Source organism: Kitasatospora sp. NPDC029312, from assembly GCF_055569215.1.
This window is the reverse complement of record NZ_JBVHXY010000040.1, coordinates 1-57,671: the sequence shown is the minus strand read 5'-3', so window position 1 is coordinate 57,671 and position 57,671 is coordinate 1. Positions and strand designations below refer to the sequence as shown.

General features: G+C 72.1%; 39 protein-coding genes and 1 tRNA gene. 25 read left to right on the top strand and 15 right to left on the bottom strand.

The features are described from left to right. Positions 1-435: 435 nt before the first annotated feature. From chvE to mmsB, 3 genes are all read left to right on the top strand, one after another. Positions 436-1,530 (top strand): multiple monosaccharide ABC transporter substrate-binding protein, encoded by a 1,095-nt coding sequence (chvE, locus tag ACZ4WV_RS27575; protein WP_465751256.1) that lies wholly within the window; start codon positions 436-438, stop codon positions 1,528-1,530. Positions 1,531-1,660: 130 nt separating this feature from the next. After that, positions 1,661-3,208 (top strand): multiple monosaccharide ABC transporter ATP-binding protein, encoded by a 1,548-nt coding sequence (gene mmsA, locus ACZ4WV_RS27570; protein ID WP_465751254.1) that lies wholly within the window; start codon positions 1,661-1,663, stop codon positions 3,206-3,208. 3 nt (positions 3,209-3,211) lie between these two features. Continuing rightward, the gene (gene mmsB / locus ACZ4WV_RS27565) at positions 3,212-4,447 is read left to right on the top strand and encodes a multiple monosaccharide ABC transporter permease (RefSeq protein ID WP_465751252.1); all 1,236 of its coding nucleotides are present in this window, start codon (positions 3,212-3,214) and stop codon (positions 4,445-4,447) included. Between the two features lie 90 nt (positions 4,448-4,537). Here the strand turns inward: mmsB and ACZ4WV_RS27560 are convergent, their stop codons facing one another. The 3 genes from ACZ4WV_RS27560 to ACZ4WV_RS27550 all read right to left on the bottom strand — a co-directional run bounded on the left by ACZ4WV_RS27560 (position 4,538) and on the right by ACZ4WV_RS27550 (position 7,697). Continuing rightward, positions 4,538-5,977 (bottom strand): amino acid permease, encoded by a 1,440-nt coding sequence (locus tag ACZ4WV_RS27560; RefSeq protein ID WP_465751249.1) that lies wholly within the window; start codon positions 5,975-5,977, stop codon positions 4,538-4,540. Then, the gene (locus tag ACZ4WV_RS27555) at positions 5,974-6,705 is read right to left on the bottom strand and encodes a FadR/GntR family transcriptional regulator (protein ID WP_465751248.1); all 732 of its coding nucleotides are present in this window, start codon (positions 6,703-6,705) and stop codon (positions 5,974-5,976) included. Before ACZ4WV_RS27555 ends, ACZ4WV_RS27560 begins: the two co-directional genes overlap by 4 nt. 116 nt (positions 6,706-6,821) lie before the next feature. After that, positions 6,822-7,697, bottom strand: coding sequence for a helix-turn-helix transcriptional regulator (locus ACZ4WV_RS27550; RefSeq protein WP_465751246.1), 876 nt, complete (start codon positions 7,695-7,697; stop codon positions 6,822-6,824). A 144-nt stretch (positions 7,698-7,841) separates the two neighbouring features. Between ACZ4WV_RS27550 and ACZ4WV_RS27545 the strand changes: the two genes are divergently transcribed. Then, a complete protein-coding gene (locus ACZ4WV_RS27545) occupies positions 7,842-8,645 on the top strand; it encodes an alpha/beta fold hydrolase (protein ID WP_465751244.1) in 804 nt (267 codons plus the stop codon). A gap of 99 nt (positions 8,646-8,744) precedes the next feature. On the opposite strand, the gene pntB is transcribed toward ACZ4WV_RS27545, so the two are convergent. The 3 genes from pntB to ACZ4WV_RS27530 form a co-directional block, all read right to left on the bottom strand. After that, the gene (gene pntB / locus ACZ4WV_RS27540; RefSeq protein ID WP_465751242.1) at positions 8,745-10,205 is read right to left on the bottom strand and encodes a Re/Si-specific NAD(P)(+) transhydrogenase subunit beta; all 1,461 of its coding nucleotides are present in this window, start codon (positions 10,203-10,205) and stop codon (positions 8,745-8,747) included. A 5-nt stretch (positions 10,206-10,210) separates the two neighbouring features. Beyond that, positions 10,211-11,782 (bottom strand): Re/Si-specific NAD(P)(+) transhydrogenase subunit alpha, encoded by a 1,572-nt coding sequence (locus ACZ4WV_RS27535; protein ID WP_465751240.1) that lies wholly within the window; start codon positions 11,780-11,782, stop codon positions 10,211-10,213. 281 nt (positions 11,783-12,063) lie between these two features. Continuing rightward, positions 12,064-16,440, bottom strand: a complete 4,377-nt coding sequence (locus ACZ4WV_RS27530) for a ricin-type beta-trefoil lectin domain protein (RefSeq protein WP_465751238.1) — start codon at positions 16,438-16,440, stop codon at positions 12,064-12,066. Positions 16,441-16,819: 379 nt separating this feature from the next. Here ACZ4WV_RS27530 and ACZ4WV_RS27525 point away from each other — a divergent pair, with 379 nt between their 5' ends. The 5 genes from ACZ4WV_RS27525 (at position 16,820) to ACZ4WV_RS27505 (ending at position 30,224) form a co-directional block, all read left to right on the top strand. Further along, a complete protein-coding gene (locus tag ACZ4WV_RS27525; protein WP_465751236.1) occupies positions 16,820-24,058 on the top strand; it encodes an RHS repeat domain-containing protein in 7,239 nt (2,412 codons plus the stop codon). A 170-nt stretch (positions 24,059-24,228) separates the two neighbouring features. Then, entirely contained in the window at positions 24,229-24,582 is a 354-nt protein-coding gene (locus ACZ4WV_RS27520) for a hypothetical protein (protein ID WP_465751234.1), read from the top strand. A gap of 66 nt (positions 24,583-24,648) precedes the next feature. Beyond that, positions 24,649-26,436: a serine/threonine-protein kinase gene (locus ACZ4WV_RS27515; RefSeq protein ID WP_465751232.1), complete on the top strand. Its 1,788-nt coding sequence runs from the start codon at positions 24,649-24,651 to the stop codon at positions 26,434-26,436. A 132-nt stretch (positions 26,437-26,568) separates the two neighbouring features. Beyond that, positions 26,569-27,393, top strand: coding sequence for an FAD binding domain-containing protein (locus ACZ4WV_RS27510; RefSeq protein WP_465751230.1), 825 nt, complete (start codon positions 26,569-26,571; stop codon positions 27,391-27,393). Further along, the gene (locus tag ACZ4WV_RS27505; protein WP_465751228.1) at positions 27,390-30,224 is read left to right on the top strand and encodes a molybdopterin-dependent oxidoreductase; all 2,835 of its coding nucleotides are present in this window, start codon (positions 27,390-27,392) and stop codon (positions 30,222-30,224) included. Before ACZ4WV_RS27510 ends, ACZ4WV_RS27505 begins: the two co-directional genes overlap by 4 nt. A gap of 59 nt (positions 30,225-30,283) precedes the next feature. Here ACZ4WV_RS27505 and ACZ4WV_RS27500 read toward each other — a convergent pair whose 3' ends face one another. Beyond that, positions 30,284-30,910 (bottom strand): TetR/AcrR family transcriptional regulator, encoded by a 627-nt coding sequence (locus tag ACZ4WV_RS27500; RefSeq protein WP_465751226.1) that lies wholly within the window; start codon positions 30,908-30,910, stop codon positions 30,284-30,286. 76 nt (positions 30,911-30,986) lie between these two features. Between ACZ4WV_RS27500 and ACZ4WV_RS27495 the strand changes: the two genes are divergently transcribed. The 4 genes from ACZ4WV_RS27495 (at position 30,987) to ACZ4WV_RS27480 (ending at position 35,830) form a co-directional block, all read left to right on the top strand. Further along, positions 30,987-31,652, top strand: coding sequence for an SGNH/GDSL hydrolase family protein (locus tag ACZ4WV_RS27495; RefSeq protein WP_465751224.1), 666 nt, complete (start codon positions 30,987-30,989; stop codon positions 31,650-31,652). Continuing rightward, complete coding sequence (locus ACZ4WV_RS27490; protein ID WP_465751222.1) at positions 31,649-33,100, top strand: MFS transporter; 1,452 nt, start codon at positions 31,649-31,651, stop codon at positions 33,098-33,100. Before ACZ4WV_RS27495 ends, ACZ4WV_RS27490 begins: the two co-directional genes overlap by 4 nt. 66 nt (positions 33,101-33,166) lie before the next feature. After that, positions 33,167-34,306 (top strand): epoxide hydrolase family protein, encoded by a 1,140-nt coding sequence (locus ACZ4WV_RS27485; protein ID WP_465751220.1) that lies wholly within the window; start codon positions 33,167-33,169, stop codon positions 34,304-34,306. Positions 34,307-34,648: 342 nt separating this feature from the next. Beyond that, complete coding sequence (locus tag ACZ4WV_RS27480; protein WP_465751218.1) at positions 34,649-35,830, top strand: serine hydrolase domain-containing protein; 1,182 nt, start codon at positions 34,649-34,651, stop codon at positions 35,828-35,830. A 148-nt stretch (positions 35,831-35,978) separates the two neighbouring features. Here the strand turns inward: ACZ4WV_RS27480 and ACZ4WV_RS27475 are convergent, their stop codons facing one another. The 3 genes from ACZ4WV_RS27475 to ACZ4WV_RS27465 form a co-directional block, all read right to left on the bottom strand. Next, complete coding sequence (locus ACZ4WV_RS27475) at positions 35,979-36,839, bottom strand: oxidoreductase (protein ID WP_465751216.1); 861 nt, start codon at positions 36,837-36,839, stop codon at positions 35,979-35,981. Continuing rightward, complete coding sequence (locus tag ACZ4WV_RS27470) at positions 36,826-37,761, bottom strand: helix-turn-helix domain-containing protein (protein ID WP_465751214.1); 936 nt, start codon at positions 37,759-37,761, stop codon at positions 36,826-36,828. The genes ACZ4WV_RS27475 and ACZ4WV_RS27470 overlap by 14 nt, the downstream gene beginning before the upstream one ends. 119 nt (positions 37,762-37,880) lie before the next feature. Then, positions 37,881-38,918, bottom strand: coding sequence for a helix-turn-helix transcriptional regulator (locus ACZ4WV_RS27465; protein WP_465751212.1), 1,038 nt, complete (start codon positions 38,916-38,918; stop codon positions 37,881-37,883). Positions 38,919-39,011: 93 nt separating this feature from the next. On the opposite strand from ACZ4WV_RS27465, the gene ACZ4WV_RS27460 reads away from it, so the two are divergent. From ACZ4WV_RS27460 to ACZ4WV_RS27420, 9 genes are all read left to right on the top strand, one after another. Beyond that, entirely contained in the window at positions 39,012-39,410 is a 399-nt protein-coding gene (locus ACZ4WV_RS27460) for a VOC family protein (protein WP_465751210.1), read from the top strand. 123 nt (positions 39,411-39,533) lie between these two features. Continuing rightward, on the top strand, positions 39,534-40,337 hold the full coding sequence (locus tag ACZ4WV_RS27455) for an alpha/beta fold hydrolase (RefSeq protein ID WP_465751208.1): 804 nt from the start codon (positions 39,534-39,536) through the stop codon (positions 40,335-40,337). Continuing rightward, entirely contained in the window at positions 40,337-41,695 is a 1,359-nt protein-coding gene (locus ACZ4WV_RS27450) for a PP2C family protein-serine/threonine phosphatase (protein WP_465751206.1), read from the top strand. Before ACZ4WV_RS27455 ends, ACZ4WV_RS27450 begins: the two co-directional genes overlap by 1 nt. Beyond that, positions 41,689-42,021 carry an STAS domain-containing protein gene (locus tag ACZ4WV_RS27445; protein WP_465751282.1) on the top strand — a complete coding sequence of 111 codons (333 nt, stop codon included), beginning with the start codon at positions 41,689-41,691 and terminating at the stop codon, positions 42,019-42,021. The genes ACZ4WV_RS27450 and ACZ4WV_RS27445 overlap by 7 nt, the downstream gene beginning before the upstream one ends. A 255-nt stretch (positions 42,022-42,276) precedes the next feature. Continuing rightward, positions 42,277-46,860, top strand: coding sequence for a HAMP domain-containing protein (locus ACZ4WV_RS27440; RefSeq protein ID WP_465751204.1), 4,584 nt, complete (start codon positions 42,277-42,279; stop codon positions 46,858-46,860). 62 nt (positions 46,861-46,922) lie between these two features. After that, positions 46,923-48,506: an FMN-binding glutamate synthase family protein gene (locus ACZ4WV_RS27435; RefSeq protein ID WP_465751202.1), complete on the top strand. Its 1,584-nt coding sequence runs from the start codon at positions 46,923-46,925 to the stop codon at positions 48,504-48,506. Positions 48,507-48,525: 19 nt separating this feature from the next. Further along, positions 48,526-50,253: a thiamine pyrophosphate-dependent enzyme gene (locus tag ACZ4WV_RS27430; protein ID WP_465751200.1), complete on the top strand. Its 1,728-nt coding sequence runs from the start codon at positions 48,526-48,528 to the stop codon at positions 50,251-50,253. Between the two features lie 148 nt (positions 50,254-50,401). Beyond that, entirely contained in the window at positions 50,402-50,653 is a 252-nt protein-coding gene (locus tag ACZ4WV_RS27425) for a hypothetical protein (RefSeq protein ID WP_465751198.1), read from the top strand. Between the two features lie 107 nt (positions 50,654-50,760). Next, on the top strand, positions 50,761-51,417 hold the full coding sequence (locus tag ACZ4WV_RS27420; RefSeq protein ID WP_465751196.1) for a hypothetical protein: 657 nt from the start codon (positions 50,761-50,763) through the stop codon (positions 51,415-51,417). Between the two features lie 35 nt (positions 51,418-51,452). Here ACZ4WV_RS27420 and ACZ4WV_RS27415 read toward each other — a convergent pair whose 3' ends face one another. Then, complete coding sequence (locus ACZ4WV_RS27415; protein WP_465751194.1) at positions 51,453-51,986, bottom strand: CinA family protein; 534 nt, start codon at positions 51,984-51,986, stop codon at positions 51,453-51,455. 207 nt (positions 51,987-52,193) lie between these two features. Here ACZ4WV_RS27415 and ACZ4WV_RS27410 point away from each other — a divergent pair, with 207 nt between their 5' ends. Then, on the top strand, positions 52,194-52,457 hold the full coding sequence (locus ACZ4WV_RS27410; RefSeq protein ID WP_465751192.1) for a hypothetical protein: 264 nt from the start codon (positions 52,194-52,196) through the stop codon (positions 52,455-52,457). 133 nt (positions 52,458-52,590) lie between these two features. Here the strand turns inward: ACZ4WV_RS27410 and ACZ4WV_RS27405 are convergent, their stop codons facing one another. Both ACZ4WV_RS27405 and ACZ4WV_RS27400 read right to left on the bottom strand, forming a co-directional pair. After that, positions 52,591-54,525 carry a transketolase gene (locus ACZ4WV_RS27405; protein WP_465751190.1) on the bottom strand — a complete coding sequence of 645 codons (1,935 nt, stop codon included), beginning with the start codon at positions 54,523-54,525 and terminating at the stop codon, positions 52,591-52,593. 758 nt (positions 54,526-55,283) lie between these two features. Continuing rightward, the gene (locus ACZ4WV_RS27400) at positions 55,284-55,415 is read right to left on the bottom strand and encodes a hypothetical protein (protein WP_465751188.1); all 132 of its coding nucleotides are present in this window, start codon (positions 55,413-55,415) and stop codon (positions 55,284-55,286) included. 217 nt (positions 55,416-55,632) lie between these two features. Between ACZ4WV_RS27400 and ACZ4WV_RS27395 the strand changes: the two genes are divergently transcribed. Continuing rightward, positions 55,633-55,709, top strand: a tRNA-Met gene (locus tag ACZ4WV_RS27395). Positions 55,710-56,006: 297 nt separating this feature from the next. Here ACZ4WV_RS27395 and ACZ4WV_RS27390 read toward each other — a convergent pair. Continuing rightward, positions 56,007-56,198 (bottom strand): RNA polymerase sigma factor, encoded by a 192-nt coding sequence (locus ACZ4WV_RS27390; protein ID WP_465751186.1) that lies wholly within the window; start codon positions 56,196-56,198, stop codon positions 56,007-56,009. Between the two features lie 75 nt (positions 56,199-56,273). Then, a complete protein-coding gene (locus tag ACZ4WV_RS27385) occupies positions 56,274-56,516 on the bottom strand; it encodes a hypothetical protein (RefSeq protein WP_465751184.1) in 243 nt (80 codons plus the stop codon). Between the two features lie 417 nt (positions 56,517-56,933). Here ACZ4WV_RS27385 and ACZ4WV_RS27380 point away from each other — a divergent pair, with 417 nt between their 5' ends. Beyond that, a complete protein-coding gene (locus tag ACZ4WV_RS27380; RefSeq protein ID WP_465751182.1) occupies positions 56,934-57,449 on the top strand; it encodes a MarR family winged helix-turn-helix transcriptional regulator in 516 nt (171 codons plus the stop codon). The last annotated feature ends 222 nt before the right edge of the window (positions 57,450-57,671 follow it).

Below are 57,671 nucleotides of genomic sequence, written 5' to 3'. Positions count from 1 at the left end.
CCTTGCTCAGCGTCGAGAGCGGTCAAGGTATGTGAGCGCTAACAATCAATCCTTCGATGACGGGCTTCTGCCGGGGCGGAGGGTGGACGGGTTCCTGGACCGGTGACAGTGCCCTCACCGACCGTGGCCCGTCAAGACTTTCAACACAACCGCTGCCCAGAGGCGGCCGATCCGGGCGCGAACAACTGCCACGACGCATGTCCCGTGACCGGCAAAGTGGTTGACGCCCCATGAGCGCGCATCGGATCCGTGATCCCACACCCCTTGACGGCGCTCTTGTGAGCGTTAACACTTCATGTCACGCCAGGCCAGGGCGGCCGCAGCCCCGACGTTCCCCCACAGGAGGGACCGCTCCCGGCCGGCCCCGCCCGACTGCTCCCAGCCGCCCGACCGGGGCCGCTGTGCCGGTCGCGGAACACCATCACTGGAGGAACTGTGCGGAAGCTTTCAGCGGGCCTGGTCGCGGTGGGACTGGCGCTCTCGTCGGCGGCCTGCGGCCAGAGCGCCAACGGCGTCGGCGACCGGGCGGCCAAGGGTGACGCCAAGGGCGGGCTGGTCGGCATCGCGATGCCGACCAAGTCATCGGAACGCTGGATCGACGACGGCAGGAACATGGTCAAGGAGTTCCAGGCGAAGGGCTACCAGACCGATCTGCAGTACGGCGACAACGTGGTGGAGAACCAGGTCTCCCAGCTGGAGAACATGATCACCAAGGGCGCCAAGCTGCTGGTGGTCGCCGCCATCGACGGCTCGTCCCTCACCAACGTGCTGCAGAAGGCCGCCGACGCGCACATCCCGGTCATCTCCTACGACCGGCTGATCCGGGGCACCGCGAACGTCGACTACTACGCGACCTTCGACAACTACAAGGTCGGTGTCCTCCAGGGCGGTTACATCGTCGACAAGCTCGGACTCAAGGACGGCAAGGGCCCGTTCAACATCGAGCTGTTCGCCGGCTCGCCGGACGACAACAACGCCACCTTCTTCTTCAACGGTGCGATGAGCGTCCTCAAGCCGTACATCGACCAGAAGAAGCTCGTCGTGCAGAGCGGCCAGACCGACTTCAACCAGGTCGCCACGCTGCGCTGGGACGGCGGCCTCGCCCAGTCCCGGATGGACAACCTGCTGAGCAAGGCCTACACCTCCACCCACGTCGACGCGGTGCTCTCGCCCTACGACGGCATCTCGATCGGCATCCTCTCCTCGCTCAAGGGCGTCGGCTACGGCACCGCCAAATCGCTGCCGATCGTCACGGGCCAGGACGCCGAGCTGGCCTCGGTGAAGTCGATCATCGCGGGCGAGCAGACCCAGACCGTCTACAAGGACACCCGCCAACTGGCCAAGGCGGCCGTCCAGATGGGCGACGCCCTGCTGACCGGCGGGAAGCCCGAGGTCAACGACACCAGCCAGTACGACAACGGCGTGAAGACCGTCCCGGCGGAGCTGCTCCAGCCGGTCAGCGTCGACAAGGACAACTACCGGAAGGTCCTGGTCGACAGCGGCCAGTACACCGCCGACCAGCTCAAGTAGCCCGTGGGGCCCGGCCGACGGGCCCCACGCCGAACCGGCGGTACGGAGCCGTACCCTCCGACGCCCGGGGCTCGCCCTGGGACCGGGCGCTCCCCCCACCACACCGCCCCGAACGATACGGACGCACACCATGGCCGGACCCGTCCTCGAAATGCGATCGATCAGCAAGTCGTTCCCCGGCGTCAAGGCGCTGTCCGAGGTCAACCTGACCGTCCCCGCCGGCGAGGTGCACGCCGTCTGCGGTGAGAACGGCGCCGGCAAGTCCACCCTGATGAAGGTGCTCAGCGGGGTGCACCCGCACGGCAGTTACGAGGGCGAGATCCTCTTCGAGGGCGAGCTCTGCCGGTTCAGGGACATCCGGGCCAGCGAGCAGCGCGGCATCGTCATCATCCACCAGGAACTCGCGCTGGTGCCGTACCTGTCCATCGCCGAGAACGTCTTCCTGGGCAACGAGCACGCCTCCCGGGGCGTCATCAGCTGGCACCGGACGCTCACCCACGCCGGTGAACTGCTGCGCCGGGTCGGCCTGGACGAGAGCCCGCACACCAGGGTCGCCGATCTCGGCGTGGGCAAGCAGCAGTTGGTCGAGATCGCCAAGGCGCTCGCCAAGCGGGTCAAGCTGCTCATCCTGGACGAGCCGACCGCCGCGCTGAACGACGAGGACAGCCGCAAGCTGCTCGACCTGATCCTCGAGCTCAAGGCGCAGGGCGTCTCCTGCATCGTCATCTCGCACAAGCTGAACGAGGTCGCCCGGGTCGCCGACTCCGTCACCATCCTGCGCGACGGGCAGACCATCGAGACCCTCGCCGTGGGCCCTGACGGCATCTCCGAGGACCGGATCATCCGCGGCATGGTCGGCCGCGACCTGGAGCACCGCTACCCCGAACGCACTCACGACATCGGCGAGATCGCCTTCAAGGTCGAGGACTGGACCGTGCGGCACCCGATCGACCAGCAGCGCACGGTGGTGGACGGCGTCTCGTTGAACGTGCGGCGCGGCGAGATCGTCGGGATCGCCGGCCTGATGGGCGCCGGCCGCACGGAACTCGCGATGAGCGTCTTCGGCCGCTCGTACGGCCGTTGGGCGGGCGGCCGGGTGCTGCTGCACGGCCGGGAGGCGCGCACCCGCACGGTGCCGGAGGCGATCGGGCACGGCATCGCGTACGTGACCGAGGACCGCAAGCGGTTCGGCCTCAACCTGATCGACGACATCAGCCGGAACATCTCGCTGAGCGCGCTCGGCAAGGTCGCCCGGTTCGGCCGGGTCGACCGGCACGAGGAGAGCAGGGTCGCCGAATCGTTCCGGCGGCAGCTGGACATCAAGGCCCCGACGGTGTTCACCCGCACCGGCACGCTCAGCGGCGGCAACCAGCAGAAGGTCGTCCTCAGCAAGTGGATATTCGCCGAGCCGGAGGTGCTGATCCTGGACGAGCCCACCCGGGGCATCGACATCGGCGCCAAGGCGGAGATCTACACCGTCATCGCCGAACTGGCCGCCCAGGGCAAGGCCGTGCTCGTCATCTCCTCCGAACTCCCCGAACTCCTGGGCCTGTGCGACCGGATCTACACCATGGCAGAAGGCCGGATCACCGGTGAGGTGGCCCGCGCCGACGCCGACCAGGAATCCCTCATGCGGCTCATGACCATGAGCACCGCATCCCCCAACAAGCAGGTGTGAGGCATGGCCCAGACCGAGATCATCCCGGACTCCACCCAGCACGGCCCGGCGGCCGGCCCGACCCCGTCCGTCGGTTCCGTCCTGGCCCGCACGCTGCGCGGCAACGTGCGCCAGTACGGCATGCTGGTCGCGCTGGCCCTGATCGTGCTGCTGTTCCAGATCTGGACCGGCGGCATCCTGCTCCAGCCGCTCAACGTGACCAACCTGATCCAGCAGAACGGCTACATCCTCATCCTGGCGATCGGCATGATGATCGTCATCATCGCCGGGCACATCGACCTGTCGGTCGGCTCGCTGGCGGCCTTCGTCGGGGCGGCCGCCGCGGTGATGATGGTCCAGCACCACCTGCCGTGGCCCGTGGCGATGCCGGCCGCGCTGGTGATCGGCGGGCTCGCCGGCGCCTGGCAGGGCTTCTGGATCGCCTACCTCGGGATCCCGTCGTTCATCGTCACCCTGGCGGGGATGCTGCTGTTCCGCGGCGGCACCCAGATCCTGCTGCAGGGGCAGTCGGTCGCGCCGTTCCCCAAGGGCTTCCAGAGCATCAGCAGCGGCTTCCTGCCCGAGGTGGGCCCACACACCGACTACCACAACCTCACCGTGCTGCTGGGGCTCGCGGTGCTCGCCGTCGCGGTCCTCCAGGAGCTGCGCGGACGCCGGCGGACCGCCTCATACGGGCTGGCGGTGCTCCCGCTCGGGCTGTTCCTCGTCAAGCTGGCCGCGATCACGGCGGCCGTGGTGGTCTTCACCCTGCTGCTGGCCAGCTACCACGGCGTGCCGATCGTCCTGCTGATCCTCGGTGCGCTGCTGGTCGGCTTCGGCTACCTGATGCGCAACTCGATCATCGGCCGGCACACCTACGCCATCGGCGGCAACGAGGCGGCCGCCGAGCTGTCCGGGGTGAAGAGCAAGCGGGTGGTCTTCCTCGCCTTCACCACCATGGGCGTCCTCGCGGCGCTCGCCGGGCTGGTCTTCGCCGCGCGGCTCAACGCCGGTACGCCGCAGGCCGGCATCAACTTCGAGCTGGAGGCGATCGCCGCCGCCTTCATCGGCGGCGCCTCGGCCAGCGGCGGCGTGGGCACCGTCCTCGGCGCGATCATCGGCGGGCTGGTGCTGGGCGTGCTGAACAACGGCATGTCGCTGGTCGGCGTCGGCACCGACTACCAGCAGGTGATCAAGGGCCTGGTGCTGCTCGCGGCCGTGGGCTTCGACGTCTACAACAAGCGGCGGGCCGGTTCCTGACCGGGCCGCCCGGCGGGGACGGGACGCGAATGCCCTCGAAGTCCGCTCAGTCCCCGTCCGGGTCCCGGCGTTCCGGGCCGGCGGCCCGGTTCAGCCGTCGGTCCGGTCTGCGGGCCGCGCGAGTCGGCCGCGGATCGCGTACCAGCCGGCGACGAGCGCCGCAGCGATCAGCGGTATGCACAGCACGGTGGTGCGCCCGGCGCCGCCGTCGGCGTACATCAGGACCGGGACGGAGGCGAGGAAGGCCAGCGTCACGAGTTCGGTCCAGGGCGATCCCGGCAGTCGGTAGCCGGGGCGGGTCAGTTCGCCGTCCCGGGTCTTCCGCCAGAAGAGGAGGTGGCAGACCATGATCATGCCCCAGGTGACGAGGATGCCGAGCGCCGCGAGGTTGAGCACGATCTCGAACGCGTCGGCGGGCACCACGAAGTTGAGGCCCACCCCGAGGACGCACATGCCGCTGGTGAGCAGGATGCCGCCGTACGGCACCTGACTGCGGCTCATCCGGGCGGTGAAACGCGGGGCCGACCCGTTGACGGCCATCGACCGCAGGATGCGGCCGGTGGAGTAGAGGCCGGAGTTGAGTGAGGACATCGCAGCGGTGAGGACGACGAGGTTCATCGCGCTGCCGGCCGCCGGCACGCCGAGGTGGGAGAGCACCGTCACGAAGGGGCTCTGGCCGGCCGTGTACTTGTTCCACGGCAGCAGCATCGACAGCAGCAGCACCGAGCCGACGTAGAACAGGCCCACCCGCCACATGATCGAGTTGATCGCCTTCGGCATGATCTTCTCGGGGTTCTCGGTCTCCCCGGCCGTGACGCCGACGAGTTCCACCGAGGCGTAGGCGAAGACGACGCCCTGGACGATCAGCAGCATCGGAAGCAGGCCGTGGGGGAAGACGCCGCCGTTGTCGGCGATCAGGGACGGACCGGGCACAGCGCCGTCGACGGGGTGCCGGGTGACCAGCAGGAAGATCGCAATGCCCATGAACACGACCAGCGCGCCGACCTTGACGATGGCGAACCAGAACTCCAGCTCACCGAAGATCCGCACCGAGATGAGGTTCACGGTGAGCACCACGGCCAGGGCCACGAGGGCGATCACCCACTGCGGGATGTCGGAGAACAGGTGCCAGTAGTGGGTGTAGGTGGCCACCGCGGTGATGTCGGCCATACCGGTGGTCGCCCAGTTGAGGAAGTACATCCAGCCCGCGGTGTAGGCGCCCTTCTCGCCCAGGAACTCCCGGGCGTACGACACGAAGGCGCCGGAGGAGGGGCGGTAGAGCACGAGCTCGCCGAGCGCGCGGACCACGAGGAAGGCGAAGGCGCCGCAGACCGCGTACACGAGGAAGAGCGAGGGCCCGGCGTCGGCGAGCCGTCCGCCGGCGCCGAGGAAGAGGCCGGTGCCGATGGCGCCGCCGACGGCGATCATGTTGATGTGCCGGGGCTTCAGGGACTTGCGGTAGCCGGCGTCGCCGGCGTCGACGTGAGGGGTCGTGGGGCGCTTCTCGTCTTCGAGGAACTGCTCGCTCACGCCTCGGTTCCGCCTTCTCTCGGGGTGGCCGCGCGCCGGCGGCGCACGATGTCGGTCAGGGTCGCCTCGACGCGGCGGAGGTGGTGGGACATCGCCTCGACGGCGTCGGCCTCGGAACCCTCGATCAGCGCCCCAACGATCGCCCGGTGCTCGCGGTTGGACTGCTCGCGCCGGCCGCCGAGTTCGTTGCGGAAGGCCGACTGACGCGCCAGTGCGTCCCGGATCTCCTCGATGACCCGGCGGAACACCGGGTTGCCGGAGGCCTCGGCCACCGCCAGGTGGAAGACGGTGTCCAGCGCGAGCCACGCGGTGGTGTCGGTCTCCCACTCCATCCGGTCGACCAGGTGGGCCAGGTGGGCCAGGTGCTCCGGGGTGCGGCGCAACGCGGCGTACCCGGCGACCGGGATCTCGACGTGCCGGCGCACCTCCAGCAGGTCGCCGGCCGCGTAGTCGCCGAAGGTGGGGTCCTCGACCGTGTTCGCCGCGACGAAGGTGCCCTTGCCGGTCCTGGAGACGGTCAGACCCATGGCCTGCAGCGCCCTGAGCGCCTCCCGCAGCACGGGCCGGCTGACCTCCAGCGCGCGGCACAGCTCCGCTTCCGAGGGGAGCTTGTCCCCCACCGCGTACTCGCCGCGCTCGATGGCGCTGCGAAGGTGGCCGAACACCGCTTCCGTGGCACTGACACGCCGTGGCACCGGTCTGACTGTCTGGCTGTCTGACAGGATCACGGGCCGATCCTGTGGCCAGCGCCGGGCGGTGTCAAGGCACCGCTTTTTGGTGACGGCGGGTCCGGGCGGTTCTCCACCGGGCGGAGCACACCCCACCGCTCGGTCGGCGCAGCCGCCTATCGGCCGGCTGCGCCGTGGACCGACCGCCAGGCGGCGGGTGGCACCCCGGTCTGGCGGCGGAAGAAGGTGGTGAAGTTGCCGACGTCCCGGAAGCCGAGGCGTCGGGCGCAGCCGCCGACCGGGAGGTCGGTGTGGGCGAGCAGCCGCTTGGCTTCCAGCAGGATGCGCTGGTCGAGGAAGGCCTTGGCGCCCGTACCGGTGGCGGCGCGGGTGGCCCGGGTGAGGGTGCGCGGGTCGTAGCCCAGGGCGCGTGCGTGGTCGGCCACCTGGTGCCGGCTGGTGAAGTGCTCTTCGACGGCATCCCGGTAGGCCCGGAAGACCGCCATGTGCCGGTCGCCGGCCGGCGCCGGCGCGGCCGGGCCCGCCGCGGCGGGCAGCGCGCGCAGGAGGAGCGCCGCGAGGAGGTGGGAGAGCAGCGCCGGAGCCGCCAGGGCGGGTGTGCGGGATGCCGCGTCGTGCTCGCGCCGGAGGTGCTCGGCCCCGAGCAGGGCGAGGTCCAGCCGTTGGCGCTCGAGGTGCCAGCACGCCGGAGCGGCGGTCTCGGCCGCCGTGAAGCCCGGGAGGAACCCGGCCCGGAACAGGATCAGGGGGCCGTCGCAGCCGTCGACGTCGCTCCAGCGGTGCACCGTGCCGGGCCGGATCCACACCGCACTGCCCTCCTGGAGGCGGTAGCCGTGGAAATCCGCCTCATGGGCGCCGGTGCCGGAGCCGACGAGGGCGAAGACGTGGAAGTCCGGGCGCTGCGGGAGCACGCGACGGCGGGCGGAGTCCATGGACCGCAGCGCGGCGAAGTCGAGGACCTCCACACCGTACGGCGAGCCGACGGCCGGCACGTAGCGCAGCTGCCGTACGGCACTCTGTCCGTTTACCACAATCGGTACGTCCCTTTCCACCGCGGCCCGGGTGTCGTCCCGCCTACGGTCATGACTGCCCGGTCAAGCGGGCTCAAGACTACCGATGCGGGACCGCTGCGGCGAGGCTCCGGTCGCGCGCGCGGCGGATGGAAAGGTGCAGTGATGACGGAAACCACAACGACGGTGACCGTGGCCGGCGGCGGCAGCCTGGAGGTGCGGGTCGCGGGACAGGACGGGCCGGCGCTCGTGTTCGCCCACTACTGGGGCGGGTCCGCCGGCACCTGGGACGCGGTGATCGACCGCCTGCCGGCCGGGCGGGCCACCGTCCGCTTCGACCAGCGCGGCTGGGGGACGTCACGCGCGCTGCCCGGGCCGTACCACCTCGACCAGCTCGCGGACGATCTCGCCCGGGTGGTCGACGCGTGTGTGCCGTGGCCGTTCGTCCTCGTCGGTCACTCCATGGGCGGCAAGGTGGGTCAGCTCCTCGCGGGCCGCCGACCGGCCGGGCTGGTCGGCCTGGTGCTCGTCGCTCCCGCGCCGCCGCAGCCGCCCGCCACCGTCACCGAGGCCTACCGGCAGGGCCTGTCCCACGCGTACGACTCGCCGGAGGCGGTGCGGCACGCCGTCGACCACGTCCTCACGGCCCTGCCGCTGCCCGGCCCCGTGCGGGCCGCCGTGGTGCGCGACAGCCTCGCCGCGGGGGCCGAGGCCCGGGAGGAGTGGCCGCTGCGCGGAATCGCGCAGGACATCACCGCCCGGGTACGCGCCATCGACGTCCCGGTGGCGGTGCTGGCCGGGGAGCACGACCCGGTGGAACCGCCGGCGGTGCTGCGCGAGTGCCTGCTGCCGCACGTCCCGCAGGCGACGCTGACCACCGTTCCGGGCGCCGGACACCTGCTTCCGGTGGAATCCCCGGACGCCGTCGCGATCGCCCTCGGGGATTTCCTCACCCGCCTCCGGCCCTGACCGGATTCCCCCGAACGGGTGCTGCGGTCGCCCCGGCGCCGTCCGGCGCCGGGGCAGTTCCGGGACAGTGGTGTCCCACCCGGGTACGGCCGTGCCGCGCTACCGCGCCGCCGCCCGGCCGGTGGCCGGGACCGGGCCGTCGAGGTCCTGGCCGGGGAGGGCCCGGAGGATCGCCTCGACGCTCTGCTTGGCGTCGCCGAAGAGCATGCTGGTGTTCTCCCGGAAGAACAGCGGGTTCTGCACCCCCGCGTAGCCCGAGGCCATCGAGCGCTTGAAGACGATCACCTGTTCGGCCTCCCACACCCGCAGGACGGGCATCCCGGCGATGGGGCTGCCGGGGTCCTCGGTGGCGGCCGGGTTGACGGTGTCGTTGGCGCCGATGACCAGGACGACCGAGGTCGCGGCGAAGTCGTCGTTGATCTCGTCCATCTCCAGGACGATGTCGTACGGCACCTTCGCCTCGGCCAGCAGCACGTTCATGTGCCCGGGCAGGCGGCCGGCGACGGGGTGCACGCCGAAGCGGACCTCGACCCCGCGCTCGCGCAGCCGGTGGGTCAACTCCGCCACCGGGTGCTGGGCCTGGGCCACCGCCATGCCGTAACCGGGGGTGATGACCACCGACCGGGCCTGGTCGAGCAGCCGGGCGACCTCCTCGGCATGGATCTCGCGGTGCTCGCCGTGCTCCTCGTCCCCGCCCGACGGCGCCTCGATGCCGAAGCCGCCGGCGATCACGGACAGGAAGGAGCGGTTCATGGCCTTGCACATGATGTACGAGAGGTACGCACCGGAGGAGCCGACCAGCGCCCCGGTGACGATGAGCAGGTTGTTGTCGAGCAGGAACCCGGAGGCGGCCGCGGCCCAGCCGGAGTAGCTGTTCAGCATGGAGACGACCACGGGCATGTCGCCGCCGCCGATCGAGGCGACCAGGTGCCAGCCCAGGGCGAGCGCCAGGACGGTGACCGCGATCATCAGCACCGGGCCCGGGACGGCGGTGAACCAGACCGTCAGGCCCACGAACGCGGCCAGCGCGCCCAGGTTGAGGGCGTTCTTCCCGGGCAGCGTCAGCGGACGCGAGGCGATCCGGGCGGACAGCTTCAGGAACGCCACGATGGAGCCGGTGAAGGTGACCGCGCCGATGAAGACGCCGATGAAGACCTCGGCGTGGTGGATGCCCAGCAGGTCCCCGGCGATCCGGGTCTGGGCGGACCCGTGGGACTCGACCTCCAGGTAGCTGTTCCAGCCGACCAGGACGGCGGCGAGGCCGACGAAGCTGTGCAGGACGGCGATCAGTTCGGGCATCTGCGTCATCTCGACCCGCCGCGCCCGCCACAGCCCGGCCGCACCGCCGAGCGCCATCGCGAGGACGATCAGCGCGACCGCGCCGGCGGTGATGCTCTGCGCCGCCACCACGATGGTGGCGACCAGGGCGAGGGCCATGCCGGCGATGCCGTAGACGACGCCGGCCCGCGAGGTCCGGTGCTGGGAGAGCCCGGCGAGGCTGAGGATGAACAGCAGCGCGGCGACCAGGTCCGCGGCGTGCGAGGCCGTCGTGGAGGACATCGGGCTCAGCGCCTTTCGGGGGAGGTCGAGAACATCGACAGCATGCGGCGGGTGACGGCGAAGCCGCCGAAGATGTTCACACTCGTCAGCAGCACCGCGATGAAGGACAGCACGGTGACGACGCGGCTCTCGTGGCCGATCTGCAACAGGGCGCCGATCACCACGATCCCGGAGATCGCGTTGGTCACCGACATCAGCGGGGTGTGCAGGGCGTGGTGCACCTTGCCGATGACGTAGTAGCCGATGACCACGGCCAGCGCGAACACCGTGAGGTTCTGGGCTAGTTGGGCCGGTGCGAAGGCCGTCAGCAGGAAGGCCGCGAGCATCCCCGCGCCGATCAGGCCGAAGCGTGCCGCCGGAGTGAGGCGGGGCCGCTTCGGCTCCACCGGCGCGGGGGCGGAAGCGGCGGGCTGCGCGGCCGGAGCGGCCGACACCGCCACGGGCGGCGGTGGCCAGGTGATCTCGCCGTCGCGGACGACCGTCACGGCCCGCTGGACCACGTCGTCGAAGCCGAGGGCCAAGCGCCCGTCCCGGCCGGGCGTCAGCAGCTTCAGCAGGTTCACCAGGTTGGTGCCGAACAGCTGCGAGGCCTGCGCGGGCAGCCGGGCCGCCAGGTCGGTGTACCCGATGATGGTGACGCCGTTGTCGGTGACCACCGTCCGGCCCGCCACCGTGCCCTCGACGTTCCCGCCCTGCGCGGCGGCCATGTCGACGATGACGCTGCCGGGCCGCATCGCCGCCACGTCCTCGGCGGTGACCAGCCGCGGGGCGGGCCGGCCGGGGATCAGCGCGGTGGTGACGATGATGTCCACGTCCTTCGCCTGCTCGTGGTAGAGCGCGGCGGCGGCGCGGTCGTACTCGGCGGAGGTCGCCTTGGCGTACCCGTCGACGCTCGCCTCCTGGGCGACCTCCACGGCCAGGTACTCGCCGCCCAACGACCGGACCTGATCGGCGACTTCGGGCCGTGGGTCGGTCGCGCGGACGATCGCGCCCAGGCTGGACGCCGCGCCGATGGCGGCGAGCCCGGCGACGCCGGCGCCGGCGACCAGGACCTTCGCCGGCGGCACCTTGCCCGCGGCGGTGACCTGGCCGGTGAAGAACCGCCCGAACACGTGGGCCGCCTCGATCACCGCCCGGTACCCGGCGATGTTCGCCATCGAGCTCAGCACGTCCATCGACTGCGCCCGCGAGATCCGCGGGACGGCGTCCAGCGCGAGCGCGGTGACGCCGTGGGCGGCCAGCGCCTTGAGCAGCTCGGGGCGCTGGGCGGGCGCGATGAGGCCGATCAGGGTGGCGCCCCCGCGTAGCCGGGCGATCTCGGCGTCCGTCGGGGCGTTGATCTTCAGGACCACCTCCGCCGCCCAGGCGTCGCCGATGCGCGCCCCGGCCTCGACGTAGGCCGCGTCGGTGAAGCCGGAGGCGGCGCCGGCCTCCGGCTCGACGACGACCTCGTAGCCGAGATCGAGCAACTGCTGCACCGTCGTCGGTGTCGCCGCGACGCGGGCGTCCCCGCTGGCCGACTCGGCGACCACGCCGATGCACCGGGGTGGGGGTTGGGTCGGGACAAGTGCAGACATGTCTGGTGTCTCTCTCGTCGAAAGCGCTGCTGACCGGGGGATCCGCGGCAGGGAGACGATCCCGGCCGTTGGTCGAAGGAACCTACCTCCTACCCAGTCTGCGAACCGATGGCGCGAACCAGTGACAAGCCTCACTCACCTTCGTGGACGATGGCCGGAAGCCGCCGGGCGCGGCTGGGCCCCGGCGGTCTGCCCGCGCGGGAAGGCCGACGGAAGCGGAAGGCCCCGGCCGCCCCCGGGGAGGGGGCGGCCGGGGCCGCTGAACGCCGGGCTGACGGGTGTCAGCTCAGCTGGGTCGGGACGGGGCGGTCCTTGCCGATGGAGCGGACGCCGCCCGGGGTGAGGGCCTCGGCGAACAGCTGGACGTCGGCGACCCGGCCGGCGGTGTACTCGCCGTAGGAGCCCTGGTACTTGCGGCGGCCGATCTGCACCGGTCCGCCGGCGTTCCACACCGTGCCCGTGTAGTCGGCCGCGGCGGCCGTCTCGTCGTTGACGTACAGCTTCAGCTGCTGGCTGTCCGCGTCGAAGACGCCCACCAGGTGGTACCAGGTGTTGGTCTTCGGGCTGAGCGGCCCGGTGGTGGGGCCGTAGGCGCTGGTGAAGTTTCCGGCGGTGTCGTCGGCGTGGCCGTGGCCGTGGCCGAAGGCGAAGGCGTGGGCGCCGCTGGAGTAGTACAGCTGGAGGCCGTTGCCGGTGGTGCCGGACTGCGAGACGAAGCTGGAGTTGTTCGTCAGGCTGGTCAGCTTCACCCAGGCGGACACGGTGTAGCTGCGGCTGGTGTCGAGTGCCGGGCCCGGCGTGTCGGCGAACGCGGTGGTGCCGTTGAGGGCGAGCGCGCTGCCGCGGTCCGGGTCGGCGACGACGGCGGCGGTGCCGTAGAGCGTCAGGGCTCCGTCGGTGCGGACGCTGTCCTCGGTGCTGTCCAGCTTCCACCAGGCGGTCGGCTGGTGGACGTGCCCGATGGACACCGGGGCGGCGAACTGGGCCAGGCCGCCGGCCGCCGCGGCGCCCGGGTACTCGACCAGCCGGCCGGAGCCGCTGCCCGCGTAGAGCGCCGGGAAGCCGGTGCCCTGGACGTCGCCGGGGGAGGCGACGGTCGGATAGTCCTTCTCGCCGACGCCGAGCGGAAGCACCGGCTGGGCGGCGGGCAGCACGTTGCCGCTGGTGGCGGCCCACTTCTGGTCCGCGATGTTCATGCAGTCGTAGATGATCACCTGGGTGCGCGGGTTGCGGTTGCTCGCCGTGTCGGCCAGGCAGCGGCCGGACTGCGGGTTCTTGAGCGTGCCCGGGTACGGGCCGGGGACCCACTGCTGGGCGCCGGTGTTGTTGCACTGGTAGAGCTGCACCGGGGTGCCGTTGTCGGTGCCGCCCTTCACCACGTCCAGGCACTTGCCGATGACGTGCACGGTGTTGTCGGCCCCCAGGGTGAACGTCTGGGCGTCGGTGCCGTTGCAGGTGTACATCTGGGCGGGGGTGCCGTTGGCGGTCCGCGCGTGGTCGATGTCCAGGCAGAGGTTCTTGTTCGCGGTGTCCAGGATGCCGGAGACCAGCGCCGCGCCGGTCGGAGCGGCGATCCGGGTGGTCGGGACGCCGCCGGCGAAGGTCAGCGGGAAGCTGCTGACCGCGCCGGTGGTGTCGTTGCGCGCCCACAGCGTCGGCACGCCGTTCACGGTGCCGGGCGCCAGCAGGGTGACGTTCGACCAGTCGCCGGTGCCGATCCGCACACCGGCCGCGAGGTTGCAGCCGGCCTGGAAGGTGCCCGGGAAGTACCAGAGTTCACCCTTGTCCACGGTGATCAGGTCGGGGGCGTCGGCGAAGCCGGCGAGCTTGCCGGGGGCCAGGATCTGGCTGACGTTGTTCCAGGTGCCGTCCGAGCCCTTCGCCGGGCAGCTGCCGGAGTTGCGGATCGGCACGACGTTCTGGGTCAGGGTGAAGTGGCCGCTGGTGCCGCCGGGGGTGATGGCGTCGTTGGGGTAGAGGTAGAGCTCGTGGGTGGCCTTGTCGTAGGCGAACAGGTCGTCCACGTTGGTGCCGGTGGCGGTGCCCCGGTGCGCCACCAGGTAGTTGTTCCAGCCGGTGCCGTCCGGGCTCTGCGCCTTGGCGGAGACGGTGACGGGCGGGGCGGCCGGGTCGGCGTTGCCGCGCACCAGGACGAGGTCACCGCCGGTGGTGGGGGCGACGAGGTCGGGCACGGCGTCGCCGTCGACGTCGCCGGCGGTCACCTTGGTGTTCGGGTTCCAGGGGGCGAAGAAGCTGTACTGGCCCACCGTGCCCTGGGTGTTGCCCGCGTTGTCGACGGCCCGGACGAACAGGGTGTGGGCGCCCCACTGGGCGGCGCTGAGGACGACCGGGATCTCGGCGGTGGCGGTGCCGCCGCCGGCCTGGACGGCGTCGACCTTGGCGGCGCCGTTGGCCGGGATGTTGACGTCCAGCGCGTACTCGAAGCGGTCGATGCCGCTGCTGACGCAGGAGCCGCGGGTGCAGCCGGTCGGCGTCGGGTCGTTGGCGCTGACGGCGACCTTCACCCCGGTGTCACCGGCGTGGCCGGTGGGGGCGTGGTCGCTGCCGAGCGGCGGGAACACCGGCGACTCGGTGAAGGTCGGCACGCTGGGCGCGCTGAGGTCCACCTTGAAGTAGCAGTTCGGGGACCAGCCGCTCATCAGGGTGTCGTCGTCGGCCCGCACGTGCCAGCCGTACTGGTGACCGTCCGCGACCTTGAAGCCGATGTTCTGGCGGGTGGTGCCGCCGTCGCTGACCCAGCCGCTGACGGGCGAGCCCTTCCCGGCGGAGTTCCCGGCGGAGTCGGCGGTCTTGGTGTCCCACACCTCGTACCGGGCGCGCAGGTTGACGCCGCTCATGTCGGTGCCGAGATGCGCGTTCAGGGTGATGTCGGAGGTGTCGCCGGCCAGACCGGACTGACCGATCCAGCCGGGTTCGGCGCCGTCGCAGCCGTTGCTCGAGGGCGAGACGGCGGCCGGCGTGGTGCCCAGCTTGTCCGGCACCCGCGGCGCGATGTCGAAGACCGTCGTCAGGTACGGGTTGTTGGCGAAGCGGATGAAGTCGTTGTTGCCGGACGACTTCGACTCGTTGCCGAATAGCCCGAAGGTCCAGCTGTCCTTCTCGCCGGCGAGCTTCCTGATCTGCCCGGTGACCTCCCAGTTGGCGTCGTGGTCGCCGCAGTGCTGGGAGGGGTTGGAGCTCTTCACCTTCTGGGTGCCGCCGATGTAGCCGTCACCGCTCACGTCCGGCTGGTGGTTCCACGTGGTGGAGCCGCTGATCCCGGTGACCGTCGCCAGCTTGACGTCGGTCTCGTTGTCGCAGTCGAAGGAGGCGCCGTACGTCGAGGTGAGGTGGACCGTCGACTTGGAGATCACCATGGCCTTGGTCAGGTTGCCGATGTCGATCTCGAAGTAGGCGCGGTTGAGGCCGTAGCAGTCCTTCCAGTGCTGGTAGCCGACGCCTTCGCCGTTGTCCTGGGCGTCGTCGTACGCGCTCTGCGACGGGCAGCCCTCCTTCACCGTGATGAAGTGGCTCTTCTTGCTGGTGATCGGGCTGGTGTACGGGTCGATGTACACCGGCCACACCGTGGCGGGGTCGGTGAGCAGGCCGGCGTCCGGGACGAGCGTGAGCGCGCCGGCCGAGCTGGTCACCGCGATCGGCCGCACCTGGGCGGCGGTGCCGGGCTGCTCGGCGGTGGAGGTCGTGGCCGGCTGGGTGGAGGCGGTCGGCGCGGTGGTCGGTGCGGCGCTCGCACCGCCCGCGCCGTCCGTGGCCGCGGCCGGGGCCGCCGCGAAGGCGGCCTTCGGGGCGGCGGCCGCCTTGAGGGCCGCGGACTGCGGCGCCGCGGACGGGGCCGCAGTCGGCGCCGCGGTCGGCGCAGCGTCGGGAGCCGTGCGGGCGGAGTCCCACATCAGCGGCGTGGGGGAGCGGAAGACGGCCGTGCCGTCGGCGGTGGTCGCGGCCACCCGTCCGTCGGCGTCCGCGTTCAGCTTCAGGCCGTCGCTGGTGGCGGCCGTCAGGCGGAGCGCGGCGAGCGCCGGGTTCGCGGCGGCCTTCGCGTCGTGGACGATCAGCACCTCGTGGAAGCCGCCCTGGTCGGTGCTGGTGACCTTGAGGTCGACGCCCGGCAGCACCCCGTCGTACTGCGCGGTGTCACCGCTGACCTGCGGCGCGGGCAGCGGGAACGGCAGGGTGTACGAGAGCCGGTGGCCCTCGGCGTCGGTGAGGGTGGCCAGCGGGCCGCTGCCGCCGCCGGACAGCGCCAGCCCGGAGGGCGTCGCCTTCGGCGAGAGGCTGCCGTCGGCGTTGCGGACCAGCGCCGCGTCCACCGCCGCCCAGCCGTCGCCCCGGCGGACCCGGGCCGGCTGGAGGTGGGTGGTGACGCTGAAGGTGCCGTCGGTGTTGGCGACGGTCTCGTCGGTCGCGGTGGTGAGCCGGTCGACGGTGACCGGTTTGCCGGTGCGGACGGCCTCGGCTTTCGCGGCGGCCAGCGGCGAGGCCGCGGCGCTGCCCGCCGCGGCTCCGGCGTCGGCCGGCACGTCGTCCGCCAGCGCCGGGCCGACGGTGCCGAGCAGCAGCCCGGTGACCACCGCCGACACCGCCAGGCGGCGTGTCGGTATTCGGGCCGGATGCCTCCGGGCGCGGGTGCGCTCCCCCATGTGTCGTCGTCCTTTCGAGGACCGGAAGCGGCCACGGGCGCCCCGCTGTGGTTCTTCTCACAGAACGGGGCGTCACAAGGGCCGCCTTGTGTCGGAATTGCGGCCGTTCCGCCCGTCTCCGACCACTTCGTGAACGTCATGGCGAACCTGTGTGACGGATGGGGACGGTGTGACCGCTGGGGAAGGGTATTGCTGACTCTTTGTCATGGCAATACGGTTCCAGCCGGGCCGAGGACGGCCCGTCAGCTGACGTGACCTCAGTCGATGTCACGGTTCGTTTTCATGGGGGATTGTGCGCATGCGCGCAGGACCACGCGGACCACACGGATTCCGCATATTCGACAGAGCCCGCCGTCGGGCCTGGATACGACGGGGAGCGGTGACGGTCGCGACCGTCACCGCCCTCGCGCTGTCGGCGCCCTTCGCGGTCGCCGACTCCGTTGTGGGCGGTTACCGCTACACGGACAAGGTCTGGGAGGCGGATCCGCTTCCGTCCCAGCCCAAGGTGCCGGGGCACCCGGCGGACACCCCCGCGGGCAACGCCCCGAAGCCGGTGCTCCCGGCCGGCGCCCGGGAGTTGAAGCCCCACGAGGTGAAGGGCCCGCAGTGGCCGGCCGCCGCCAGCGCCACCGTCGACCTCGGCGGCGCGTCCGCGGTGCGCAGCCTGGCCGCGCCCGCGGGTGAGGTGAAGGCCGGTTCGCTGCCGGTCTCGGTCTCGCCGGCCGCTCCCGCGGCCCTCGGTGCGCAGGCCCGAGCCCTGGCCGCCCCGCTCACCCCGGTGTCGCCGGTGTCCGCCGTGCAGGTCACGGTGGCCGACCGCGGGCGGGCCCAGGGGGCCGGCGTGGACGGCCTGCTGGTCGGTCTCAGCCGCGCCGACCGTGGAACCGACACGGGCAGCGTGTCGGTCTCTCTGGACTACGGCTCCATCGAGCAGGCGTACGGCGGCGGTTGGGCGTCCCGGCTGCACCTGGTGGCGATGCCGGCCTGTGCGCTGACCACCCCGCAGGTGGCCGCCTGCCGCACCCGCACCCCGCTGGAGTCGGTCAACGACCCGGTCAACCGGAAGGTGAGCGGCACGCTCGCCCTGCCCGGCTCGGCGGACGCCAAGAAGTCCTCGTTCTTCGCGGCCCCCTCCGCACAGGCCTCCTCCGGGGGCATGGCGGTGGCCGCCGTCGCGGGCTCCAACGGCTCGCAGGGCGACTTCGGCGCGACCTCGCTGTCCGCCTCCGGCGCCTGGTCGGCCTCGGCCTCGGGCGCCTTCACCTACCACTACCCCGTCACCGTCCCCCCGTCGCTGGGCGGCGCCGCGCCGACGGTCAGCCTCTCCTACGACTCCCAGTCGGTGGACGGCGAGACCTCCGCGCGCAACTCCCAGTCCTCCTGGATCGGTGACGGCTGGTCGTACACCCCCGGCTTCATCGAGCGCTCCTACAAGAGCTGCAAGGACCAGGGGATCAAGGACTCCGGCGACGAGTGCTGGGCCGGCTGGAACGCGACGCTCCAGCTGGGCAGCCACAACGGCCGGCTGCTGCGCGACGACAACGGGGCGTACCACCTCCAGAGCGACGACGGCACGAAGATCGAGCGGCTCACCGACGCCGCGAACGGCCTGTGGCAGGGCGAGTACTTCAAGGTCACCACGACCGACGGCACCGCCTACTACCTGGGCCTGAACCACGCGCCCGGCACCACCTCGGACGACGCCACCGACAGCGCCTGGGGCGTGCCGGTCTACCACCCCAAGTCCGGTGACCCCTGCCACAGTTCGGACAAGGGCGACGACTCCCAGTGCGACAAGCCGGTCGGCTGGCGGTTCAACCTGGACTTCGTCGTCGACGCCCACGGCAACGTCCAGCGCTACGACTGGGCGACCGAGTCCAACTACTACAACATGGGCTACGGCCAGGTCGCCAAGGACGACAAGGGCGGCACGATCACCAAGTACACCCGCGGTGGCCGCCTGACGAAGATCTCCTACGGCTACCAGCTGGCCGACGCCCGCGCGGGCCGCGAGCCGGCCGCCCAGGTGGTCTTCCGCGCCGCGCAGCGCTGCACCAAGTCGGACAGCGTCTGCAAGGACGGCAACCTCTCCTCGGACACCGCCGCGAACTGGCCGGACACGCCGTACGACCTGCACTGCGAGTCCGACTGGAAGAACAAGGTCGGTGACGACGACAAGACCGACGGCGTCTGCCTGACCGGCGGGCCGACCTTCTGGTCCAGCTACCGCCTGAAGGGCATCGACACCAAGGTCCGCACCGTCTCCGGGTGGCAGGACGTCGACACCTACGAGCTCGACCACGTCTTCTCGGACGCCGGCGGCACCTACGACCCGGTCACCGGCAAGACCCAGGACGCGAAGGCCACCGGCTCGCTGCAGTCGGTCATGTGGCTGTCCTCGATCGTCCACACCGGCAAGGACACCTCCGCCGGCGGCAGCGGGCCGATCACCCTCGACCCGGTGACCTTCACCGGCATCGAGATGGACAACCGGGTCGACGGCCTCACCCCGGCCGCCCCGCCGCTGTACCACCCGCGCATCTCCAGCGTGCAGACCGAGACCGGCGAGTCGATCGCCGTCACCTACCGGGCGCCGGAGTGCTCGCGCGAGAAGAAGACCATGCCCGCTTCGGCGGACAGCGACACGATGGCCTGCTACCAGGTCTACTGGAACACCCCGGGCGGCGTGGAGCCGATCGAGGACTGGTTCCACAAGACCCTGGTCGAGCAGGTCACCGACAGCGACCGCACCAAGGCCGGCTCGCCCGCCAAGGTCACCCGCTACACCTACGCCGACGGAGCCGCCTGGCACCGCGACGACTTCGAGCTGACCGACGACAAGCACCGCACCTGGAACGACTTCCGGGGCTACCGCACCGTCACCACGACCACCGGCGCCGCGCCGGACCCGATCACCCAGAGCACCGTCTCCTACCTCCAGGGCATGGACGGCGACTACAAGGCCGACGGGACCACCCGCAGCGTCAAGGTGAAGAACGCCCTGGGCGAGGAGATCACCGACAGCCCGTGGCTGGCCGGCACCCCGTACCAGACGCTCGGCTACACCAAGGCCGGCGGCAGCGTCGTCACCCGCACCCTGGCCGACCCGCCGACCTCCAAGGTCACCGCCAGCGCCGGCCGCAAGGCGTGGACCTCCGAAGACCCGGCGCCGGACAAGCTCTCCACGCTGCCGGACCTCACGGCCCGCCAGATCACCGCGACCTCCTCGCGGACCATGAGCCTCCTGTCGGACGGCAGTTGGCGCACCTCCCGGACCAGCACCACCTTCGACGGCCTCGGCCGGATCTGGAAGGAGGACGACCAGAGCGACCTGTCGGACCCGAAGCAGGAGACCTGCACCACCACCACGTACGCGGACGCTCCCGCGAGCAACCCGATGATGCTGGTCTCCCCGAAGGAGACGATCAGCGTCGCCGGCCCGTGCGGCACCGCGCCGGGGAAGAACACCACGCTCTCCCACAAGCGGATCTTCTACGACGGCGACGGCTCCGTCGACCACCCGGGCAGCTACGGCGTCCTCGGCCAGAACGGCACCTCGCTCGGCCTGGTCACCGCCACCCAGGCGGCCACCGGCTACGACGACAAGGGCCAGCCGCAGTTCCAGACCCTCGGCGGGATGTCCTACGACCGCTACGGCAGGGTCACCGCCAGCACCGACGCGGCGGGCCAGACCACGACCACCGGGTACCAGCCCGAGACCGGCGTGCTGCCCACCACCCTGTCGACCACCAACCCGCTGAAGTGGACGGCCACCAGCACCGTCTCGCCCGGCCGCGCCTCGGTGACCCACTCCGTGGACGTCAACAACCAGGTGACGGACGCGAGCTACGACGCCCTCGGCCGCCGGGAGAAGGTCTGGTCCCCGGGCCGCGACAAGGCCACCCAGACCCCGGACCGGGTCTACTCCTACGACGTGCACGGCGCCGGTGACAACCCGACGCCCTCCTCCGTCACCACCAGGAGCCTGCGGGAGGACGGCTCCTACAGCACCGCCGTCACCATCTACGACGGCGCCCTCCAGCCCCGCCAGACGCAGTCGACCCCGGCGGACAACTCGGCCGGCCGGCTGGTGTCCTCCACCTACTACGACTCGCACGGCTGGGCGGTCTCCAGCATCGCGACCTACTCCGACGCCGACCACGCGCCGAGCAGCACGATGTGGGCGGAGACCAACCGCACCGGCCCGTCCGTGACCCGCACCGCCTTCGACGGCCAGGGCCGGCCGGTCACCACCACGCTGGTCTCCTTCGCCAGCACCCTGTGGCAGAGCTCCGTCAGCTACCAGGGCGCCGACCGGGTGGACACCACCCCGGCCCAGGGCGGCAAGGCGAGCACCACGTACACCGACGCGCAGGGCCGCACCACCGTGCGCGTCCAGCGCGACGACACCCCCGACCGGCAGCTCGCCGGCGGCAGCCGGATCTCCTCCGGCACCTCGGTGGTCTCCGCCGGGGTCCGCCTCGGCATGCAGCCGGACGGCAACCTCGTGCTGACCGCCCTGGTCGGCGAGAAGGTCCTGTGGTCCAGCGGCACCGGCGGCCACCCGGGCGCCTACGCCGTGATGCAGACCGACGGCAGCCTCGCCGTCCTCGACCCGACCGGCAAGACCACCCTGTGGTCCACCGGCACCTCGGGCCACCCCGGCGGCTACCTCAAAGTCCAGGCCGACGACGACGTCGCGGTCTACGACGCCAAGAACGCCCGCCTCTGGTCCGCCGGCACGGCCGGCACCGCCCCGGCCGCGGACATCACCACCCGCTACACCTACACGGCGCGCGGGCAGATCTCCACCGTCCAGGACAACGCGGGCAACACCTGGACGTACGGCTACGACATGCAGGGCCGGATGACGTCCCAGACGGACCCGGCCGCCGGCTCCTCCGGCGCCACCTACGACCCGCTGGGCCGGCTCGCCAGCACCACCGACGCCCGCAAGCAGACCCTGTCGTTCACCTACGACCAGCTGGGCCGCCGCACCGCCGAGTACTCCGGCACCGACACCGGCGACCCGACCAAGCTGCTGGCCGAGTGGAGCTACGACAAGCTCGGCAAGGGCCTGCCCGTCGCCTCCACCCGGTACGTGGGCGGCAAGAACGGCAGCGCCTACGTCCAGCGGGTCGACGGCTACAACGCGGTCGGCCAGCCGACCTCCGTCAGCACCGTCATCCCCGCCGCCGAGGGCGCCCTGGCCGGCACCTACACCGCCAAGGCGTCCTACACCGAGAACGTCGGCATGCTCGCCTCGACGTCCTTCAACGGCGACGGCGGCCTGCCCGCCGAAACCGTCGGCTACGGCTACAACCTGGAGGGCGGCCTGGTCAGCCTGGGCTCGCCGGCCCGCCCGTACGTCGCGACGGTCAACTACAGCCCGCTCGGGCAGGTCGTGCAGACCACCGTCGGCACGCCGACCAAGCAGCTGCGCACCGCGCAGACCTGGGACGCGGCGACCGGCCGGCTGGCCACCAACCGGGTCACCCTGCAGAACAACACCGCCAACCCGGTCTCCGACACGACCTTCGGCTACGACCCGTCGGGCAACCTGACGACCGTCTCCGAGGTCCAGTCCACCGGCGGCACGGACCGGGTCACCGACACCCAGTGCTTCGGCTACGACGCCCAGCGCCGGCTGACCAGCGCCTGGACCGACACCAAGGGCATCACCGCCGCCACGGCCGGCCAGCTGGCCCGCTGCAACACCACCCGGCCCAGCCCGGCCACCGTCGGCGGCCCCGCCGCGTACTGGCAGGACTGGCAGTTCGACCAGCTCGGTGACCGCACCCAGCAGATCAGCCACGACGTGACCGGCAACGCGGCGAAGGACACCGTCCAGACCCTCGCCTACCCGGGCCAGGGCGTCACCCCGGCCAAGCGGCCCAACGCCGTCTCGACCGTCACCACCCGCACCGCCACCGGCACCGCCGTGCTCACCCCGGGCTACGACGACGCCGGCAACACCCAGACCCGGGTCACCACCGGCGCCAAGGCCGGCAACCAGAGCATCGACTACAACGAGGAGGGACGCACCGCCGCCGTCACCACCGACGGCAAGAAGAGCGGCTACCTGTACGACGCCGACGGCGGCCTGCTGATCCAGCGCGGCCCCGGCGGCAACACCCTCTACCTCTTCTCCGGCAACGAGCAGCTGAACCTCGACGCCGCCGGAAAGTCCGTCACCGGCCTGCGGTACTACCGCTCGCCGGACGGCACCGTGACGGTGCGCGCCAGCAACGGCGCCATCAGCTACCAGCCCACCACCCCGCAGGGCACCGCCCAGCTCCAAGTGGACGGCAGCACGCTGGCCCTCACCCGGCGCGCGTACGACCCGTACGGCAACCCGCGCGGCACCGCACCCGGCGGCTGGGCCGACAACCACGGCTTCCTCGGCAAGCCCGCCGACGCCGCCACCGGCCTGAGCCTGCTCGGGGCACGCCACTACGACCCGGTCATCGGCCGCTTCCTGCAGGTCGACCCGGTCTTCGAGAACGGCGACCCGAACCAGATGGGCGGGTACGGCTACGCCGCCGGCAACCCGGCCTCCGGCAGCGACCCGACCGGGCTGTGGTGGGGCTCCGACTGGTGCGGCGCCGCCGGCAACTGGCTCACCGGCATCGGCGACTCCATCGTCGGCGACCCGTACGAGTGGGGCGTCAACTTCCTGTCCGACGGCTGGAACTCGTTCGCCGACATCGTCAACGGCGACAACGACGTGTTCAACGGCATGACGGGGTACGAGAACGAGACCCCGTTCAAGCTCGGCCACACCGGCTACGTCGACGACCACCCGCTCGCCGAGCTCTTCGGCGTCGACACCAGCTCCACCTCGTACGTCGCCGGCCAGTGGACCGGCATCGTCGGCTCGTTCGCCCTGGACGGCTACGGCGCGGTCAAGGCGATCAGCAGCGGCGTCAAGGCCGTCAAGGCCGTCAAGCTCGCGGTCGAGGACGGCGACTCCGTCCTCAGCGCGATCAAGAAGCTGCTCTCCGGGGACCTGCCCACCACCACCCCGGCCGACCCGGCGCCGACCACCCCGAAGGGCGACACCCCGTCGACCCCGAAGTCCGGCACCGGCAAGGGCGGCAAGGAGCCCGGCGGCAGCGGCAAGGGCGGCGGGGGCGGCAAGACCGCCGAGGAGCCGGCCCCGGCCCCGGAGGCCACCGACGCCGGCCCGAGCGGCAACGCCTACCGTCGCGGCTCCAAGGGCAAGCCGAACGAGTACGAGTCCGGCCCGGTCGTCAGCCTCGGCCGCCTCAAGGAGACGCTCGCCCGGGCCGGGTACCGCGACGTGTGGGACCGCTACGACGTCGTCCACAAGGACCGGATCTACGACGGGCAAACGGGCGAGACCAACTACGGCAACAGCCCGCACTACCTCCGGTCCAACTCCACCTTCACCGACGTGCCGCACCGCGGCCGCAACGGCCTGCCCGTCATCGAGCTCTCCAATAAGGGCCTGCGCAACATCAAGGAAGCCGTGGTCACCTTCTTCCACGAAGTGCACCACCAGGAGGGGATGAGGATCCACGGCGACAAGGGAACCGAGGAGGACGCCGAGGACTTCGGCCAGATGATGTGGCGGAGGATCTCCGGGGACAACTGATCGGGGAACCGATCCGGGAACTGATCGGGTACGCCTGATAGCGTTCCCAGCCGGCCGGACGGCTCCGCGCCGGTGAACCGAAGACACCGCGGGCCGGCCGGGGCGGGGACCTCCCCCGCCCCGGTCGGCCCGTCCGCTTTCCCGTACCCACCCAGAAAGGTCACCCACCCATGGCCCGCCGTTACGACGAGACCGACCGCGAGGCGCTGCGCGCCCAGCTGGACCGGCCGGTGACGGAGCGCACCTGCCCGGTCTGCGGCCACCTCGGCCTGCGCTCCTACCACCGGGAGAAGCTCGGCCGCGACACCCCGTCGATGATCAACTACCTGTGGTGCCCCGCCTGCCACGCCTACTCCTCGTCCTTCACCTCCGCCGAGCGCCGCACCGTCGACCGCGACCCGCTGACGGACGCGTACGGCGACCGGGTACCCGAGCTGATGCGCGACCCGGAGGCCCTGCTGACCGTCCTCGACGGCTACTGGAAGGACGGCCGCCTGCCGCAGGCCATGGTCCGCCGCAGATAGGGCGGCCACCGCGATTCCCGGTCGGCGGCGACCGGCGGTTATTGTTGATCTTCAACATGATCGGGGGTGGGTCCCATCAGTGGGAACAGCGGTGCGCTGAGTGCGCTCGGGGTGGACGAACCGCGGGAGATCGCCGGGTACCGGCTGCTCGCCAGGATCGGCGAGGGCGGCATGGGCTCGGTGTACCTGTCGCGCACGCGCGGGAACCAGCCGGTGGCCCTGAAGGTCATCCGCCGGGAGTTCGCGGGTGACGCGGAGTTCCTCCGCCGCTTCCAGCAGGAGGTGCGGGCGGCGCAGCAGGTCCGGGGCTACCACCTGGTGCCGGTGCTGGACCACGACGTGAGCGGGGATCAGCCGTGGCTGGCGACCGCGTACGTGCCGGGGCTGCCGCTGGACGAGGTGCTGGCGGGGTACGGCCCGCTGCCGGTGCCCGTGGCTCTGCAGCTCGTCGGGTGCGTGGCCCGCGGACTGGCCGCCGTGCACGCCGCCGGGGTCGTCCACCGGGACCTCAAGCCGGCCAACATCCTGCTCGGCGCGGACGGTCCCTGGGTGATCGACTTCGGGATCGCGCACGCCGCCGAGGCCACCCGGCTCACCCGCAGCGGCGGCTTCATCGGCACCCCGCAGTTCATGTCGCCCGAGCACGGCACGGGGGCCGAGATCACTCCGGCCGCCGACGTCTTCTCGCTCGGCCTGATCGCCGCCGTCGCCGCCACCGGCCGGCACCCGTACGGCTCGGGCGGCATGCTGACGGTGGCCACCCAGATCGCCAACACCGAGCTGCGACCGCCGGACCTGACGGGGTATCCGGAGGAGTTGCGGCCGCTGCTGGAGCGCATGCTCGCCGCCGATCCGGCGGCCCGGCCGACGCCGACCGAGCTGGCGGAGCTGTGCGAGCGCGCGTCGGGCCGCGCCGCGCAGCCGGGCGAGGGCTGGCTGCCGGCCCCGCTGGCCGCGGCCGTCGCCGAGCGCGAGCGGGCGGCGGAGCGGCTGCTGACGGCGGCGCAACCCGCACCGGCAGCGGCCCCCACACCGGCAGCGGCAGTCGGCGCGGGTGCGCCCACCTACGTGCCCACGCAGGTGTCGGGACATCCGGGCGGTGCCGTGCACAGCGCGCCCACCCAGACCGCAACGCCGCCCCCGCCCCTGGCGGCGCCGTCGCAGCCGGCCACGGCGGCGGGGCGGCCGCCGCGTCGACGGGCACCGCTGGCCGTCGCCCTGGTCGCGGCCCTGGCCGTGGCGGCCGCCGGTACGGCCTGGTTCCTGTCCGGCGACGACAACGCGGGAACCCCCACCGCCGCCACCACCGGCGCGCCGGTGACGAACGCGCCCGCCCCCGCGGCCGCGACCGGGTCCGGGTCCGCAATCCCCGCCCCGGGCAATCAGCCCGCCGGCGCCCCGCCCGTCACGGCGTCCGCCACCGCGACCCCCAAGCGCGGGTACGAGCCGGTCTTCGCCGACCGCCCGCTGCTCATCGGCCCGCCGGTGACCGGCGCGATCATCACCGTCGACCTGGACGCGCCCAAGGTCGTACCGAACGGGGACGTCAGCGACCACGAGGCCGAGTTCTCCTACCTCCTCCAGTGGATGACCTTCCGCACCACCATGGCCAAGAGCCCGGGGACGTCACCGGAGCAGTGCCGTCAGTCGGTGGACACCGCCCCGCTGCCCGCGGAGCTCAGCAATACGGCGCTGATCGACCAGAAGGCCCTGAAGAAGGGTGACGTGCTCTGCACGGTCACCGACAAGGGGAACCTCGCGATGCTCAAGATCAACGACGTGAAGCCGACCGGGCAGCCGATGGACCCACCGGCGTACAGCGTCCTGCTCACCCTCTGGAAGCCGGCCTCGTAGCGCCGCTGGAGGGCAAGCCGGCTGGTCGATCGTCCAATCCGGATCACCCGGCCTGGTGCCCGAGCCTACTCGTTCGGGCCTGCCGCCGTTGCTTCAATTGCCGTACTGAACGGTCGAGAACGGTGGTTGGACGTGGACCTGAACACGGTGGTGGAGCTGCGTGACGCGCGGCGTCGCGATGCCTGGCGGCCCGGGGACGCCTGGCTGGGCGGCGGGACGTACCTGTTCTCCGAGCCACAGCCGCACCTGCGCCGGCTGGTCGACCTGAGCCGGATGGGCTGGGAGCCGCTCCGGACGACCACGGCGGGTGACCTGGAGATCGCGGCGACCTGCACGATCGCCCAGCTCTCCCGCTTCGCCCTGGGGGCGGACTGGCCGGCCGCGCCGCTGTTCGAGCAGTGCTGCCGGGCGTTCCTGGCCTCCTGGAAGGTCTGGAACGTGGCCACCGTCGGCGGCAACCTCTGCAACGCGCTGCCGGCCGGTCCGATGATCTCGCTGACCGCCGCGCTGGACGGCGTGTGCACGCTGTTGTCGCAGAGCGGCGCGGTCCGCGAGGTGGCGGTGAAGGACTTCGTGACCGGGCCCGGCGGCAAGGTCCTGCGGCCCGGCGAGCTGCTGCGCTCGATCACCGTCCCGGCCCGGGCGCTGGCGCGTCGCACGGCTTTCCGCCAGGCGTCGCTGTACCGGCTCGGCCGCTCCGGCGCCCTGCTGATCGGCGCCCGGGACCCGATCGACGGCGAGCTGGCGCTGACGATCACCGCCTCGACCGTCCGCCCGGTCCAGCTGCGCTTCGCCGTGCCGCCGAACGCGGATGCGGTGTGCGAGGCGGTCACCCACGGCGTCCGGCCCGAGGAGTACTTCGACGACATCCACGGACTCCCCGCCTGGCGGCGGCACATGACGTACCGGTTCGCCGAGGAGATCCGACTCGAGCTGGTCGAGGAGGCCGGGCGGTGAGCTTCCGGGTCAGCGTCAACGGCGAGGACTTCGACGCCGAACCGAGGCCCGGGCAGTGCCTGCGCACGTACCTGCGCGAGCAGGGCTGGTTCGGGGTCAAGAAGGGCTGCGACGCGGGGGACTGCGGCGCCTGCACCGTCCAGGTGGACGGCGATGCGGTCCACAGCTGTCTGTATCCGGCCTGGCGCGCCGAGGGCCGCTCGGTCACCACCGTGGAGGGGCTGGCCAGGGGCGGCGAACTCCACCCGATGCAGCAGCGGTTCCTGGACGCCCAGGGCTTCCAGTGCGGCTTCTGCACGGCCGGCATGCTGATGACCGCCTCCGCCACCGGCTTCGACGAGGACAAGCGCGCCGACCTGCCCAGGGCGTTGAAGGGCAACCTGTGCCGCTGCACCGGCTACCGGGCGATCGAGGACGCGATCCGGGGCGTCAAGCACACCGAATCGCCGTGCGCCGGCCAGGCCGTGGGCCGCAGTCTCGGGGCCCCCGCCGGTCCGCAGGTGGTCACCGGCACCGCCCGCTACACCTTCGACCTCGCCGTCGAGGGGCTGCTGCACATGAAGCTGCTGCGCTCCCCCCACCCGCACGCGCGGATCGTCGCCATCGACAGCTCGGCGGCCCTGCGGGTGCCCGGGGTGGTCGCGGTGTTCACCCACGAGGACGCCCCGGACAAGCTCTACTCCTCGGCCCGGCACGAGCACCCCACCGACGACCCGGACGACACCCGGGTGCTGGACGACGTGGTCCGCTTCGTGGGCCAGCGGGTCGCCGCCGTGGTCGCCGAGAGCGAGGGCGCCGCCGAGGAGGGCTGCCGGCGGATCGTCGTCGAGTACGAGGAACTCCCGTACGTCCTCGACCCCGAGGAGGCGATGGCCCCGGGCGCTCCGGTGCTCCACCCGAAGGGGCCGCAGTCGCGGATCGCCCGGGCGGAGAACAACGTCTGCGGCGAGGCGCACGGCGAGAGGGGCGACGTCGAACGGGGCTTCGCCGAGGCGGACGTCGTCCACGAGGAGACCTTCCGCACCCAGCGGGTGCAGCACGCCAGTCTGGAGACCCACGGCTGCGTCGCCTACTTCGAGGAGACCGCTGCCGAGGCCGCTGCCGGCGCCGGGGCCTGGGCCGCTGGCGGGCGCGGGCCCGAGGACGGATCCGGGGCGACCGGACTGCCGGCCGGGCAGCGGATCGTGGTCCGCACCTCCACCCAGGTGCCGTTCCTCACCCGCCGGGCGCTGTGCGACCTGTACGACCTGCCGATGGAGAAGGTGCGGGTGGTCGCGGGCCGGGTCGGCGGCGGTTTCGGCGGCAAGCAGGAGATGCTCACCGAGGACATCGCGGTGCTCGCGGCGCTGCGGCTGCACCGGCCGGTGAAGCTGGAGTTCACCCGGGCCGAGCAGTTCCACGGTGCCACCACCCGCCATCCGTTCACGATCACCGCCAAGCTCGGCGCCAAGCGGGACGGGACGCTGACGGCCGTCCAGCTCCGGGTCGTGGCCAACACCGGGGCGTACGGCAACCACGGCCCGGCGGTGATGTTCCACAGCATCGGCGAGTCCATGGGCGTCTACCGGGCGCCGAACAAGAGGGTCGACGCCTACTCCGTCTACACCAACAACGTGCCCGCCGGGGCCTTCCGCGGCTACGGCCTCGGCCAGGTCACCTTCGCCGTGGAGTCGGCGATGGACGAGCTCGCCCGGCGCCTCGGGATCGACCCGCTCGTCCTGCGCGAGCGGAACGTCATCGGCCCCGGCGAGCGGATGGAGGGCCCGCTCGGCGAGGAGGAGGACCTCCACATCGCCAGCTACGGACTCGACCAGTGCCTGGACGTCGTCCGCAACGCCCTCGCCGACGACGCCGGCGCCGAACCGGCCCCCGAGGGCTGGCTGGTGGGCCAGGGCTTCGCCCTGGCGGCCATCGCCTGCGGCCCGCCCGGCGGCCACCTCGCCGACGCCACGGCGAAGCTGCTGGAGGACGGCACGTACGACATCGCGGTGGGCACTCCGGAGTTCGGCAACGGCACCACCACCGTGCACCGGCAGATCGCCGCAGGGGCCCTCGGCACCACGGTCGACCGGATCGCCGTCCGGCAGTCCGACACCGACGTCGTCCGGCACGACACCGGCGCCTTCGGCTCGTCCGGCACGGTCGTCGCGGGCAAGGCGGTGATGAGAGCGGCCGACGCGCTCGCCGAGCGGATCCTCGGCTTCACCGCGGAGTACACCCGCACCCTGCGCGGCCTGCTGCGGCTCACCGCCGGCGCGGTGGAGTGCGACGGGCGGGCGGTGACGCTCGAGGAGGTCTTCGCGGCCGCCCGTGCCAGGGGAGTGGAGCTCAGCGCCGACGGCCACTTCGGCGGCTCGCCGCGCTCGATCGCCTTCAACTCCCAGTGGTTCCGCATCGCCGTCGACCCGGACACCGGCGAGATCCGCATCCTGCGCAGCGTGCACGGCGCCGACGCCGGGAGGGTGATGAACCCGCTGCAGTGCCGCGGCCAGGTCGAGGGCGGCGTCGCCCAGGCCCTCGGCGCGACACTGTTCGAGCAGGTGCTGGTCGACGACCGAGGCGAGGTCACCACCGCGTCCTTCCGCCGCTACCGGATCCCCGCGTACGCGGACGTGCCCCGCACCGAGGTGCACTTCTCCGACACCTCGGACGCCATAGGGCCCCTCGGCGCGAAGTCGATGTCCGAGAGCCCGTTCAACCCGGTGCCGCCCGCCCTCGCAAACGCGCTGCGCGACGCCACCGGCATCCGCTTCACCGAGACGCCGTTCCTGCGCGACAGGGTCTGGCAGGCCCTCGACGAACACCGCCGCCGCTCCGCCACCACCGCCTGACGCGCCGTCACCGGGGCCGGTGCCCCGGCGAGCCCTGCCACCACCAGGCAGTCGACGCCTCAGCTCCGGGCCAGGAAGCCGTCGACGACCCGCCGTGCCAGGTCCGCCGCCCCGGCGTCGCCGAGCCGCAGGGCGGTGTTGGTCGCGAGGAGGACGGCGTCGATCTGGAACGCGGCGGCCTCGGGGTCGACCTCCGCGATCTGCCCACCCTCGACACCGTGGCGCAACTCGCCCGCGAGCAGGGCCAGCCAGTCCCGCCGCTGCCGGGCCAGGGCGTCGCGGACCGCGCCGGGGCGGCTGTCGAAGTCGGGGAGGCTCGCCGCCCAGAAACAGCCGCCGGGGAAGAGCGGAGCGCTCGCGTAGCCGATCCAGTGCTCCGTCAGGGCGCGCAGCCGCTCGGCGCCCCGGGGGTCGGCCGGCACCGGGCGCACCACGTCGTCCAGAAAGGCCTCCCGGGCGGCTTCGACGGTGGCGAGCTGGAGCTTCTCCTTCGTCCCGAACAGGGTCTGCACACCGCTCTTGCTCAGGCCCAGGTCGGTGGCCAGCCGGCCGATGCTCAGGCCGGACAGCCCTTCCAGGGAGGCCACGTCGACGGCGTGGCGACTGATCGCCTTGCGGGTCCGGTCGCCGCGGACCAGGCGGAGGTCCGCGCGTTCGGGAGCCGCGTCCTTCGTGAGCTCGTTCATGGGGCCATCTTGCCACGCTTGAACAATACGTACGATCGGTCGTATGGTTTCACCCGTGACTCAGACGACCTCACCCATGACCGAGGAATCGGACCCCTTCTGCCTTCCTCCCGACCGTGCCGCAGCGCTGCTCGCCGATGCCCCCTGGCGCCGGTTCGCCGTCATCGGCGACAGCCTCTCGGCCGGAACGGGCGACCCGCGCCCCGGATACGCCGCCGGCGGCTGGGCCGACCGCGTCGCCGGCACACTGCGCCGGGTCCACCCCGCCCTGGCCTACGCGAACACCGCCGAGATCGGCGCGACGACCGCGCGGACCCTGGAGACACAGCTCCAGCGGCTCGCCGACTTCCAGCCGGACCTGGTCCACGTGCCGTGCGGCGCGAACGACCTGTTCCGTACCGAACCCGACTACGCGCTGATCGAACGCGACCTGCGGCGCGTCTTCGAAGCCGCCGCCGCCACCGGCGCGCAGCTGACCGTCTTCACCCTCGGCCGGGCGTTCCGAGTCCCGGTCCTGCCGGACTGGGACCACCGGATCCGCACGCTCAACGCCGTCACCCGGGAGCTGGCCCGCGCCTTCGGGGCCGTGCTGGTCGACATGTGGGACCACCCGGTCAACGACCGCCCCGACCTGCTGAGCGCGGACGGCATCCATTTCGCCGCCGCGGGCCAGGCGGTGCTGGCCGCGGAGGTCGTCAAGGCACTGGCCGGTGCGCTCGCGCCGCGGGGGAGCCGTTCATGAGCCGCACGGAAACGCCCGCGGACCTGCCGGCCGCCGAGCGCGCACCCGCCGCCGCCGTGCCCTGGTCCGCCGTGTCCGTCGTCCTGGTCGGCGCGTTCATGGCCATCCTCGACGCGTTCATCGTCATCGTCGCCGGGCCCTCGATCCAGTCCGGACTCAAGGCCTCCGCCGGGGAGCTGGAATGGATCCTGGCCGGCTACCAACTCACGTACGCCGTGCTCCTGATCACCGGCGGGCGGCTGGGGGACCTGTTCGGGCGCCGGCGGATGTTCATCATCGGGATGGCCGTGTTCACCGTGGCCTCGGTCGCGTGCGCGGCGGCGCCGGGCGCGCTCGTCCTCATCGTCGCCCGACTGGTCCAGGGCCTCGGGGCGGCGGTGATGCTGCCTCAGACCTTCGCCGCCGTCACCGTCCTGGTCCCCGCCGCGAGCCGCCACCGCGTCTTCGGTGTGCTCGGTGTCGTGATGGGCGTCGCCACGATCAGCGGACAGCTCGTCGGCGGGCTGCTGATCGGCGCCGACCTCTTCGGCTCCTCCTGGCGGCCGGTGTTCTGGATCAACGTCCCGATCGGAGTGGCGACGATCTGGCTGGCCGCCCGGCGGCTGCCCGAGTCCCGGGCGAGCGGCGCCCGCCGGCTCGACGTCCCCGGCGTCCTCGTCCTCAGCCTCGCCCTGTTCCTGCTCGCCTTCCCGCTCATCCAGGGCCGGCAGGTGGGATGGCCGGCCTGGACGTGGATCTGCCTGGCCGGCAGCGCACTCGCCCTCGCCGCCTTCGTGGCCATCGAACGGCGGACCGGCGCCAGGGGAGGCGACCCGCTGGTACGGGTCTCGCTGTTCCGCACCCGCTCCTTCGGTGTCGGCATCCTCCTGGTCCTCGTCGTCTACACCGTCGTGACCTCCTACTACCTGGTGCTGTCGATCTCCCTCCAGGACGGTCTCGGCCTGTCCGCGCTCGGCGCGGGGCTCGTCTACACCCCGGCGGCGGTCATGTTCTTCAGCTTCAGCATGGTCGCCAGCCGGCTGGTGCCGCGGTACGGCCGCCGGGTCCTGGAGGTCGGCGCGGTGATCCTCGTCATCGGGTACGCCGCCACCGCGATCACGCTGTTCGCCGGTGCCCCGTTCGAACCCGCCGTGGTCATTCCGACGCTGATGCTGCAGAGCGTCGGCGGCGGGCTGCTCATCACCCCCGCGATGAACGTCGTCCTGGCGCGGATCGCACCCGAGGACGCGGGCACCGCCTCGGGCGTGCTGTCCACGGCCCAGCAGATCGGCGGCGCGCTCGGGGTCGCGGTGATCGGCGCGGTGTTCTTCGCCGCCCTCGGCAGCCCCGCCGCCGACCGGGCCCATGCGGCCGGCCACGCCCTCGCCACGGCGTCCGTCGGGACCCTGGTCGCGGCGATCGCCGCCACAGTTCTGGTGTTCCTCCTCCCGGCAGGCCAGGGTGACTGACGCGTCTCGCCCGGAATCCGGGAAACCGATATCGCGCGCACCACACGTTACGAGAGGCTGTTCCGCATGACTGAGACCAAGCCCTTCCGGATCGACATCCCGCAGGCCGACCTCGACGACCTCCACGACCGCCTGGCCCGGACCCGCTGGACCAACGAGCTGCCCGCCGACCCGGACGCGGCGGCGACCGGCCCGGTGCAGCCCGGCTGGGAGCGCGGTGTGCCCCTGTCGTACGTCAAGGACCTCGTCGAGCGCTGGCGCACCACCTACGACTGGCGCGAGCACGAGGCACGGCTCAACAAGTACCCGCAGTTCACCACCGAGATCGACGGGCAGACCATCCATTTCGTGCACGTCAGATCGCCGCACGAGGACGCCACCCCGCTGATCCTCACCCACGGCTGGCCGAACACCTTCGTGGAGTACGTCGGCCTGATCGACGAACTCACCGACCCGGCCGATCCGGCCGAGGCGTTCCACGTCGTCATCCCCGACATTCCCGGCTTCGGCTTCTCCGGGCCCACCCACGAGGCGGGGTGGAACCGCCACCGCATCGCCGCCGCCTGGGCGGAGCTGATGCGCCGGCTCGGCTACGAGCGGTACGGCGTGCACGGCAACGACGCGGGCGCCTACATCGCCCCGGAACAGGGCCGGCAGAACCCGGACAACGTCATCGGCGTCCACGTCAACCAGCTCTTCTCCTTCCCCGACGGCACCCCCGGGGAGTTCGACGGCCTGAGCGAACAGGAGCTGGGACTGCTGCAGTTCCTGCAGTCCTTCAACGCCGAGATGTCGGCCTTCGCCGACCTCCAGGCCACCAAGCCGCAGAACCTCGCGCACGCCCTCGCCGACTCGCCCGCCGGCCAACTCGCCTGGATCGGCCAGCTGCTGGGCACGGCGGTGGACCCGGACACGGTGCTGACCATCGCCACCATCTACTGGCTCACCAACACCGGTGCGTCCTCGGCCCGGCTCTACCACGAGGACCGCCACACCGAGCACCCAACCGAGCCGACGACCGCGCCGACGGCCCTGGCCAGCTTCGCGTACGACTTCCGGCCGGTCCGCAAGTTCGCCGAACGCGACCACGCCAACATCGTTTCCTGGCACGAGTTCGACCGCGGCAGCCACTGGGCCGCCCACGACGCACCGGACCTGCTGGTGGGCGACCTGCGGCAGTTCTTCCGCGGCCTGCGCGAGAGCTGAGCGGCCCGAGGCCGCCGGAAGACCGTCAGGTCCGCCCCAGGCACCGGGCCGGACGCCCAAGCGGCGTCCGGGCCGGCGCCATCGAATTTCCGACCCGCGCCGCCTCCGAGGCGGTGAAGCCCGCGAATGCGGAGCCCTTCCCGCCGCCGAAGGCCGCTCGGCTGGGCCGCGAGGAGCATCTCGATACCTGATGCGACCTCAGGGGACAGTACGGGGTGCGTCAGGGGTGTTCCCTGATGAGTCGCGCGGTGATCGCACGGCATCGTCAGGGGCATGACTCTGAAGCCCCGTTCTTCCGGTACGCAGACCACTGCCACGAGAGGCCGACGCAGGCGACTGCCGGTGGCAACGCTCGCCTGCGCGGTCCTCGCCGCGGTGACGCTGGGCACGGCCGTCCCGGCGGTGGCGGCTCCTGCCGCGCGGCCTGCGAGGCCTGTCGAGCGTGCCGGTGGCCGGTTGCCGGGTGTGGACCAGGAGATCCTGCAGCAGGCACTGGCGAGTGCACCCGACCGGGTCACGGGGGTGCTGGCACGAGTGAGTGGCCCGGACGGGCACTGGGCCGGCACCTACGGGACCGGCGACCTGGCGACCGGGGCGCCGGTGCCGGTCGACGGACGGTTCCGGCTCGGCAGCGTGACGAAGACCTTCATCGCCACCGTGGTGCTGCAGCTCGCCTCCGAACACCGGGTCGACCTCGATCAGCCCGTGCAGCGGTACCTGCCGAACGTGCTGCCCGACCGCTACCCGCCGATCCCGGTGCGCACCCTGCTCGACTTCACCAGCGGCCTCCCCGAACTGACACCGGATGACCTGCCCACCACCCCGGACGGCATCGTCGAGCACCGCTTCGACGACCACTCGCTGGCGGAACTGGTCGCGAAAGCGGTCCGCCATGACCGCCCCTTCCAGGACCCCGGCTCCATGCAGGTCTACGGAGCCACCGGTTACTACGTCGCCGCGATGCTGATCGAGAACCTCACCGGGCGCAGCTACCAGCAGGAGATCACCAACCGGATCCTGCGGCCGCTCCACCTGCGCGACACGACCGCCGAGGAAACCGACACCACCATCCCCGGCCCGCACTCCCACGGCTACATCGCCGTGCCCCGGCCGGACGGCGGAACGCAGCTGGTCGACATCACCGAACAGAACCCGGGCGCCGGCGGCATGATCTCCACCACGGCCGACCTCGATCGCTTTCTGACCGCGCTCTTCCGGGGACGGCTCCTTCCGCCGGCCGAGCAGGCGGTACTGTTCACCGTCCCCGACGTCCCCTACCTCGGCGGCACCGACCACGACCCGGGCCACGGCCGCGCCTACTACGGCGCCGGACTGATGCGCGCGACGCTGCCCAACGGAGTGACCGTGTGGGGCAAGACCGGAAGCACCTTCGGCTACACCGACGGCATGTTCGCCACCCGCGACTTGCGACGGCGCCTGGTGTACTCCTTCAACCCCACCACCGGTGGGGGGAACGATCTCGCCCTGGTCAACCGGATCCTCTCCGCGGCCTTCGCCTCGTGAGCTCCACTCCTGCCGTCGACGACCCCTACGCGATGCTGGAGGCCGTGCTGCGGCAGGCGTTGCGGCGGTGACGGCGCCCGCGTCGCCGCCGAGGCCGGCCGGCACCGGTGAACCCGATGAGCCGGCCGGCTGGAGCGGTGACGCGCCGTCAGCCGGCGAGCTGCTCCGGCGGGAAGTCGGCGCCGAGGGTCACCTCGCGCCAGTCGTCGAAGGCGGTTTTGAGCGTGTCCAGCTTGGCGGTGGCGATGTCGTACGCGGCCTTGCCCAGCAGTAGCCGCAGCGGGGGCCGTTCGGCCGTGACGGCGTCGATGACGGCCTGGGCGGCGCGCGCCGGATCCCCGGGCTGGTGGCCGTAGGTGGCCAGCGTGCCGGCGCGGCGTGCGCCCGCGGTGGGGGCGTAGTCGTCGATGGTGGTGGCGGACTGGCGCATGGACGGCCCGGACCAGTTGGTGCGGAACGCGGCGGGTTCGACGATCGTCACGTTGATGCCCAGGGGGGCGACTTCGGCGGCGAGTGACTCGGAGAGGCCTTCCACGGCGAACTTGGTGGCGTGGTAGTAGCCGGTGGCGCCGAAGCCGACCAGCCCGCCGAGTGAGGAGATGTTCACGATGTGGCCGGCCCGACGGGCCCGCATGCCCGGCAGGACGGCCCTGGTGGTGTCGACCAGGCCGAAGACGTTGGTGTCGAACAGGGCGCGGACCTCGTCGTCCTCGCCTTCCTCGACGGCGGCGAGGTAGCCGTAGCCGGCGTTGTTGACCAGGACGTCGATCCGCCCGAAGGCGTCCTGGGCCCGGGCGACCGCCGTCGCGATCTGCTCGGAGTCGGTGACGTCCAGCGCCAGGGCGATGGCACGGTCCTCGTGTCCGGAGACCAGGTCGGCGACCTTGCCGGGGTCCCGGGCGGTGATCACCGCCCGCCATCCGCGTTCCAGCACGGCCCGGGCCAGCGCCCGGCCCAGGCCGGAAGAGCAGCCGGTGATGAACCACACGGGGGAATCAGGGGAGGTCATGGTGGAGGTGTCCTTCGTCGTGAACGCCGTGGAAGTCGGCTCGGAAGTCGGCTCGGGAATCGGCTTGGAAATCCCGGAAATCCCGGAAATCGGCTTGGAAATCGGCATGGACATCGGTCAGGGCGAAGCTGCCCAGCAGGGCCAGCGACTGCTCGGCGGCGCTGCCGGGTTCGGCCCGGTAGACGACCAGGTGCTGGCCGGGTGCGCTGTTGACGGAGAAGGTCTCGAAGCCCAGGGTGAGCTCGCCGACCAGCGGGTGGCGGAAGCGCTTGCTGGAGGCCGTCTTGGCCCGGACCTCATGGCGCGCCCACATGCGGGCGAAGTCGGGGCTGCGCACCGACAGTTCGCCCACCAGTTCGCGCAGCCGCTGATCGTCCGGGGCGGGATTCGCGGCCCGCAGCGCGGCCACGCACCCTTGCGCCACGACGGCCCAGTCACGGTAGAAGTCCCGGGCGGCCGGGTTGAGGAACATCGCCGTGATCAGGCTGGTCTCGCCGTCGAGCCAGGAGAACAGCGCCTCGCCCAGGGAGTTGACCGCCAGCAGGTCGACGTACCGGCCGTAGACCAGCGCCGGTGTGTCCGCCCAGGTGTCCAGCAGGGACACCAGGTGCGGGCCCGCGTACTCCCGGGCCGGTCTGGGGTGCCCGGGCCGGGGCGGATCGACCAGCGCGCGCAGATAGGCGGTCTCCTCGTCCCCCAGCAGCAGGGCGGCCGCCAGGGCTCGCAGGACGTGGGGTGACGGGTTGCGTTCGCGCCCCTGCTCCAACCGCACGTAGTAGTCGGTGCTCACCCCGGCGAGGAGGGCGATCTCCTCGCGTCGCAGACCGGGAGTGCGGCGCACCCCCGCGGGCATCCCGTGGTCCTCGGGGCGCACCAGGGCGCGCCGGGCCCGCAGGAACTCACTCAGCCGTTTCGTGTGCATGCCGACCAACGTACGGGCGGGTGCCGCGAGGAGGGTAGTCCTGCCACACCCACCCGGGCGGCCGGATCGACCCCCTTCCGCGGCCGTCGCGGCCGTCTCATGCGCTCGGCCGCTCGCTGTCAGGCTCGACGGGCACTGGCCGCAAGGCGGTCGGCGAACGCGACGACCAGGGTGCGCAGCTCATCGGGGCGCTCGATGACGAACGGCCGGTCGAGCGAGGCGAGTACCGGCGGCAACCAGTCGAGGTCCTCCACCCGTAGCTCGGCCCGCAGCCAGCGTTCGGGCGCCGCATCCGCGCCCGCCGCGGGAGCGGGCTCCTCCAGGACCGCGACGCTCGCCGGAAGGCGGGCGCGGATCTGATCGACCGTCCCGTGGATCCGCAAGGTCACCTCGTACCGGTACTCGGCCGTGGCGAAGCCGGACAACAGGCGCTGTGCCGGATCGACTCCGGCGGGCGCCTCGAACGAGCCGGGGAGGACTCTCGCGCTCGCGACGCGGTCGAGCCGGAAGGTCCGGTCCTCGCCGATCTCGGGGTCCGTGCCGGTGACGTACCACCGGCCCGCGTGGGCGACGATCCCGTACGCGTGCAGGGGGCGTTCGCTGCGGCGGCCGTCCCGGTCGGTGTACCTGATCGAGACCGGCCGCCGGTGGCGCACCGCATCGGCGACGGTGAGCAGGACCTCGGCGTCCGGGCCGGCGGACCCGCCGGGCGGAGCGGTGAACGCGAGGGATTCCAGGACCGCTTCGAGTCTGCGGGCCAGGCGCTCGGGCAGCACCCTGCGGATCTTGGCCGCCGCCGTCGCGCTCGCCGTTCCCGCCAGCGCCGTCCCCGCCAGCGCCGTACCCGCCATCGCGGCCGTCCCCGCCATCGCCGTCGTGCCCCCTCGGTGGCCGGCGACCAGCCCGAGTAGTACGGCGAGCGCCTCGTCGTCGCTGAACATGAGCGGGGGCAGGCGGTACCCGGAGGCGAGCCGGTACCCGCCGTAGCGGCCCCGCACCGCCTCCACCGGCACGTCGAGGTCGATCAGGTGGTCCACGTACCGCCGTACCGTCCGCCCGTCGACGCCGAGCCGCTCGGCGAGTTCGGCCACCGTCCGGACGCCGCCGGACTGCAGCAGTTCCAACAGCGCCAGCACGCGCCCGGTAGGTCGAGACATGGGCAGAGCCTAACCCCGAATAGTGGACCGATTCTGTCCACTATCCGGCCTAGCCTGCGAGGTACAGCGGCTCCACCAACCTGGGAGAAGACCATGAACTTCGTTTCGATCCGCATCATCACCGGCGACGTCGCCCGCCTCGTCGCGTTCTACGAGAAGGCCACCGGCATGGTGGCGGCCTGGGCCACCGAGGACTTCGCCGAACTCCGGACCCCCGGCGCCACCCTCGCCATCGCCGGCACCCGCACCGTCCCCCTGTTCGCCCCGGGTTCCGCCCGCCCGGCGGACAACCACAGCGTGATCACCGAGTTCCTCGTCGACGACGTGGACCGGGTGTACCGGAACCTGACCGGCTTCGTCGCCGACTTCGTCACCGAGCCCACCACGATGCCCTGGGGCAACCGGTCGCTGCTCTTCCGGGACCCCGACGGCAACCTCGTCAACTTCTTCACCCCGGTCACCCCGGCCGCCATCGAGAAGTTCGCTCGCTGACGCCGGACACCGCAGCCGGGCACCGCAGCCCGGGCTCACCGACCGCCCCCGCCCGGCCCCCGCCCGGCCCCCGCCCGGCCCCCGGGCACCGCCGGGCGTCCGGTCGGTGGGAGGATGGCCGCCATGGACGCGCGCCGCAGGAACAACGTGACATCCACCGGACCGATCGACGGGCCCGCGGTCGTGCTGGCGCACGGCTTCGGCTGCGACCAGAACATGTGGCGCCTGGTCGCGCCGGCCCTGGCGGAGCGGCACCGGGTGGTGCTGTTCGACTACGTCGGGTGCGGCGGCTCGGACTCGGCGGCGTGGAGCGAGGAGCGGTACTCCTCGCTCCACGGCTACGCGCGGGACGTGGCGGACGTCTGCGAGGAGCTGGACCTGCGGGACGCGGTGTTCGTCGGGCACTCGGTGAGCGCCATGGTGGGCGTGCTGGCGGCCGAGTCGGTGCCGGAGCGGATCGGCGCGCTGGTGATGGTGACCCCCTCGCCCTGCTACCTCGACGACGACGGGTACCGGGGCGGTTTCAGCGCCGAGGACATCGGGGAACTCCTGGCCGCGCTGGAGTCGAACTACCTGGGCTGGTCCTCGACCATGGCCCCGATGATCATGGGGAATCCGGACCGGCCCGAACTGGGGCGGGAACTGACGAACAGTTTCTGCGCCATGGATCCGGAGATCGCCCGGGTCTTCGCCCGGACCACGTTCCTGTCCGACAGTCGGGAGGACCTGAAGCGGGTCACGGTGCCCACCCTGGTGCTGGACTGCGCACAGGACGTCATCGCGCCCCGCGAGGTCGGCGAGTACGTGCACGCCTCGATCCCCTCCTCCCGCCTGGTCACCCTCGACGCCACCGGTCACTGCCCGCAGCTGAGCGCGCCCGAGGCCACGGCCGAAGCCGTCCTCGCGTTCCTCGCCGGACTGCGGTGATGTCCCGGATCGGCGAGGAACCGGGCCCCTTCGACGACAACGCGGCCACGGACGCCGCCTTCACCGCCCTGCTCGAGGACAGCGCCGAGGACCTGTACGAGCAGGCGCCCTGCGGGTACCTGTCGACGCTGATGGACGGAACCGTCGCCAGGATCAACAGCACGCTGCTGGGCTGGCTCGGCCTGGAGCGCTCCGCCGTGGTGGGCCGGATGCGCTTCACCGACCTGCTCACCGTCGGCGGGAAGCTGTACCACGAGACGCACTTCGCCCCCCTGCTGCGGATGCAGGGCGAGGTGCACGGGATCGCCCTGGAGATGAGGACCGGCGGCGCGGGCCGGCTGCCGGTGCTGGTGTCCTCCGTCATCCGGTACGGGAGCGGCGGCGAGGCGCTGCTGATCCGCACCACCGTCACCGACGCCTCCGACCGGCGGGCCTACGAGACCGAACTGCTGCGCCGGCGCGAGGAGGCGGAGCGTGCCCGCGCCGAGGCCGAGCAGGCCCGCGTCGAGGCCGAACGCGCCCGCGCCGAGGCCGAGACCGCACTGCGGCAGGCGGAGACCGACCGGCAGCGGTTGGCCGAGGCCCTCGCCGCCCTGCAGAAGTCACTCGTCCCCTCCTCGCTGCCCGCCGTCCCGGGACTGGAGGCGGCCGTCTACTACCACACCGCCTCGCCCGACCGTCTCGGCGGCGACTTCTACGACCTCTTCCCCGTCGGCGCGGGCCGGTGGGCGTTCTTCCTCGGCGACGTCTGCGGCAAGGGGCCCGAGGCGGCCTCCCTCACCTCCCTGACCCGCTACACGCTGCGTGCCGCCGCCCTCCACGACCCCGAGCCCGCGGCCGCGCTGACCACCCTGAACGCGGTCCTGCACGAGCACTACGCCGCCGCCGGTGACCCGAGGTACTGCACCGCCGTCTTCGGGCTCCTGGAACGCGCCGGTGACGACGGCCGGATCAGCGTGCGGGTCGCCTCCGGCGGTCACCCGCCGAGCCTGGTGCTGCGCGCGGACGGCCGCACCGAGTTCCTGCCCACTCCCGGCGGGCTGCTCGTCGGTATCCTGCCCGAAGCGCCCTTCACCACCGCCCGGACCGTCCTCGCTCCCGGGGACACCCTCCTGCTGTACACCGACGGACTCACCGAGGCCCGGACCGGCCCCACCCGGGAGAGCCTGTTCGGGGACGATGCACTGCTCGCCTTCGCCGCCGACCACGCGCCCGCCGGGGCCCGCGAGGTGATCGACGCCCTGACCGTCCTGCTGAAAGGCTTCGGCGACGGCCTGGACGACGACACCGCCCTCCTGGCCATCGGCGTCCCCGCCGCCGCCCCGACCACCGACCCGTCGACGAGTGCCCCATCATGAGCCTGACCATCAGCCAGCGTGACACGTCCACCGGCCCCGTCCTGCAGGTGGCCGGCGACCTCGACTACGAGCACGCCCCCGACCTGCGCCGACACCTGGACACCGTCGCCCTGGGCGAGCACCAGTGCCTGGTCATCGACCTGTCCGGCCTGGAGTTCTGCGACTCCAGCGGCATCACGGCCCTCCTCGCGGCCCGGCGCCACGCCCACGCCTCGGGTGCGGAGATCGTCCTGGCCGCCGTACCGGCCAACACGCTGCGCGTGCTCGCCCTCGTCGGTCTCGACCAGGTCTTCACCATCCGCTCCGGCGGCGCCGACCCGGGGTGACTCGTCACCCGCCGTCCCGCGGTGTGCGGGGCAGGGTAGTGCTCATCCCGCCGGTTGTCACCGCCGTTCACCGCGCGGCCCGCGCGTTGGGGGTGTAAAGTCGCGCGGTTCGCGCCCGGTGAACAGGCTGGGGTAGCCTCCTCGGCGGTGCGTCGGCCTGCGGGGCGGCGCCCGCTGACGGCAGCGACAGGTGTACCGGAGCTGAGCACGCTCACAGTGGCCGTGGGGCCCGGCGTTCTACGGAGGCGACGTTCGATGGCTGGTGCAACGAAGTCCACTTCCGTCGGCGGCCCGCAGGGCCCGGGCCCGGCTCAGGTCGGCGAACCGGAACTGCGGCAGCTGCTGGCCGGTCTGACGGCGGTGCGTGACGGCGACTTCGGCACCCGCCTGCCCGGCGACGCCGACGGCCTGCTGGGCGAGATCGCCACCGTCTTCAACGGGATGGTCGATCAGCTCGCCCTGTTCACCTCCGAAGTGACCCGGGTCGCCCGGGAGGTGGGCACGGAGGGCCAGTTGGGCGGCCAGGCCGACGTGCCGGGCGTCTCGGGGACCTGGAAGGACCTGACCGACTCGGTCAACGCCATGGCGGGCAACCTGACCAGCCAGGTCCGGGACATCGCCCAGGTGGCCACCGCGGTGGCGAAGGGCGATCTGTCGCAGAAGATCGACGTCGCCGCGCGCGGCGAGATCCTGGAGCTGAAGAACACCGTCAACACGATGGTCGACCAGCTGAGCGCCTTCGCCGACGAAGTCACCCGGGTGGCGCGGGAAGTCGGCAGCGAGGGGCGCCTCGGCGGTCAGGCGCAGGTGCCCGGCGTCGCCGGAACCTGGCGGGACCTGACCGACTCGGTCAACTTCATGGCCGGCAACCTCACCGACCAGGTGCGCAACATCGCCCAGGTCACCACCGCGGTGGCCAAGGGCGACCTCTCCCAGAAGATCACCGTCGACGCCCGGGGCGAGATCCTGGAGCTGAAGAACACCGTCAACACGATGGTCGACCAGCTGAGCGCCTTCGCCGACGAAGTCACCCGGATGGCCCGCGAGGTCGGCACCGAGGGCATCCTGGGCGGCCAGGCCGACGTCAAGGGCGTCTCGGGGACGTGGCGGGACCTGACGGACTCCGTCAACTTCATGGCCGGCAACCTGACGGCGCAGGTCCGCTCGATCGCCCAGGTGGCCACCGCGGTGGCCAAGGGCGACCTCTCCCAGAAGATCACCGTCACGGCCCGCGGCGAGATCCTGGAACTCAAGGACACCATCAACACGATGGTCGACCAGCTCTCCGCCTTCGCCGGCGAGGTCACCAGGGTGGCCCGCGAGGTGGGCACCGAAGGCCGGCTGGGCGGCCAGGCGGACGTGCGGGACGTCTCGGGGACGTGGCGGGACCTGACCGAGTCCGTCAACGTCATGGCCGACAACCTGACGGCGCAGGTCCGCTCGATCGCCCAGGTGACCACCGCCGTCGCCAAGGGCGACCTGTCGCAGAAGATCCGGGTGGACGCGCGCGGGGAGATCCTGGAGCTGAAGGAGACCATCAACACGATGGTCGACCAGCTGGGCGCGTTCGCGGACGAGGTGACCCGGGTGGCCCGCGAGGTCGGCACGGAGGGCAACCTCGGCGGCCAGGCCACCGTCCGCGGCGTCTCGGGGACCTGGAAGGACCTCACCGACAACGTCAACGTGATGGCCTCCAACCTGACCGGCCAGGTGCGTTCCATCGCCCAGGTCGCCACGGCGGTCGCCAAGGGCGACCTGTCGCAGAAGATCAACGTCGAGGCGAAGGGCGAGGTCGCCGCGCTCGCCGGGGTGATCAACACCATGGTCGACACCCTCTCCGCCTTCGCCGACGAAGTCACCAGGGTGGCCCGCGAAGTGGGCACCGAAGGCACCCTCGGCGGCCAGGCCCGGGTCCCGAACGTGGCGGGGACCTGGAAGGACCTCACCGACAACGTCAACTTCATGGCGCACAACCTCACCAGCCAGGTCCGCAACATCGCCCAGGTGACCACCGCGGTGGCCAACGGCGACCTGACCCGCAAGATCGACGTGGACGCGCGCGGCGAGATCCTGGAGCTCAAGACGACCATCAACACCATGGTCGACCAGCTGAGTTCCTTCGCCGCAGAGGTCACCCGGGTCGCCCGGGAGGTCGGCAGCGAGGGGCGCCTCGGCGGCCAGGCCGAGGTCGAGGGCGTCTCCGGCACCTGGAAGCGGCTGACCGAGAACGTGAACGAGCTGGCCGGCAACCTCACCCGGCAGGTCCGGGCGATCGCCGAGGTCGCCAGCGCCGTCGCGGCCGGGGACCTGACCCGCTCGATCACCGTGGACGCCTCCGGCGAGGTCGCCGACCTCAAGGACAACATCAACTTCATGGTGGAATCGCTGCGCGAGACCACCCGGGCCAATGAGGAACAGGACTGGCTGAAGTCCAACCTCGCCCGCATCTCCGGCCTGATGCAGGGCCGGCGGGACCTCGCGGTCGTCGCCGAGCTGATCATGGACGAACTCACGCCGCTGGTCTCGGCGCAGTACGGGGCCTTCTACCTCGCGGAGGAGACGGACGAGGGCACCTACCTCAACCTGATCAGCTCCTACGCCCACCCCGACGAAGCGGTGGGCAGCCGGTTCAGGCTCGGCCAGTCCTTCGTCGGCCAGGCGGCGCGCAGCAAGCGCACCATCGCCGTCGGCAAGCTGCCGGCCGGCTATGTGACGGTCTCCTCGGGCCTGGGGCGCACCGAGCCGGTCGACCTGGTCGTGCTGCCGATCGTGGTCGAGGAGCAGGTGCTCGGCGTCATCGAACTCGCCACCGTCCACGCCTTCACCCAGGTCCACCGCGACTTCCTCGAGCAGCTGCGGGAGGCGATCGGCGTCAACGTCAACACCATCGTCGCCAACGCGCGCACCGACGAGCTGCTCGGCGAGTCCCAGCGCCTGACCGCCGAACTGCGGGCACGCTCCGAGGAGTTGCAGGCCCGCCAGGAGGAGCTGCAGTCCTCGAACGCCGAACTCGAGGAGAAGGCGGAGCTGCTGGCGGCGCAGAACCGCGACATCGAGACCAAGAACCTGGAGATCGAACAGGCACGCCAGGAACTGGAGGCCCGCGCCCACCAGTTGTCCCTCGCCTCGAAGTACAAGTCGGAGTTCCTGGCCAACATGAGCCACGAGCTGCGCACCCCGCTCAACAGCCTGCTGATCCTCGCCCAGCTGCTCGCCCAGAACCCCACCCGGAACCTGACCGCCAAGCAGGTCGAGTACGCCGGCATCATCCACTCGGCCGGCTCCGACCTGCTCCAGCTCATCAACGACATCCTCGACCTGTCCAAGGTCGAGGCCGGCAAGATGGACATCAACCCCGACCGCATCCCGCTGCGCAAGCTGCTGGACTACGTCGAGGCCACGTTCCGGCCGATGACCAGCCAGAAGAACCTGACGTTCACCGTCCGGACCGCGTCGGCCGTTCCGGCCGAACTGCTCACCGACGAGTACCGGCTGCGCCAGGTGCTGCGCAACCTGCTGTCCAACGCCGTCAAGTTCACCGAGCGGGGCAGCGTCGAGCTGCGCATCGACGTGCTCGAGGAATCGCGGGCCCCCGAGGCCGCCAGGCGCGGCGGGCCGGTCGTCGCGTTCCGTGTGGTGGACACCGGCATCGGCATCGCTCCCCAGCACCTGGAGACGGTGTTCGGCGCCTTCCAGCAGGCCGACGGGACGACCAGCCGCAAGTACGGCGGCACGGGCCTGGGCCTGTCGATCAGCCGGGAGATCGCCTTCCTGCTCGGTGGCGTGATCACCGCCGAGAGCACCCCCGGTCAGGGCAGCACCTTCACGCTCTACCTGCCCGCCGTCCAGCCGGACTTCGCCGAACTGAGCGCCCAGGGCGCCCGGGTGCCGCTGGAGGCGGCCACGCTCGAGGACGCCCCCGGCGGCGCCGGGGAGCACGACCCGCACCGGGCCACCGCACCCGCGGTGGACACGGCCCAGCCCAAGCGGCTGCTGGTGATCGAGGAACGCCCGCGCGGCCTGCTCTCCCTGGTCGCGGAGAGCGCCGTCAGTGACTTGGCCGGTCAGCCGAACCTCGGCCGGCCGAGCGTGCCGGTGGAGATCATCACCACCGTCGGCGCCTCCGAGGCGGCCACCGCGCTCGCCACCACGCCCTGCCACTGCGTCGTCCTGGAACTGGACCTGCCCGACGGCGCCGCCCTCGGATTCCTGGAGGACATGGTACGGGACCCGGCACTGCACGGGGTGCCGGTCCTGGCCCACCACAACCGCCGACTGGGCACCGAGCAGGAAAGCGCCCTCCAGGAGCACGCCGCGAGCCAGCCGCTGGAGCTGATCTCCAGCCTGGACGAGCTGCGCGAGCGCATCGCCCTGCACCTGAGCGCGGAACAACCCGGCGACGTCCTGCCGCTGGTGCGCTCCGACGAACCGGCGGCGTCCGCCGGCGAGCACGTCGACGGCTCACTCGCGGGCCGCACCGTGCTGGTCGTCGACGATGACGACCGCAACCTCTACGCCCTGACGGGGATACTCGAACTCCACGGGGTCCGGGTGCTCCAGGCCGAGAACGGCCGCGCCGCTCTCGACGCCCTCGCCGAGCACGGCGAGATCGACGTGATCCTGATGGACGTGATGATGCCCGAGATGGACGGGTACGCGGCCACCTCCGCCATCCGCGCCATGCCCGAGCACACGGACCTGCCGATCATCGCCGTCACGGCGAAGGCCATGATCGGGGACCGCGAGAAGAGCCTGGCCGCTGGCGCCTCCGACTACGTCACCAAGCCGGTGGACGCGAGCGACCTGATCGCCCGCATCAAACGGCAGCTGGCGCGCTAGCCTTCCCGAACCGGGTGTCGCGCCGGGCGCTTGAGCTCGGCGTTCGGGGTTAGACGGGGTCCGTGTTGAGATTCCTGTGGGTCGCCGGGCTGGGGTGTGGAGCGGTCGCCGCGACGGCGGTGGCCGTCGTCGTGTCGCCGTGGTGGTGGTGTGCGGCCGTGCCCCTGCTGGCGCTCGCGGCGCTGGCGGTGGCGGACCTGCTGCAGACCCGGCACTCGGTGCTGCGGAACTACCCCGTCCTGGGCCACCTGCGGTTCGCGCTGGAGGGCATCCGGCCCGAGCTGCAGCAGTACTTCATCGAACGCAACGTGGACGGGCGCCCTTTCGACCGCGACACCCGCAGCATCGTCTACGAGCGGGCCAAGGGCACCGACGCGGAGGAGCCGTTCGGTACGGAGCTGGACCTGTACGGGAGCGGGCGCGAGTTCCTCGTGCCGTCGATGGCCCCGGTCGCGGTGCCCGATCAACCGCCCCGGGTGCGGGTCGGCGGTCCGGACTGCACCCGGCCGTACGGGATGGCGCTGCTCAACGTGTCCGCGATGAGCTTCGGCTCGCTCTCCGCCAACGCCGTCCTGGCCCTGAACACCGGCGCCGCGCTGGGCGGTTTCGCCCAGGACACCGGGGAGGGCGGCCTGTCCGAGTACCACCTGCGGCCCGGGGGAGACCTGGTGTGGGAGATCGGCACCGGCTACTTCGGCTGTCGCACCGCGGACGGGGACTTCGACCCCGGCCAGTTCGCCGAGAAGGCGGCGCACCCGCAGGTCAAGTGCGTGTCCCTGAAGCTGAGTCAGGGCGCCAAGCCCGGTATCGGTGGCGTTCTGCCCGGTTCCAAGGTCGATGCGGAGATCGCGCGGGTGCGCGGCGTCCCGCCGGGCGAGACCGTCGTCTCCCCGCCCTACCACCGGGTCTTCTCCACCCCGCGCGAGCTGGTCCGCTTCGTCGGCCGGATGCGCGGGCTGGCGGGGGGCAAGCCGACCGGCTTCAAGCTCTGCGTCGGCTCGCGCCGCCAGTTCCTCGCGGTCTGCAAGGCCATGCTGGAGGAGGGGGTGACCCCGGACTTCATCGTCGTCGACGGCGCGGAGGGCGGCACGGGCGCCGCCCCGCTGGAGTTCGCCGACCACGTCGGCATGCCGCTCACCGAGGGCCTGATGACGGTCCACAACGCGCTGGTCGGCACCGGTCTGCGGGAGCGGATCCGGATCGGCGCCAGCGGCAAGGTGGCCACCGGGAGCGACCTGGTGAAGCGGTTGATCCAGGGGGCCGACTACACCAACGCCGCCCGGGCCATGATGTTCGCGGTCGGCTGCATCCAGGCCCAGCGCTGCCACACCAACACCTGCCCGGTCGGCGTGGCCACCCAGGACCGGCGCCGGGCCCGCGCCCTGCACGTGGGGGACAAGTCCCAGCGGGTGCGGCGCTACCAGGAGGCCACCGTCAAGAGCGCCCTGCAGATCATGGCCGCCATGGGGGTCGACGAACCCTCCCAGCTGCGCCCGCACATGCTCCGGCGCCGCCTCGACCCGCAGACCATCCGCTCCTACGCGGACATCCACTCCTGGCTGGTACCCGGGCAGTTGCTCCAGGACGCGCCCGCCTCGTGGGCGCGCGACTGGGACGCGGCCGACCCCGACCGGTTCACCGTCTGACACTTCGAAGGGAAGACCCGTGGCACGTACCGTCGCCCGCGTGATCGTCGACGCCCTGCAGGAGCTGGGCGTGCGCCATGTCTTCGGCGTCGTCGGCGACGCCCTGAATCCGCTGACCGACGCCATCCGCACCACCGACGGCCTCGACTGGGTCGGCTGCCGTCACGAGGAGGCCGCCGCGTTCGCGGCCGGCGCCCAGTCCCAGCTGTCCGGCACCCTGGGCGTGTGCATGGGCACCGTCGGCCCCGGCTCGGTGCACCTGCTCAACGGCCTGTACGACGCGGCCAAGAGCCGCACCCCGGTGCTGGCCATCGCCGGCCAGGTGCCCTCGGCCGAGATGGGCAGCGACTACTTCCAGGAGGTCGACAACGACCTGCTGTTCCGGGACGTCGCGGTCTTCCGGGCGACGGTGACCTCGCCGGACCAACTGCCGAGGATGCTGGAGGCCGCCGTCCGCTCGGCGGTCAGCGAACGCGGCGTCGCGGTCCTCACGGTCCCCGGTGACCTCGGCGACCGGGAGCTGACGGACGACCGCCCCGCCCGCTTCCCGCGCACCCGCCCCGTCACCCGCCCCGACGACGCCGGCCTCCGGGAGACCGCCGACCTCATCAACGCCGCCGACCGGGTGACCCTGCTGGTCGGCCGAGGCGCCCGGGACGCCCGCGAGGAGGTGCTCCGACTCGCCGAGCGACTGTCCGCACCGATGGTCCTCACCCTCAAGGCCAAGGAGGGCTTCGAGGAGGACAACCCCTACCAGGTCGGACAGACCGGCCTGATCGGCAATCCCGCCGCCTCCCAGGCCTTGGACGCCTGCGACACGCTGATCATGCTCGGGACCGACTTCCCCTACCGCGACTGGTACCCCAGCGGCTGCAAGGTCGTCCAGATCGACCTCCTGGAACGCAACCTCGGCCGCCGGATGCCCGTCGACGTGGGGCTGGCGGGGGACACGGCGGCCACCCTGCGCGCACTCCTCCCGCACCTGGAACCCGCCGGAGAGCGGTCGCACCTGGAAGCCGCCCGCAAGAGCTTCGACGAGTGGACCGTCGGCCAGCAGCGCCTCGCGGACCCCCACCACGACCACCGGCTGCTCGGCCGCCTGCGCAGCGCCCTGGACAACCGCGACCACGACGTCCGCCCGGAGGCCCTGGCCGCCGCGGTGGACGCCTGTGCGAGCGACGACGCGATCTTCACCTCCGACACCGGCATGGCCACCGTCTGGCTGTCCCGCTTCGTGACCATGCGCGGCCGCCGGCGGCTGCTGGGCTCGTACAACCTGGGCTCGATGGCCAACGCGATGCCCCAGGCCCTCGGCGCGCAGCTGTGGGCCCCCGACCGGCAGGTCGTGGCGTTCTGCGGCGACGGCGGTCTGAGCATGCTGCTCGGCGACCTGATGACGATCAGGACGTACCGGCTGCCGGTGAAGCTCGTGGTGTTCGACAACCGTCGGCTCGGCATGGTCAAGCTGGAACAGGAGCAGGCCGGACTCCCGGAGTTCGGCACGGAGCTGGACAACCCGGACTTCGCCGCGGTCGCCACCGCCCTCGGACTGACCGGTATCCGGGTCACCCACCCGTCCGAGCTCCCGGACGGTGTCCGACAGGCCTTCGGGACACCGGGGCCGGTGCTGCTCGACGTGCTGACCAACCCCCGGGAACTGGCGGTGCCGGGCAAGCCGACCGTCCAGCAGGGCTGGGGTTTCGCGATCGCCAAGGTCAAGGAGACGCTCCGGAGCCACGACGGCTGACGCCCCTTGCCGCAGCCGGAGCGCGGTGGTTTGCCGCTTCGGCGACCGGGCACGCGCCCGGGCGGCCGAAGCGGCGAACGACGACGGCGGTCGGACGGCGGCCGTGAGACGACGGTGGTGCGACGACGGCGGCGAAAGGCGGGCTCACGTGAACGCGGCCAAGGTGATGGACAAGCCGTTCCGCCTGCTGGCGGGCCCGTGGGCGGGTGGACCGGTCGGGTGGGCGGTCAGGCGGCTGTGGCGACGCGTCGCAGGCCGTCCCCGGACGGGGAGCGCGACGGGAAAGAAGCACGCCTGGCGCCGCACCCTCGTCGCGGCCGCCCTCCCGGTGGTGGCGTTCGCGCTGGCGAAGGCGGCGCGGGCCGGCCGGGGCGGCGCCGGCCGCTCGATGCCGGGATGACGGTGCGGGCGGTCGGGTGAGGGGCGGCGTGCACGGCCGGTGAGCGGGGAACGCATGGCGGACCCGAAGCCGAATGCCGAAACGCCGAATGCCTGGAGGACCCCCGGATGAGAGCCGAATCCGTCATGCGCCGCAGCGCCGCACCGCGCTCCGTCGGTCTGCTGCTGGTACTGGCGGCCTCGACGGCAGCCTGCGCGGCCGGCAACGGCGCGGAGACGTACCGGATCGCGCCGGACACCGTGAGCGCCGACATCGGCGACCTGAAGCTCCGCGACGTACGACTGGTCGCGGGGCCCGCTGGAAGCGGGACCGCCTCGCTGGCCGCGTACATCCTCAATCCGGGCGGAGAGCCCGACACCCTGACGGCGGTCAGCCTGGAAGGGGCCGGCGGTTCCCCGGCGGCGGCGAACGGGGCGGGCGTCACCCTTCCGCCCGGGCAGCCGGTCCTCGTGGGGTCACCGGGCCAGCCGCAGATGCAAGTGACGGGCCAGGTCAGCCCCGGCACCTACCGGCTGGTGACCTTCACCTTCGCGCACGCCGGACGCGGCACGGTCAACGCCTACGTCGTCAGCTCCGCCACCCAATCGCCTCCCGCAGGCTCCGCGTCGGCCCAGCCCTCGACCTCCCCCACACCGGAGGCGACCTCCAGCGCCTCCCCGTCCCTGGCTCCCGGAGGCGGCGCACCCACCGACGAACGGTCCGCCAGGCCCAGCGACCTCTCCTCCGGCGCCGCGACACCCGCCAGCCCGAGCAGCCAGCCCTGACCGCACATCAGGGAGGAGTTCGCCCGCGTTGCCGCCTACCTCGCACGGTGGTCGGCGTCCGGGCGCAGGAGGTCCTGGAGGAGTTCCAGCGCCGCGTGGACGGCGGCGGTCTGGATGTCCTCGCGGTCGTGTGAGGGCGGCTCGGGCTGGCGGACGACCACGGCGTCGGCCGAGACGGCGGCGACGAAGACGGTGCCGACGTCGTGTCCGTCCTGGGGGCTGGGCCCGGCGACTCCGGTGGTGGCCAGGCCGTAGGTGGCCCCGGTGATCCGGCGGACGCCGTGGGCCATCCGGACGGCGACCTCGGGGTGGACCGCGCCGACGTCGGCGAGCAGGCCCGGGTCCACGTCCAACAGCGACTGCTTGAGGTCGGTGGCGTAGGCGACGACACCGCCGACGAACGCCGCGCCGGCGCCGGGCGCCTCCGACAGGGCGGTGGCCAGGCGTCCGGCGGTGAGGGACTCGGCCGTGGCCACCGTGTGCCCGGCCGACGTGAGGGCCGCGGTGATCCACCGGGCCAGCAGACCGGTCCGGTCGAGACCGGGGCGCAAGGGTTCGATGTCCGACACCATCCCATGGTGATCGCCGCCGGCGCCGGCCGCACGACGGCAGCCGTGCGCGGGACGTAGCGGCCCACGCCGTCCGGGGCCCCAGGAAACCGCCGTTCCCCGAGGTCCGGTGACGCAGCGAAGTGGTGTGGTGCGGCCCGGTGTGGGACGGGGACGGCTGGGCAGCCGCCATGACCGGTTGTCCAACCGATGTCTAGGGAGGCCATGATGATCATCAAGAAGCTGCATGAAGCCGGTGTGAAGTCCGAGCACGCCTATCTGGCGGGGGTGGCGTCGATCGGCCTGTCGTTCGCCTCGTGGATGGTGTCCGTGAAGGCGGAGGCGGCGGGCGTGGACCGTGCCGACCGCTGGGGGATCTTCGTGGGGGAGTGGGCGCCGACGTTCTTCTGCATGGGGCTGGCGCTCTCCCAGTACGAACGGGCGGGAACCCTGCTGTCGGCGGACGACCCCCGTCTCACCGCGGCTCGGTGACCCCACCGGTGCCTGGCCTCCCGCCGGCGGCGGAAGGCCAGGCACCGAAGTGCCGGGCCCGGTCGGGCCCGCCGCCGCGCCGACGGCTGGCTGTCGAAGGACGCCCGGGCGAGCACCGAGGGCGGCGGGCCCGTCAGCCGGTGGCGGTGGTGAGGGTGCGGGCGGCTTCGGCGATGTGGGCGGCGGAGATGCCGGCGGCGTCGAGGAGCTCGGCGGGGGTGCCGGAGCCGGGGAGGGCGGTGACGGCGAGGTGGGTGAGCAGGGGGTGGGTGCGGGCGGTGTTGAGGGCGCTGAGGACCGCTTCGCCGAGGCCGCCCTCGGGGTGGTGGTCCTCGGCGACCACCAGGGCGCCGGTCTCACGCGCGGCGCGCACCAGGGTCTCGGTGTCGAGCGGCTTGACCGAGTAGAGGTCGATGACCCTGGCGGCGATGCCGCTCTCGGCGAGTCGGTCGGCGGCGGTGAGGCACTCGTGCAGGGTGACGCCGGCACCGATCAGGGTGACGCGGTCGTCGTCGGTGCGGCGCAGCGTCTTGGAGCCGCCGACCGGGAACGTCTCGTCGGGGCCGTACAGGACGGGGTACCCGCCGCGGGTGGTGCGCAGGTAGGAGATCCCGGGCAGGTCGGCCATCGCCACGGTGAGGGCGGCGGCGGAGGTGGCGTCGCTGGGGTAGAGGACGGTGGAGTCGAGCAGGGCGCGCATCATGGCGAGGTCTTCGACGCCCATCTGCGAGGGGCCGTCGGGCCCGATCTCCACGCCCGCGTGGGTGCCGCAGACGGCCAGCGGGACTTGCGAGATCGCGGCCATCCGCAGGAAGTCGTGGGCGCGCGTGAGGAAGGCCGCGAAGGTGGTGGCGTAGGGCCGGTGCCCGCGCACGGCCATGCCGGCGGCGGTGGCGATCATCTGCTGTTCGGCGATGTAGTTCTGGAAGTACCGCTCGGGGTAAGCCTTCTGGAAGTCCTCGGCGTGCGTGGAGTTGCCGACCTCGGCATCGAGCGCGACCACCTCGGGCCGGGCGCCGAGCGCGACCAGCGCCTTGCCGAAGGCCACCCGGGTGGCGACCTTCTCGCCGACCTCGAACCGCGGCGGCGACACCTCGGCCGGCGTGGCGGACCGGTCGGAGGGCCCTGCCGAGGACCGCCCGGCGGACTGCGCACCGGCCCTCGCCGCACCGGCCCTCGCCGCACCGGGCTCGGACGGCCGGGGCCCACGGGCCCGCAGGTCGCGGACGCCGCCGAGTTCGGCGATCGCGTCGGCCGCCAGGTCCTCGGGGAGCGGCTTGCCGTGCCAGCCGTCCTGGTCGGCGATCTGCGACACGCCCCGGCCCTTGACGGTGCGGGCGATGACGACGGTCGGCGCGGTCCCGTCGGCGGCGGTGGCCAGCGCCCGGTCGATGGCTGCCAGGTCGTGGCCGTCGACGACCAGCGCGCGGCAGCCGAAGGCTTCGACCCGGCGGGCGTACGCGTCGGTGTCCCACTGGAGTTCGGTGGGGCCGCTCTGGCCGAGGCGGTTGACGTCGAAGATCGCGATGTAGTTGCCCAGGCGGTGGCGTCCAGCGCTCTCCAGGGCTTCCCAGACCGAGCCTTCGGCGGTCTCGCTGTCGCCGCACAGCACCCAGACCCGGGAGTCCTGGTGGTCGAGGTCGCGGGCGGCGAGGGCGATGCCGACGGCGTACGCGATGCCCTGGCCGAGTGAGCCGGTGGCCAGGTCGACCCAGGGCAGGACGGGGGTGGGGTGGCCCTGGAGCCGGGCGCCGAAGCGGCGGTAGGTGGTCATCAGTTCGTCGTCGCCGACGACGCCGGCGGCCTTGAACATCGCGTACAGCAGCGGCGAGGCGTGGCCCTTGGAGAACACCAGGTGGTCGGCGGCCGGATGGTCGGGGCGGTCCCAGTCGTAGCGCAGATGGCGGGTCATCAGCACGGCCATCAGGTCGGCCGCGGACAGGCTGGAGGTGGGGTGCCCGGAGCCGGCGGAGGTGCTGGCGCGCACGGAGTCGACTCGAAGCTGCTGGGCGAGTTCGAAGACCTGGGCCAGGTCGGTGTCGGGGCCGAGGGTGGTCTGCACGGTCATCGGGTGGGCCTTTCGGAGAGTGGACGCGGGTGCCCCGGCCGGGAGGGTGCCCGCGCCGGCGGCTGCTGCGCGACGGAAGCGACGGTTCGCCGCCCCCGGGCACGCCCGTGCGGAGGGGCGCCCCGGTCCGCCACGGCGCGCCTACCCCGTCCCGCGCCGGCAAACTCCCCGCTCCGCCGGATGCCGTCCGGTGTCGCGCCGGCCGTCGTCCGGGTGCCCCCGACATGCGCCCGCGGATTCCGGCCAACCCCGTTCGGCGCCCTCGATCGAAGTCATGCCGGTCCCCGTAAACCCGCAATGGCGGTCAGCCGACGCTCAGCCATCACGCAGCGTGGCCGCCTCACAGAAGCCGGATCCCGGAAGCGCCATGATCGACCTGGTGGCCGGCATCCCCGCCGACCCGGACGCGCTGGAGGAGTACCTGCTCCGGCTGGCCGCCCAGGCGGCCATGAAGACCGCCACCGAACACCTGCGGAAGACGGCCCGGATCGCCGTCGACGCCGCCGGCAAGGCGGCACCACTCGTGACCGGCGGAGGCAGCAATCTGAGCGCCTTCGGCAGCATGTTGAACCAGGGCGGCGACAAGGCCGGCTCGGACAGTACAGCAGTAGTGGCTGTGCTGGTACGGGCGTTGCCTATTCGATCAGCAATGTGGCGAACCAGTCGTACGCGACGGTCTGTTCCATGTCGCCGATCCCCGCTGGATGGGTCGTCACCAGCTCCTACAGCAGTAGCGGCTGCGCCGGCACGGGAGTTGCCTACAACATCAGCAAGATCACCAACCAGACGTACGCCACCGTCTGCTCCTTCTCTCCCATCCCCGCGGGATGGGTCGTCTCGAGCTCGCAGAGCAGCAGCAGCTGCGTGGGCAGCGGCGTCGCGTACACCATCAGGAAGGTCTGACCACTCGGCCTGCCCCCGCAACGACCGCTAGGTCGAGCGCCGAGGCATCGTCGCGTCGCACGGGCGCGGCCCCCGACGGGGCCGCGCCCACCTGCTTGCGGGGTACCGGTTGCGGGGTCTCCGGCGGGCGGCGAGCCGACGAGTGGGCAGTGACGGGATCGATTTGGTGATCACCGACTGGTGCCGTAGAGTCATGTTCATCGACGCGGGGTGGAGCAGCTCGGTAGCTCGCTGGGCTCATAACCCAGAGGTCGCAGGTTCAAATCCTGTCCCCGCTACCACGGACATCGAGGGTGAATGCGCAATGCGCATTCGCCCTCGATGTGTTTCGCGTCGCGGTTTGTGCCGGGCCGGCTGCGTCCGGCCGGGGTAGTGGAAAGCCGGCATTCACGGCCCCTGCCTGGATCCGGGCCTCGACAAATAGCTTGCCCACCCGACGAGTGCGCGTCACTGTGCAGCCTGAGGCCAGGGCGGCGCTGGCACAGCGGCTGCTCGGCGAGGCCGCGCAGACGTCAAGCGCCGCGCGTGATGCGGCCGCCAATGCGTCGGCATGGTCAACTGCCGTCCATCCGTGCCAGTCAGCCGCCGAAGGCGGCCGGGTCACGTAGACCGGACAGCCGCCGCAGAGCGATCAGGAAGGTGTCCTGGACGGCGTCGGCGGCGTCCTGCGGATCACCCAGCAAGGCCAGGGCCTGGCGGTTCAGCCGCGCGCGGTAGCTCTCCGGCAGCAGCCCGAGAGCCGCCGTGCCGCCCCGCCGAGCCGCGAACACCAGATCTGCTCGGTCATACCGCCCCGTTCCGTCGGGTACCGAAAGGCCCTGCCGGATGTCCTGCGGGCGGCCGACTCACCCCTCTTCCTCCTCGGCTTCGGCGGCGAGCTGTTCCACCAGCGCGGCCGTACGGGCTCCGAGGTCCCGCAGGGCGTCGAGGACGCCGAGCATGGCCTGGGCGTCGCCGTCGGTCACGCGCGCCCGCTGCATGCTGCGGACGAAGTCCGAGCGGTCGGGGTCGCCCGCGGCGGCGGGCCTCTCGCCGCCGGGTCCCTGCCGCGCGGCAGGGTCCGGACCTGGGGGCGTGTCACCTGACACGGGAGCATCCTCCTCCGCTCGTCCCTCGCCCTGCCACCGTGAGCGTCGATCTCGCACTGCGCTCGGCGACCGACCAGCGGGCGTCAGCTGTCCTGGGCCGGCCGGGGAGGGAGTGGCCGGCCGCAAAGCCACAAAGTCTCCGGGCCGGCCCGTCCGGACCGCTGTCCGGCGTGACGGGGTCGCCGCGCCGCTCGTCCGGCGCGTGCCCGTCCCGGTCGACGACCGGGTTCGGCCACGGCGTACGCGAGGCGCCTGCGAGCGGTCGGAGCACCAGCGCGCCCTTTGCATTATGCAAAGAAGCCGCACGGGAAGCCAGCCCCGTGAGGGTGACGTCGGGGGAGGGGCGAGGCGGCCAGGCGGGGACGCGAAGATCGATTGAACGTGTGCGCGGGCGCACCTGGGAGGTAAAAAGGACACATGTCCGACGATCTCACCGTGCCTGCCTCCCGCAGCCGGGCCTCCGGGCCGGTCGAGGAGGACCTGGTCACTGCCGTGCTCACCGCCTCCCGGGTCCTGGTGGCGATCTCCGCGCGCTCACTGGGCGAGGTCGCGGAGGCGCTCACGCTGCCGCAGTTCAGGATGCTCGTCGTGCTGCACTCGCGGGGGCCGATGAGCATGTCGCGCCTGGCCGAGCTGCTGGCCGTCAACCCGTCGACGGCGATGCGGATGATCGAGCGGCTGGTCGCCGCCGGAGTCGTCGCCCGGGAGGTCAGCCCCGAGGACCGGCGCGAGGTGCGCATCGCGCTGACCGACGCGGGGGCACGGACCGTCGTCGACGCCACCGACCGGCGGCGCGAGGAGATCTCCCGGATCGTCGCCGCCATGCCCGTGAAGCAGCGCACCGGACTCGTCCAGGCCCTGCGGGCGTTCGCCGAGGCGGGCGGTGAGCCGTCGGCGCCCGACCGGAACCCGGCGGATCTGCTCGGGTGGTAACACCACCGGGCAGCCGGTCGCATCGGCTCAGGTGGTGCGCCGGCGGCGGCCAGGGTGCGGGCCGGCGACGCGCAGCCGCCGGCTGGACCGCCGTGACCGCCGAGCTCGGCCCCTCCTGCCGCTTCGACACCGGACGGGCAGCGAGCGGCCCCGCCCGCTGGTGGGTTTCCAGGGGGGGGGGGCGCTCAGGTGCTCGACAGGGTTACTTCCAGGCATCGTTGA

Excerpts from the sequence above, each read along its gene's own strand:
- mmsA (WP_465751254.1), top strand. The coding sequence starts at position 1,661 with ATGGCCGGACCCGTCCTCGAAATGCGATCGATCAGCAAGTCGTTCCCC.
- mmsB (WP_465751252.1), top strand. The coding sequence starts at position 3,212 with ATGGCCCAGACCGAGATCATCCCGGACTCCACCCAGCACGGCCCGGCG.
- ACZ4WV_RS27545 (WP_465751244.1), top strand. The coding sequence starts at position 7,842 with ATGACGGAAACCACAACGACGGTGACCGTGGCCGGCGGCGGCAGCCTG.
- pntB (WP_465751242.1), bottom strand. The coding sequence starts at position 10,205 with ATGTCCTCCACGACGGCCTCGCACGCCGCGGACCTGGTCGCCGCGCTG.
- ACZ4WV_RS27535 (WP_465751240.1), bottom strand. The coding sequence starts at position 11,782 with ATGTCTGCACTTGTCCCGACCCAACCCCCACCCCGGTGCATCGGCGTG.
- ACZ4WV_RS27530 (WP_465751238.1), bottom strand. The coding sequence starts at position 16,440 with ATGGGGGAGCGCACCCGCGCCCGGAGGCATCCGGCCCGAATACCGACA.
- ACZ4WV_RS27520 (WP_465751234.1), top strand. The coding sequence starts at position 24,229 with ATGGCCCGCCGTTACGACGAGACCGACCGCGAGGCGCTGCGCGCCCAG.
- ACZ4WV_RS27500 (WP_465751226.1), bottom strand. The coding sequence starts at position 30,910 with ATGAACGAGCTCACGAAGGACGCGGCTCCCGAACGCGCGGACCTCCGC.
- ACZ4WV_RS27495 (WP_465751224.1), top strand. The coding sequence starts at position 30,987 with ATGACCGAGGAATCGGACCCCTTCTGCCTTCCTCCCGACCGTGCCGCA.
- ACZ4WV_RS27490 (WP_465751222.1), top strand. The coding sequence starts at position 31,649 with ATGAGCCGCACGGAAACGCCCGCGGACCTGCCGGCCGCCGAGCGCGCA.
- ACZ4WV_RS27485 (WP_465751220.1), top strand. The coding sequence starts at position 33,167 with ATGACTGAGACCAAGCCCTTCCGGATCGACATCCCGCAGGCCGACCTC.
- ACZ4WV_RS27475 (WP_465751216.1), bottom strand. The coding sequence starts at position 36,839 with ATGACCTCCCCTGATTCCCCCGTGTGGTTCATCACCGGCTGCTCTTCC.
- ACZ4WV_RS27470 (WP_465751214.1), bottom strand. The coding sequence starts at position 37,761 with ATGCACACGAAACGGCTGAGTGAGTTCCTGCGGGCCCGGCGCGCCCTG.
- ACZ4WV_RS27465 (WP_465751212.1), bottom strand. The coding sequence starts at position 38,918 with ATGTCTCGACCTACCGGGCGCGTGCTGGCGCTGTTGGAACTGCTGCAG.
- ACZ4WV_RS27460 (WP_465751210.1), top strand. The coding sequence starts at position 39,012 with ATGAACTTCGTTTCGATCCGCATCATCACCGGCGACGTCGCCCGCCTC.
- ACZ4WV_RS27455 (WP_465751208.1), top strand. The coding sequence starts at position 39,534 with ATGGACGCGCGCCGCAGGAACAACGTGACATCCACCGGACCGATCGAC.
- ACZ4WV_RS27450 (WP_465751206.1), top strand. The coding sequence starts at position 40,337 with ATGTCCCGGATCGGCGAGGAACCGGGCCCCTTCGACGACAACGCGGCC.
- ACZ4WV_RS27440 (WP_465751204.1), top strand. The coding sequence starts at position 42,277 with ATGGCTGGTGCAACGAAGTCCACTTCCGTCGGCGGCCCGCAGGGCCCG.
- ACZ4WV_RS27420 (WP_465751196.1), top strand. The coding sequence starts at position 50,761 with ATGAGAGCCGAATCCGTCATGCGCCGCAGCGCCGCACCGCGCTCCGTC.
- ACZ4WV_RS27410 (WP_465751192.1), top strand. The coding sequence starts at position 52,194 with ATGATCATCAAGAAGCTGCATGAAGCCGGTGTGAAGTCCGAGCACGCC.
- ACZ4WV_RS27405 (WP_465751190.1), bottom strand. The coding sequence starts at position 54,525 with ATGACCGTGCAGACCACCCTCGGCCCCGACACCGACCTGGCCCAGGTC.
- ACZ4WV_RS27400 (WP_465751188.1), bottom strand. The coding sequence starts at position 55,415 with ATGGTGTACGCGACGCCGCTGCCCACGCAGCTGCTGCTGCTCTGCGAG.
- ACZ4WV_RS27380 (WP_465751182.1), top strand. The coding sequence starts at position 56,934 with ATGTCCGACGATCTCACCGTGCCTGCCTCCCGCAGCCGGGCCTCCGGG.